This window comes from Streptomyces sp. NPDC029956 (assembly GCF_055574655.1).
The window spans coordinates 14,822-72,492 of record NZ_JBVHZJ010000023.1; the positions used below are offsets into that span (position 1 = coordinate 14,822).

Sequence of the window (57,671 nt, forward strand, 5' to 3'; positions counted from 1 at the left end):
ACTTCCTGTAGTGGTCTCCGTGATAAACGGCAAGCTCCCGTGCTACGTGGGCCGCCGCGCGCCACACCTCCGGGGGGGGGGTGCGGGCGCCTCTCCCGCCCCCCCACGCACACACGGCACGCCGTTCACCGCTCATGGAGACCGACTCCTGAACCACGCCGACACATCCACGGCCGCTCGCCGTCTGCCGGGCGCCTGCGCACTCGCCGCCGCCACGGCGGCCCTCTTCGGACCGCAGGCCCTGACCGGGAGCCCCGCCTCGCCGCCACTCCCGCCGCCGCTGTCGTCCCCACCACCCCTGTCGTCCCCGACGCCGCCGGGACCTCGAAGGGCGTCGCCACCGTCACCTACGACCTGGGGACCAGGCCTATCGGTTGCCGGGAACCGGTGAGCCGGTCGAGCTCGCCGGGACCGTGCACTACCCGACGGATCTCGGCACCACGCCCCGGCCCCTCGTCGTCCAGCTGCACGGCTGGCACGAGACCTGTGCGGACCGGGCCGCGGCGGAGGCCCGGTCCGCCGCCGAACTCGCGGCAGGCGGCCGACCGGCACAAGGACAAGTGGCCCGCCGGGGTCGAGGTCCGGGCGGTCCCGGCACTGGCCCCCGCCTACAACGTCATGACCGAGGACATGACCGCCTACGGGATCACGCGGATCCCGATGGCCGTGCTGCGCGGGACCTGCGACGGCCAGGTCGGCCGTGAGGCCTTCGAGTTCGCCGCCGACGCCACCGCCCGGAGCGCCGCCGGCTTCCACCCGCTCGCGATCCACGGCGCGAACCACAACTACTTCCACACGGAGTGGTGGTCGCAGAGCGGGGAGGTCGCCGCCCGCGACGACGCCACCCACGCCCCCGCCCGGCCCGGCCGGTGCACCGACCGCGGTGGCTCCGTCTGCGCAGCCCAGCTGACCGAGACGAGCCGGCGCCGGCTCGGCGCGGCCTACGTCGAGGCCTTCTTCCGCCGGTACCTCACCCACGACACACGGTTCGACGACATGCTGAAGGGCGAGCGGCACCCCCTCGCGCACCTCGCCCACGTCGACGTGACGGCCGCCCGGCCATAGCCGAAATCGGCCCAGAACCGGCCCTGTTCGCGGTATAGGGTCGTGGGAGGCAGGCCCGGCCACGACGGCCGGACGCGACGGGGGGCTCGTATTGGAACGCCTGGCCGAAGGGGACCGGCCCGCGCCCGCGGTGCTGCCCCCGCCGATGCGCGGAGCGCTCGGACTGACGGCGGCCTTCGCCGCCCTGGGGGTCGTCGCGCTCGGCGTCCTGTACACCGATGCCGGCCGGCCCGGCAGCGCGGACGCGCGGATCCTGGCAGCGATCGAGGGCGTGGGCCCGCGGGCGCGTGACGTGGCCCTGGCCACGGACTTCCTGGGTGAACCCGTGGGCGCGGCGGCCCTGGTCCTGGCCGTCGTCACGGGCTGTCTGCTGCTGCGTCGGCCTCGCGCGGCGGTGCTCGTCGTCGCGGGCGTCGGCCTCGCCGTGGTCACCACGAGGCTCCTCAAGCACCTGGTGGGACGCACCATCCACGGCGACGAGAACCTGTCGTACCCGAGCGGGCACACCGCCTTCCTCACCGCGCTCGCCCTCGTCCTGACGCTGCTCGTGACCGGCCGGTCCGGCCTCGGCAGGACGGCCGGAACGGTGCTCGTGCTGCTCGTGGCGCTGGTCGCGGGCGTCGCCATGGGCTGGGCGCAGGTCGTCCTGGGGGCCCACTATCCGACCGACGCCCTCGGTGGCTGGTTCACCGCGCTGGCGGTGATCCCGGCGACCGCGTGGGTGGTAGATCGGGTGGCCGACTCCGTTCGTGGGAAGCCCCGTTGAGGTGGGGGGGGGGGGGGGGGGGGGGGGGGGGGCCCCCCCCCCCCCCCCCCCCCCCCCCCCCCCCCCCCCCCCCCCCCGCGACGTCACGTCGGACCGCCTCACACCAGGCGCCGGAAGACGGGCTTGACCGGCCGCCCGCCCAGCCACGGCGTGGGGTCGGCCGCGTCCAGTGCCTTCCGGTACACCGCGCACGCCTCGGCCACCACGTCCACCGTGCGGACGATGTCCTCGTCGTCGAGCGCGCTGCTCACCACGAACGACGGGGCGAGCACCCCACCCGCGAGGAGCCGGCGCAGGAACAGCGTGCGGTACTCCTGTGACGGCTGCCGGTTCTCGTCGAGGGTGGCGAAGACCAGATTGCTGGCCCGGCCCCGGACGACGAGGTGGTCGCCGACGCCCATGGCGGCGGCGGCCTCGCGCACTCCCGCGGCCAGCCGCTCGCCGAGGGCGTGCAGTCGCGCGGTGACGCCCTCCTCGACGTAGGTGGTCTGCACGGCCGTCGCCGCGGCGAGCGAGTGCGTCTCCGCGCCGTGCGTGGTCGACAGCAGGAAGACCCGCTCGCCGGAGTGACGCAGCCCGCCCCACTCCATCAGCTCGCGGCGCCCGGCCAGCGCGGAGACGGCGAACCCGTTGCCCAGCGCCTTGCCGAACGTCGAGAGGTCGGGGGCGACGCCGTACAGACCCTGCGCCCCCGCCTCGGACCAGCGCAGACCGGTGATCATCTCGTCGAAGACCAGGACGCAGCCGTGCCGGTCGGCCAGCTCGCGCAGGCCGGCGAGGTACCCGGGCGGGGGTTCGGTGTGCCCGGCGGGTTCGAGGATCAGACAGGCGACCTCGCCCCGGTACCGGCTCAGCAGCTCCTCCGTGGCGGCCAGGTCGCCGTAGGGGAACGCCACGGTGAGCTCGGTGGTCGCCGCCGGGATGCCGGCGGACATCGGCGTGGTGCCGATGAACCAGTCGTCGACGGAGAAGAACGGGTGGTCGCCGCAGACGGCCACCCGAGGGCGCCCGGTGACGGCGCGGGCGAGGCGCACCGCGGCGGTGGTGACGTCGGAGCCGTTCTTCGCGAACTTGACCATCTCCGCGGTCGGCACGGTGGCCAGGAAGCGCTCCGCGGCCTCGACCTCCACGATGGACGGCCGGACGAAGTTGCCGCCGCGGCCGATCTCCCGCCGTACCGCTTCGAGCACGCGCGGGTGGGCGTGGCCGAGACTGACCGAACGCAGCCCCGAGCCGTACTCGATGTAGCGGTTGCCGTCGACGTCCCACACGTGCGCGCCGTGGCCGTGGCTGATGACCGGGGCCAGGTCCTCGGGGTACTGGTCGTCGCCCTTGGCATAGGTGTGCGCGCCCCCGGGGATCAGGGCGTGCAGCCGCTCGTTCGCCTGCCGCGACCGGGGCAGGGAGAAGAACTCCTCGGTCGCTGCGGACTCGGCAGTCGCTGCCGACTCCGCGGTCTCCACGGACTCTGCGGTCTCCACGGACTCTCGGGTCGCTTCGGTCTCTCGGGTGTCCACGCGGACTTCCCCTCTCCAGGGCGTCAGGACTTGTGCTTCAGGGCCTCGGCGAGGCGGGGTGCCTCCCGGTCCCGCGGGGACATCGACACGGGCGGCAGCGGCCAGGGGATGGCGAGTTCCGGGTCGTCGAAGGCGATCGTCACGTCCTCGGCCGGGTCGTGCGGCCGGTCGATCCGGTACGAGGTGTCGGCGGTCTCGGTCAGCGCCTGGAAGCCGTGCGCGCACCCCGCGGGGATGTAGAGGGTCGACTGCGACTCGCCGGACAGTTCGAAGAACGCCCGGTTGCGGTAGGTCGGCGAGTCCGTCCGCAGATCCACGACGACGTCGAAGATCCTGCCGTACGAGCACCGCACCAGCTTGGCCTCGCCGGCGCCGGAGCGCAGGTGCATGCCGCGCAGCACGCCCCGGACCGAACGGGACACGCTGTCCTGGACGAAGACGTCCGGGTCGAGGCCCACCGAGCGGACCACGTCGGCGTCGAACGTGCGGCAGAAGAAGCCGCGCTCGTCGGCGTACGGCGTCGGCTCGAACAGGTAGGCGCCGTCGATCTCCGGGACGCGGATCGCTTTCATGGGGTCTCCCGCAGGGCGTGGGCGTGGTCAGGGACGGTGCTCGGGAACACGGCCGCGGTCAGGGCGGTGAACTGCTCGTCGAGCTCCCGGGCGACGGTCAGGTTGCGCTCGGCGAGGGTCTGCCGCAGCTCCGCCGCGTGCTTCTCCAGCTCCCGGAACCGGTCGAGCAGCCGGTCGGCATCGACCTCGCGGGCCGGGTGGCAGTACGCGCCGAGGCCCATCCGGTCCATGAGCGCGTCGCTCTTCGCGGCGTAGCTGAGCGCGAGCGTCGGCACGCCGACCCTCAGCGCGCAGACCAGGTTGTGGTAGCGGGTCGCCACCACCGCCTCGGCGGCCGCCATCTCCTTCATCAGGTCGTCGAGCGAGGCCGTCCCGGCGGCGGTGACCAGCGGGGAGTCCACCGCGTCGAGGATCGCGTCCACCACCTCGCGGTCGACCTCGTCGCCGGTGAGCAGCCGGACCGGCCGGCCGTCCGCCACGAGGGCGCGGACGAAGCGGGTCGTCCCGTCCAGGTAGCGCCGGTGGATCTCCTCGGCCCGGGCACGGTCGTCGTCACCGCCGTGGAAGGCCATGACGCCGACGCACACCGGGCCCGGCGTCCCCGCGGGGGTGCTCGACGGCGGTGCCGGCAGGGCGAAGGCGAGGTCCGGGTGGACCGCGTCGCGCGTGGTGTCCACACCCATCGCCCGCAGGGCGTCGCGGGACTGGTCGTCCCGGTACGACCGGTACGCGGCGAGCCGCGCCGAGCGGCGGACCAGGGAGCGGGTCGCCCGGTTGCCGATCGGGGCGGCGCCGACGCCGACCAGCGCGACCCGGGTGCCGAACAGCCGGCCGGACGCGCAGAGCAGGAACAGCGCGTACGGGAAGCCCCACGGCCGGAGCGGCAGCGTGGCCTCCAGGACGCCCATGCCCGGCACGATCACCACATCGTGCCGGCGCACCCAGGCGGCGGTGCGGACGGCGTCGACGAGCTTGCCGAACCCCTTCCCCGCGACCGCGCCCGCGCGTGACGCGGTCCGGTACTCCCCGCGGTACCAGTGCAGCCGTGTCGCCGGGAGCCGGTGCCGGAGCCGTACGACCTCGGGACCGCCGCACATCGCGTCCACGACCGCGTCCCGGTGGTCCCGGCGGAGCCAGCCGAGGACCGCCTCCATCGACCCGTCGTTGCCGAGGTTGCCGGAGCCGAGCAGACCGAACAGTCCGACGCGCACCGGAGGTCGCGTGGGAGGGCGTGCGGGGGGCCTCATGCACGCCTGCCTTCCCGGCCGGCCACGAGGGCGTCGAGGGAGACGGCGAGCCGGTCCGGCACGACCGGGGCGCGGTCCTCGACCCGCTCGCCGGCGCCCGGCCGGGCCCGGCTGGCCGCCCAGGAGACGAGGTGGCCGTAGCACGCGCGCCGGTCCGCCGGCGACAACGGCGCCCGCCGGATCGCCGCGACGAAGCCCCAGACGTACTCGGCGAGCAGCCGGGGCGTCGGGTGCAGCGGGCCGGCCCGGCGCGGGTCCAGGTTGACGCACCGGGAGCGCTTCGAGGGGTTGGCCCGCTCGGCGCGGGTGGGGTGGTCCCGGCGGAAGTACAGCAGCTCCGGGACCTGGTGGAAGGGCCCGTGCAGCCCGATCTCGGAGACGAACGTGCGGTCCGCGTGGTGGTAGCTGTCGTGCGGCTTCACCCGGCGCAGTACGTCGGCCCGCATCACCCCGTAGAAGTCGTCCCCGCCGGGCTCGAAGAGCATGCTGCGGAAGCGCTCCGGGGCGCGCGGCGAGTCCGTGGCGAGCGTGTACTCGTACGGGACCTTCACCCGGCCCTCTTCGTCGATGACGGCCTGGTCGGCGTGGGCCAGGATCACGTCCGGCCGCTCGTCCAGCGCGTCCACGCAGCGCCGGAGCAGGTCCCGGGCGTACAGGTCGTCGTGCGAGGCCCACTTGAACAGCTCGCCCCGGCACTGCGTGAACACGTAGTTGTGGTTCGGCGCGGCACCTATGTTCCGGGTCAGCCGGATGTACCGGATGCGGGGGTCCTGCGCCGCGTAGGCGCGGCAGATGTCCTGGGTGCCGTCGGTCGAGGCGTTGTCGGAGATGACCAGCTCGAAGTCCTCGTAGGTCTGGCCGAGCAGGGCGTCGAGCGCCTCGGCGAGGTACTCCTCGCCGTTGTACACGGGCAGGCCGATGCCGAGCCGGGGTGGGGCGGTCATGGTGTCCTCACTTCGGGAAGGGGTGTGCGGTGGTGCTCGCGCAGGGCGGACCGCAGCTCCAGCCACCACACGGCCGAGCTGCCGAGCGTCGCGGCGGCGACGCCCCAGGCCGAGCCGACCGTGCCGGCGACGATCGCCCCGCCGAGCCCGCCGCCGACATAGAGGGTGGAGGCGATCAGTTGGCAGCGCAGGCTGCGCCGGGCCGCGGCGAGCGCGCGGAGTCCGGCCGCCGCGCCGGTGCCGAGGCTCGCGGCCGCGACGCCGAGCGTGGCGGGCACGATGAGCTCCGAGGCGGCCTGCCAGACGTCGCCGAGCACGAGCTCACCGAGCCGGTCCGGCACGAGCAGCAGCGCCGCGCCCCAGAGCAGCGCGGCGGCGGCCTGCCCGCCGCCGAGCAGGAGACAGAAGGCGCGCAGACGGTGCGGGGCCTGCCGCAGCACCCGTGCCGCCTCCGCGACGGTCACCAGCGACAGGCCCATCAGGACGGCGAGGAACGGACCGAGCAGCAGCTCGGCGCCCCGGACCACCCCGACCGCGCTGACGCCGACGATCGCGCCGAGCCCGTACGCCCGCAGCTGGCCCGCGCCGCTGACGCCGACGTTCTCGACGAGGTACCGGTAGCCGAGGTCGCGCTGCTCGCGCATCCACGCGCGCGCCCCCGCCGGGCGGGGCGCGATGCCGGACTGGAGGCACCCGTATCCCGCGGCCACCGCGGCGGACGCCCCCCAGGCGAGCACGAAGGCGGCCACGCTGCCCACGTGGGCCGCCACGATCATGGCCGGGACGAGTGCGACGCCCATCACGACGTCGTTGACGAACGCCTTGCGCCCGGCGCCCGCGGCGAAGAAGGAGAAGCGCCAGGCGTCCTGGAGCAACAGCCCCGGCAGGACGACGCCGAGGCAGGCGAACGCGGATCCCACGGGGCCGCCGACCCCGAGCCCGAGGGCCAGACACGCCGCGCCGACGGCGACGCCGACGCCGAGGGCGGTACCCGACGACCGGGCCACCGCCCCGCGCCAGGAGGCCTCCGGCACGCCGCTGAAACGCACCATGAGCGGGTCGGTGGCCAGCCCGCGGGAGACGCCGAGCACCACGCCGAAGGTCACCCAGGCCAGGCTGAACACGCCGAACGCGGCCAGTCCGAGCGAGCGGGCCACGTAGATGCCCACCACGAAGTTGGTCGCGCTGGACGCCGCCTGGTCGGCGAGGCCCCAGGACAGCCGGCCGGCCATGGCACGCCGCGCGGTCGGCCGGGCGGGTCCGGCCGGGTCCGGGGGCGTCGTCGTCTTCTCCCTCTCGGTGCTCGTCACGTCACGCCTTGATCAGTCCGGCGGCGGCCAGGGCGTCGGCCGCGCCGGCGACCGAGTCGAACGGCAGCCCGGACCGCTCGGCGACGTCCAGCAGACCGCGCTCGCCGTCGCTGAGCACCCACAGCATCGCCATCTGTGCCTGCTTCGCGTCGCTGCGGCCGCCGAGCGAGTCGTACAGCCCGCGCCGTCCCAGCTGCGGCTCGCCGTACGGGCTGAGATTGACGTACCGCCGGTTCCGGTCGAGCACGGAGAACGCCTCGCGGCAGACGGCCAGCGTGTCCTCCATCGCCTCCGGGGAGACGAAGCCCGGGTTGTCCGCCGAGGTGTGGTACTCGGGGTATCCGGCGTACGGGGTCCGGCTGAGCGAGCCCACACCGAGATCGAAACCGGGCGAGCAGTACTGCCGCTCGTCGTAGCCGTACGGCGTGAACTCGGTGACGTGGTGCGGGCGTTCGGAGGCGGCCAGGACGTGCGACATCACCCGGTCGATCTCCGCGTCGCCGCGCCTGCTCCGCTTGTACGTCAGCCGGCCCGGGTCGCCGGCACAGGCCAGCACGAGCCCGTGTCTGACCTTCTCGATCCGCTCCGCGTTGCGGGCCAGCCAGGTGATCGCCCCGATGGTGCCCGGCGCGTAGATGAACCGGTAGGTGTAGTACGGCGTCTCCTCGGCCAGTGCCATGGCCAGGAACGTCGCCACCGCGATGCCGGCCAGGTTGTCGTTGGCCAGCGACGGGTGGCAGACGTGGCAGGACACGATCACCTCGTCGGTGACCTGCCCCGGGACCACGTGCTCGGCGTACGTGAGGTGGCCGTCCGCCAGGGTGGAGTCGACGCGCACCTCGTACTCGCCGTCCGGCAGCGCGTCCAGGGTCTCCTGGGCCAGGCAGAACCCCCATTCCGGCGTGTAGTAGCTGGTGCGGTACGGCACCCACGTCGGGTGGTCCGGCAGGGTGTGCAGGTGTTCCCGCAGCTCGGCCAACGGCATGGTCCGCGACACCGGCACGCTGTAGCCGAGCACATGCAGGCTGGACGCGGCGAAGTCGACGACGCGACGGCCGGCGGAGTCGGCGATGTACGCGTCCCGGATGTTCCACTCCTGCGGCACCGTCCAGTCGAGCACCTGCGTCCCGGTCGGCACCTCGTGCACCTCCAGCGGAACGTACTCCCCGACGATGTCCAGGGTGGCGCGCACCCCGTCGCCGGTGATGCTCCGGCAGAGCGGGTACAGCCGCTCCACCAGCGCGTGCATCCGCTCGCCGGCCGAGGTCGTCGGCTCCTCGCCGGCCGCGGTCACGGGCGCCACCGCAGGGTGTCGTCGACGGCGCCGTTCCCGGACGCCGCGCGCAGCACGGCGAGCCGGGTGAAGCGGCGCTCGAAGTCCTCCCGGGTCAGACCGAACTTCTGGTAGGCGTCGGCGAGTTCGAGCGCACCCCGCTTGACCGTCCACTCGCAGTCGAAGCCGGGCAGCGCCGCCCGGAACCGGGAGAAGTCCACCCGGTACGACCGCGGGTCGGCACCGGTCTCCCCGGTGATCACCACCTTCGAGCCGGTCACCGCCTCGGCGACCTGCTCGGCGATCTCGGCGACCGTGACGTTGTTGATCTCGCTGCCGATGTTGAACGCCCGGTCGTGCACCGCGTCGCGCGGCGCGGTCAGCGCTGCCGTGAAGGCCCGCGCGATGTCCGCGGCGTGCACCAGCGGACGCCAGGGCGTGCCGTCGGACATCACCAGGACCTCACCGGACAGCAGTGCGTGCCCCACCAGGTTGTTCAGCACGATGTCGGCGCGCAGCCGCGGCGAGAAGCCGAACGCGGTGGCGTTACGCATGTACACCGGGCTGAAGTCGCCGTCGGCGAGCGCGTGCAGATCGTCCTCCACCCGCACCTTGGACTCCGCGTACGGCGTCACCGGGCGCAGCGGGGCGTCCTCCGCCACCAGCTCGTCACCGCCCGCGGCGCCGTAGACCGAGCAGGTGGACGCGTACAGGAAGCGCCGCACCCCGGCGTCCTTGGCCAGCCGGGCGAGCCGTACGGAGGCGTGGTGGTTGATGTCGTAGGTGAGGTCCGGAGCCAGCGACCCCAGCGGGTCGTTGGAGAGCGCGGCCAGATGGATCACGGCGTCCACCCCGGCCACGTGCTCGGCCGTGACGTCGCGCAGGTCCACCCGGTGCCCGGACGGGTCCGCGGGCGACGGGCCGAGGACGCAGTCCGCGAACAGGCCGGAGTCGAGACCGACGACCTCGTGGCCGGCGGCCGCGAGGACCGGGGCCATCACGGTGCCCAGGTAGCCCTGGTGTCCGGTCAGCAGTACGCGCAAGGTTCATTCCCCCAGATCGAGAGTGAGTTTGGTGACGGCGAACGCCTCGGCGTACCGCGCGTGGCATTCGATACCGCGGATCCGGGCCAGGCCGAGGAAGGCCTCCCGGTCGTACCAGGGACGGTGCCGCTGCGAGGGGTAGTGCTCCTGCAACAGCCGCACCTTCTCCTCGGCGACCTCCGGCGACAGCGGCTGGTACGCCGCCGGACGGCCGAGATCGCCGTCCCACTTGACGATCTCGTAGCCCAGCACGAGATGGTCGCGGAACGCGGTGGGAAGCAGCCGCGCCAGGCCACGATGATCCTGATGGGCGTCATCGGTACGCGGCGCGAGGATCACATCGGGCTCGGTCCGGGCGCGCAGCTCCTCGACCGCGGACTTGGCCTCCTCCCAGTGTGCGGGCAGCCGGCCGTCCGGCAGCTTGAGCACGGTCGGCCGCAGGTCGGCCCCCGGGCAGAAGGCGGCGAGCGCGGCCCGCTCCTCGTCCTCGCGCTCGCTGCCGCCGCCGGAGAGCACCAGCGCGTCGACGCGTACGCCAGGCCGCGCGCGACACATCGTCAGGAGCGTGCCGCCGGCACCGATGGCGATGTCGTCGCAGTGCGCCCCCACCGCGACGATCCGTTCCAGGCGCCCGGAGCCGAGCCGGATCACGCGGACCCCACCGGCGCGCTCGTGCTCACACCGTCCCGCTCCCACACGGCCCACGGGCGGTCGCCCCGGGTGTAGGCGGCGTCGAGCGCGGCCCGCTCCTTCACGGTGTCGGTCGGCTTCCAGAAGCCGCGGTGCCGGTACGCCACCAGCCTTCCCTGCTTGGCCAGTCGGGCACAGCCGTCGGCGACGAGGTCGCCGTTCTCCGGTATGTGGTCGAAGACCTCCTGGCGGAGCACGAAGTAGCCGCCGTTCTCCCACAGCGGCATGTCGCTCACCGCCGTGATGCCCCCGACGAGACCGTCCTCACCCAGGTCCACGCAGTGGAACGAGGACTGCGGCGGCACCACCATCATCGACGCCCCGGCGTCGCGCCGGGCGAACCGGTCGATCATCTCCGGCAGCGGGGCGTCGGTGAGCACGTCGGCGTAGTTGGCGAGGAACATCTCGTCGCCGTCCAGGTGGTGCCGCACCCGGCGCAGCCGCTCCCCGATCGGAGACTCGATGCCGGTCTGTGCGAACGTGATCGTCCAGTCCGCGATGTCGGTGGAGAGCAGCTCGGTCTTCCCGCCCCGGAGGACGAAGTCGTTGGACGTCGTCTCCTCGTAGTTGAGGAAGAAGTCCTTGATGTGATGGGCCCCGTACCCGAGGCACAGGATGAACTCCGTGTGCCCGAAGGACGCGTAGTAGCGCATGACGTGCCAGATCAGCGGGCGGGGCCCGACCATCGCCATCGGCTTGGGGATGTCGTCGGAGGCTCCGCTGCGCATGCGCAGTCCATAACCGCCGCAGAACAGTACGACCTTCATGGCTTGACCTCGACAATGCTCAGTTCCGGGATGGGGAAGACCAGCCGGCCGCCCCATTCGTGCACGAAGGAAAGCTGCTCGACCAGCTCGTCCCGCAGGTTCCAGGGGAGGACGAGGACGTAGTCCGGCCGGTCGGCGGCGATCTGCTCGGGCGGCAGGATCGGGATGCGGGTGCCCGGCGTGAACCGCCCGTGCTTGTAGGGGTTGCGGTCGACCGTGTAGGCGAGCAGGTCGGGCCGGATGCCGCAGTGGTTGAGCAGGGTGTTGCCCTTGCCCGGGGCGCCGTAGCCGACGACCGTCTCGCCGCGCTCGGCGGCGTCGATGAGGAACCGCAGGAGGTCCCGGCGCACCTTGGCCACCCGGGCGGAGAACTCCGCGTACCCGGACAGCTCCTGGAGCCCGGCCGCCTTCTCCCGGTCGAGGACGTCGGCCACCCGGCTGCTCGGCTCGCCGGCGACCTCGGACGGCCGCGCCCACAGCCGGATGGAGCCGCCGTGCGTGGGCAGCAGCTCGACGTCCACCAGCGTGAGCCCGCCGCTCGCCAGCGCCCGGGCGGCGGACGCGACCGTGTAGTACTGGAAGTGCTCGTGGTAGATCGTGTCGTACTGGTTCTCCTCGATCAGCGTCAGCAGGTGCTGCACCTCGACGGAGACCCAGCCGTCGTCGGCGACCAGGGCGCGCAGTCCCTCGGTGAAGCCGACCACGTCGGGAATGTGCGCGTACACGTTGTTGGCCACGACCAGATCCGCCGGCCCGTGCTCGGCGCGGACGGCCGAGCCGGTCGCCGGGGACAGGAACTCCGTCAGCGTGGGCACACCCGCGTCCCGCGCCGCCCCACCGACGTTCACCGACGGCTCGATGCCGAGGCAGCGGATCCCCCGGTCCACCACGTGCTTCAGCAGGTAGCCGTCGTTGCTCGCGACCTCGACCACGAAGGAGTCCGGGCCGAGCCCGACCCGCCCCACCGCGTCGGTGACGTACGTGCGCGCGTGCTCCACCCAGGAGGTCGAGAACGAGGAGAAGTACGCGTACTCCTGGAACGTCTCCTCCGGTGTGATCAGCGGCGGGATCTGCGCGAGCCAGCAGTCGGTGCAGACCCGCAGGTGCAGCGGGTACGCGGGCTCCGGCTGGTCGAGTCGGTCCGCGGCGAGAAAGCTCTCGCACGGCGGAGTCGCTCCCAGATCGACGACGCTGGCCAGCGCCGCCGAACCGCAGAGTCGGCATCGTGTCATTTCTCCTGCCCCCCATCTCCGCTCGCGCGGGTGCCCCGCGACGAGCCGGCTTCTTCGGTCCCTGCCGGCGGCGCGCTGTTCCCGCCGCCCGACCGCACCGCGATCGCGGTGCGGTACTCCTCCAGGAGGCGCTCCAGCCCCACGGACGGGCTGAACCCCTTCTCGTAACGGCGCCGGGCCGCCTCGCCCATCTCCCGGTTGCGGTCCGGCTCCGCCGTGATCCGGCGGATGCGGGACGCGAGCGAGGAGGGATCGCCCGGCGCGTGCAGCAGGCCGGTCACCCCGTCCTCGACGAGTTCGACGAAGGCGCCGTGGGCGGCGGCGACGGCCGGGACCCCCGCCGCCATCGCCTCCGCGACCACCAGGCCGAAGGTCTCCATGGCCAGTGAGGGAGCCACCACGGCCACCGACCGCGCGACAGCCCGCCGGCACTCCGCCGGGTCCCACAGCCCGGCGTACCGCACGTCGTTCCGGCCCGCCGCCCAGGCGGTCACCTCACGTTCCAGCGGCCCCGCCCCGGCGATCACGAGCGGCACGCCCACACCGCCGCCCGCGGCGATCTCGTCCCATGCCGCCATGAGCAGCCCTATGCCCTTGGCCTCCGCGAGCCGGCCGAGGAAGAGGAGATGATCGCCCTCGCCCGTCCGCAGGGTGCCCGGATCGGGCACGAAGTTGTGCTTCACCGCCAGCCGCTCGGGCGGCATGCCGGACCGCACCAGGACGTCGCGCTGCGCCGCGGAGATGCAGAGGAACCGCTCCACACCGGACCACCACCGCCGCCGGTTGACCGCCAGGCTGATCGCGAGCGGCACCGTCGCCAGCCGGGAGTTCCGGTAGCAGCCGTGCCGGACGGCGGGCAGCGGCAGCGCCGGCCCGACGCACTCGGTGCACTGCCGGCCGTCCCGGTGCAGCGTGCCGGGCGGGCAGACCTGGGTGTAGTTGTGCAGCGTGGTGACGACGGGCACACCGGCGTCCGCGCAGGCGGCGAGCACCGAGGGCGAGAGCAGCGGGAACACGTTGTGGACGTGCACCACGTCCGGCCGGTCGGCGCGGAGCCGGGCCGCGAGCTCCGCGCGGGTCGCCGGGTTCCACGGCACCAGCAGCGGCACCGCGACCTTCCCCGGCAGGGAGCGGCCGGCGATGTCGTCACTGCGCCGTTCGAACAGGTCGACCCGGTGGCCGGCCGCGCGCAGCAGCCCCACCTCCTCGTCGACGACCCTGTTCTCCCCGCTCGGCTGCGCCGAGGAGTAGCGGTTGTGGACCACAAGGACATGCATCGTCAGGTCACCTCCTGGCCCAGAGCGGGATACGTCGTCGGGTGATGTCGTGTGTCGGGCTGGGAACGGCCGGGGCGGGGAGCGCGAGGAGCGAGGCGGCCAGAGCCAGATGGAGCAGATACGCGGAGGCGTCGCCGAGGCCGACCTCGGTGTACGACGAGATGCCGCAGTAGCCGATCAGGAAGATCGCGCAGGCCCGGGGCAGCGACGGCGGCCGCAGCAGCGCGACACCGCCCAGCACCATGACCATCGCCGCCACGAGGGTGACGCCGACAAGACCCTGCTCGTCGTAGACGGCAAGCCAGCTGTTGTCGATCGGCAGCCCGTCGAACGACTTGTCGCCCAGGCCCGTGCCGAAGACCTTCTCCCCGGTCGTCCGGGGCGCCGAGAGGAGCGCGTCCCAGACCTTGGCCCGCCCGGTCAGGTTGGCGAAGTTCTCCTGGCTCTGTCCGCGCAGGAACCACGCCCGCAGCGCGGAGCTGAACACCACCGCGGCCACCGTCGCGCACAGCACCGCCCAGGCGAAGAACCGGCGGGCGGCGGCGCTCGTCAGGATGAGCGAGCCGATCGCCAGCACGAGACCGATGAGCAGGCCGAGCGTGGCCGTCCGGGTGTGGGTCATCGCGAGCAGGACGAGGGACGGCACGATGACCACCGCGGCACCGGCCGCGGTGGTCCGGCGGCCGAGCAGGAGCAGCACGGCGAGCCCGATGACCACGGCGGCGTACTGCCCGATCTGCGGCGGGGTGAGCGGCCACAGCGCGCCGACCAGCCGCCCGCCGTAGTACTCGGGCATGGCCGTGGCCGGCGAGACGGCCAGGCCCGCCGCCACCAGGACCAGGACCGCGAAGTACATCCGGATGTGGAACCGGACGAACGTCAGGCTCCCGTCCCACCAGCGGCTGAGCAGCCACAACGTACCGACGAAGAGTGCCAGCCGGGCGCAGCGGAACAGTGCGCCGACCCCGACCTCCAGCTGCACGCTGGCGATCACGCTCGGCACGAGCAGCAGCGTGAGCAGGAACACGAAGGCGCTGGGCCGGACGCGCAGCCGGGGGTTGAGCGCCAGAGCCAGCGCGAACGCCGCGACCAGCGCCCCCATGGTGGCCATCTGGATGAGCGAGCGGGGGATCGCGACGACGGTCTTCGCCCCCGCGGAGCCGAGCGTGTTGAGGCCCAGCAGGGCCCAGACGATCCCGACGGCCCTCGGAGTGCCGCCCGGGCCGGGTGCGGCGGCGGGCGGCGTGCCCGTCGCGTCGACGCCGTCCGGCAGCCGGTCGCGCCTCAGGTCTCCGGCCATCTCAACCACCGGCCCGGGGACCGAAGCTGCTGCCCGCGTCCTGTCGGTACGGCGCGCCCTGCCACTGCCGGGAGTCCAGCGTCCGGCTCCGGTCGGCGGCGACGAAGCTCCACGGCCCGCGGTAGACGTTGCCGTGCCAGCGGTTCCCCTGCTGATGGGTGATCGCCTCGGCCACCCGCCTGCCCTTGTACGGCGACCAGTCCGGAGAGGTGCCCTCGTCGGCGAAGACCGCCATGCGCCCGCACTCCGTCGTGCACCCGACGACGGAGGGGTCGAGGACGAAGCGGTTGCCGTGGATGTCGACCCGCTGTGTCTTCCACCGGCAGTCGCCGTAGAGCGGCGCGGAGGCGATCGCCGGCCGCGCGCAGCGGGCGGTGTCCTTCACCAGCAGCGTGCAGTATCCGGTCGACGTGTTGGCCGGGCTGTTGCAGAACCGGTCGGCGTTCTCCCAGAGGGTGATCCCGTTCCAGTTGTTCTCCAGGACGTTCCCGTAGATCTCGATCCTGTCCGTGCGGGCCGGGATCCGTGGTTCGCCGCCGGCCTCGGACACGTAGACGGTCGCGTACGGGAAGTCGTCGCCGTCCTCGGCGTACGCGCGGCCCTCGACCCAGTTGTTCCGCCGGATCGTGTTGTTGCGGACGACGGCGTTGTAGCTCGTCTCGTACATCAGCGCGGCACCGTCGTTGGACTCCAGCAGGTTGTCCTCGATACGGAAGTCGTTGTTGTTGTTGTCCGCCCACAACCCGGTCCCGCGGTTGTCGTGCACCCAGTTGCCGCGCACGTCGGCGCCGTCCACGGCCCAGAACTTGATGCCGCCGGTGCAGCCGCAGCCCGGCTGCCGCCGCTCCCAGTCGTCGGTGTTGTTGCCCGTGATCTCGTTGCCCTCGACCACCAGGCCGCGGATCGAGTCACCGGTCTTGTACGCGTTCATGCCGTACTGGCCGTTGTCGCGCAGACAACTGGCGCGGACCTGCTGCCGGGCACCGGCCATCATCCCGGCCCCCGAGTTGTACTGGACGGTCGCGTGCTCGATCACCCATCCGTCGGCCATGTCGTGGTTGACCACGCCCTCGTCGTGCGGCGCGATGAAACGCTCCACGGTCAGGTGGCGGATGGTGACGTCGCGGGCGGTGCCGCTGAACGCGTACTGGTTGATCCTCCGGCCGTCGAGCACCGCGCCCGGCGCGCCGAGGTAGCGGTTGCCCTCCTTGGCCATGACCTGGGCATAGGGGTCCGGCTCCAGGGTGTGCCGGCCCGGCCGGAGCCAGAACGTGGTGTGCGGGGGACTGTTCTCGGTCTTCGCGGCCAGGTCGCCGACGACCGCGGGGTCGACCGTCACCGCGCCCGCCGGCGCCTTCGTCGGCCCGGGCGCGGTCCTGCCGCACATACGGGCCGGGGAGGCGGACGGCGCTCCCGTGGCGTCGGGCGCCCCGGAGACAGGGGGAGAGGCGGACGCGTCGGAGGAGGCGGCGGCCCCGGACCCGCCGGATCCGCCGGCCGCCCTCGCCGGGGCGGCCGGCGTGCCCGTGCACCCGGTCGCCATCAGCAGGACCGCCGTCAGCGGTGCCACCGCCCACGCCCCGTACCTCCCCCTGATCCCCACGCGCCCCCCTAGCCGCGGAACCCGAGCACGGTGGTGAACCCGGACTCGCCGTCGGCGAATCCGGTGCCGACCAGCGTGGTGGCGGGTACCTTGCGCCCGAAGCCCGCGGAGTACCAGCCCAGCGGCGGGTGGGTCTCCCCGCGGTGCGCCCGCCAGGACAGCTCCCCGGGCAGGTCGAGCACCGCCGAGCGGTCCTCCCCGTCGCGCGTCCAGGTGAGCACCGCCCGGTTCCCCGACAGGTCCGCGGAGATCGCCGGGCCCAGGTGGAACGCCAGACGTACGGCCCCGCGGTCGCCGCGGACCTCGTCCACCACGCGCAGCTCCCGGCTCGCGGCGGTCAGCTCCACCCTTCGGCGGTGCACCGAGCGCTGGTAGCCGTCGTGCTCGGCGCACCAGCGGGCCGTTCCCCCGGCGGGGCCGGGGGACGGGTCCGCGACCAGGACGCGGGTGCGGGCATGCCGGGTCCACAGGAACGGGCCACCCGAGACGGACTGGTCACCGCCGTCCCACTGCAGGGTGTTGTGGCCGAGGGTCGACCGGAAGTACTGCCGCCACTCGGGCTGCCCGTGGTAGCAGAACGTCCCCGGGTCGGCGAGCACGTCGACCCCGTCGTGCCGGACCTCCACGGAGAGCGCGTCCGCGTGGGCGTGCGCGGCGATGGACAGGAAACCGTGCGGACCGCCGTCGCAGCGGCACCAGATCTCCTCGGGACCGCGCAGGATCGTCATGCCCGCGTCGGCGAAGTGGGCCGGCCGGCTCGCCGGGCGGGTCACCGCCGGTCCCGTCTTCGCGTACGGCCGGACGAGCGCCGCGAGGAGCGGGGTGCGCACATCGGTGCCGGTCACCTCCGGCCACCAGTCGAGCCGGCCGAACACGGCGTCCCCGGTGGCCAGGAGCGAGGCCCAGCGGTCGGTGCCCGCGCCGTCCACGATCAGACCGTGCCCGTCGTCCGCGTCCCCCTGGCGCGGCGGCCGTAACCGGCCGTCCACGACGGCGGCCAGCGCGTCGGTCATCCGCAGCAGCACCAGCCGGACCGTCGCGGGGACCGCCACGCCGGCGGCATCCGCCTCGGCCACCGCGGCCAGGCCGAGTTCGAGGACGAGCCCGTGGTACTCGGTGGCCAGCTCGCGGTTGAGGCCGGAGCCGAAGGTGTTGCTCCGCAGATGCCGGTCGAGGGACCGCATCGCGTCGGCCCGCCAACGCTCCGACGAGGGGAACCAGCCGAACGCACAGGCCGCGGCGAGCTGCCCGGCGGCCTCGGCGATGACGTGGTTGTTCGCCGAGGACCCCCGGCTGGGGAACGCGGCCAGCCAGCGCTGGTGGTGCCAGATCTGCTTCCGCGCCACCGGGTTGTCCTCGAACAGCGCGGCCGCGCCCGGCCAGCCGTCCAGCAGCCGCCGGATCCACACCCAGGAGAGCAGCCGGATGCCCAGCTCGATGCCGCTGATCCAGTGCACCCCGCGCAGCGGTGCGTTGGACGCCCACCACAGCCGCAGATGCCTGGCCACCCGCTCGGCGTACCGCTCGTCCCCGGTGACCGCGTAGGCGGCGGCGAGCACGGTGAGGTACTGGTGCCGGGACAGCTCCCAGATCTGCTTGATGTCCCCGACCGTCTCCTCCTTCCGGTACGGCACGTCGAAGGCGTAACCCCACGGAGCCCGGTGCCCGGTCTTCGGGTCGTACCACCAGTCCGGGTCGGTCAGGTCGTCGCGGTGCACCCCGAAGTACTCGGCGTGCCCGGCCATCAGCCGGTCCGCCTCGGCGACGAGCCGCTTCGCCGCGTCCGGCGGCACCGCGGCGATCGCCCCGGCGGGCAGGATCGCGGTGAACCGGGCACCGGTCACGCTCGGCGCGTCCGGCAGCGCCGACCGCCAGCGCCGCCTGCGCACCGTGTCGGCCACCCGGCCGCCGACCTCCTGCGGTCCCATCCGGGACAGGCGCCTGAGGTACCAGCCCGCGCTCATGCTCATCGAGCCCCCGCCAGGGTCACCGGCGCACCGCCGGCCAGACCGGCCCGCACGGCGAGGGTGGCCGCCGTGGTGGCGACCAGCGACTCCAGCGGCACCGGCATCGGCCCGCCGGTCCGCACCGCCCTGACGAACGCGGCCAGTTCGGCGTTCTGGCCCTTGTCCCGGGCCTGGGGCAGCCGCGAGCTCACCCAGCGCTTGCTCCCGTAGACCGAGGCGCGGACGAAGTCGTCGAGCCGCAGCACCTTGCCGTCGGCGACGAGGTCCAGCGTCTCCTTGGGGAAGCTGGACGGGCCCGTGGTGACGTAGCTGATGGTGGCGGTGGACCCGTCCGGGTACCGCAGCACGACCTGCAGGTCGTCGTCGCCGGACGAGGCGACCGCGTACACGGAGACCGGATCGGCGCCGAGCAGCCAGCTCGCCGTGTCGATGAAGTGTCCGCCCTCGCCGGCGAACCGCGAGCCCTCGGTGCCCTGCCGGAGGTACCAGCTGCCGTGCTGGAGCCGGCCCGCGTTGACCAGGTACCGGAGGTTCGCCGGGCCGGTCCGGACGCCGAACCGGGCCCTGGCCTCCTGCAGGAGCGGCGCGAACCGTCGGTTGAAGCCGACCTGCAGCCGGTCGTTGCCGGACTCCTCCACCGCCGCGAGGACCCCGGCCAGCTCGTCCTCGGAGAGGGCGAGGGGCTTCTCCACGAACACCGTCTTGCCGGCGAGGAGTGCCCTGCGGGTCAGGTCGGCGTGCGAGCTGTGCCGGGTGACGACGAACACCGCGTCGACGGCCTTGTCGCCGAGCACGGCGTCGAGATCGGTGGTCGCCTCGGCGAAGCCGAACTTCCGCTGCGCGTTGGCCGCGGACAGCGCCGTCGTGGTGACGACGGTGGACAGCTCGACGCCGTCCCGCCCGACCAGGTGCGGCAGCAGCATCGACGTCGCGTAGTTGCCCGCGCCGACGAACGCGAGACGCACCGGAGTCTTCGCCGGCCGGGCCTGGACGGGAACTCCGCCGCCGCGTCGCACCGCGGGCACGGCCACCGCCGGGGCCGGTGCCGCGCCGTCCCCCTCGGGGTACCGGAACAGCACGGCCACGGCCTTCAGATCGCCGTCCTTCAGCCGCCGGTACGTCTCCACGGCGTCGTCGAAGTCGGCGACGTGGGACACCAGGGGCTCCACGTCCACACTGCCGCGGGCCATGAGATCGAGGAAGCACGCCAGGTTGCGGCGCTCGGTCCACCGGACGTAGCCGATCGGGTAGTCCCGCCCCTCCAACTCGTACTCCGGGTCGTAGCGCCCGGGACCGTACGAGCGGGAGAACCGGACGTCCAGCTCCTTCTCGTAGTACGCGTTCCACGGCAGGTCCAGGCGGCACTTGCCGATGTCGACGACCCGGCCGCGGTCCCGGCACAACCGGGCGGCCAGCTCCACGGGCTGGTTGCTGCCGCCGCCGGCGGCCAGGTACACCTGGTCCACGCCGTGACCGTCGGTGAGTTCGGCGACGGCGGCCTCCACGGCCGTGGACGCGGGATCCCCGCAGGCCACGGCGCCCAGGCGCTCGGCGAGCTCACAGCGCGCCGGGTCGGGGTCGGCCCCGACGACCCGGACGCCCGAGGCGGTGAGGAGCTGCACGACCAACTGCCCGATCAGCCCGAGACCGATCACGAGCGCCACCTCGCCGAGCTGCGGCTCGCCCTGCCGGACGCCCTGCATCGCGATCGATCCGACGGTGCCGAAGGCCGCGTACTGCGGCGCGAGACCGTCCGGAACCTTGGCGTACAGGTTCTTCGGCACCCAGTTCAGCTCGGCGTGCAAGGCGTGCTCGTTGCCCGCGCAGGCCACGACGTCGCCGACCTTCACGTCGTCGACGCCGGGGCCGACCTGCTCGACCACCCCGCACAGCGAATAGCCCAGCGGGGTGTAGGAGTCCAGCTTGCCCATCACCTTCTGGTAGGTGGCGGGGATCCCGTTGGCGGCCACGCTCTGCATGACCTTGGCCACCTGGTCCGGCCGCGAGCGGGCCTTGCCCAGCATCGACATGCCGGCCTCGGAGACCTTCATGAGCTCGGTCCCGGTGGATATCAGCGAGTAGGAGGTGCGGACGAGCACCCCGCCCGGCTTGCACCCCGGCACCGGCACGTCGAGCACCGCGAGTTCGCCGGTCTTGTAGTTCTGTACGACCTGTTTCACCGAAGTCCCCTTGTTCCTAAGCCTTCTCGTGCGTGTCCCGGCCGGACCCGGAGGTCGCGCCGCGATACCAGTACTCGAGGGTCAGCACATGCCAGAGATGCTTGGAGAAGTCCCGCTGCCCGGCGGCGTCCTCGGCGACCATGCGCGCCAGCGCGTCGCGGCGCAGGAAGCCGTTCCTGACGAGCACGCCGTCGTTCACCACCTCGCGCACCAGCGGTGCCAGGTCCCGGCTCATCCAGGCCCGCAGCGGGGCGCTGAACAGCCCCTTGGGCCGGTACACGATCTCCCGGGGCAGCACCGAGGTCGCCGCCTCCTTGAGGACGGCCTTGCCCTGCCGTCCGATGATCTTGCGGTCGCCCGGCACGGCGAACGCCGCCCTCACCACCTCGACGTCCACGTACGGAACGCGCACCTCGGTCGACGCGGCCATGCTCGACCGGTCCGTGTACGCGAGGTTCAGGCCCGGCAGGAACATCCGGGCGTCGCCCAGGCACATGCGGTTGACGAAGTCGTCGAGCTCGTTGTCCTCGTAGACGTCCGCGTGCTCGGTCAGCACGTCCCCGACCGTCCCGGCCAGGTCCGGGTTGACCAGGGCGAGCAGCTCGTCCTGGTCGTACATGGTGTAGCTGCGCCGGAACGCGGTCTCCTCCGGCAGATCGGCGAAGGAGAGGAACCGCTTCGCGAAGCGCACCGACCGGTAGCCCCGCCGGGCCGTGGCGACCGGCAGCCGGTCCACCGCCGTCGACAGGCCGCGCCGCAGCGGGCGCGGGACGCGCTGGTAGCGCAGCGCGATCAGGTTGGCCAGGTGCTTGCGGTATCCGGCGAACAGCTCGTCGGCGCCCATACCCGAGAGCATCACCTTGACTCCGGCCTCCCGGGCGGCCGAGCAGATCAGGAACGTGTTGATCGCGGCCGGGTCGCCGATCGGCTCGTCCAGGTGGTACGTCATCCGCGGCAGCAGGTCGAGCACGTTCGGAGCGATCTCGATCTCGTGCAGGTCGACGCCGAACCGCTCGGCCACCTGGCGCGCATAGCGGAGGTCGTCCGGCATCGCCTCGAACCTGGCGTCCTCGGCACGGAACCCGATCGTGTAGGCGGAGATCCCGGGCAGGTCGCGGGCCGCCAGGGCGGTCAGATAGCTGGAGTCGAGACCACCGGAGAGGAACGTCGCCACGGGTACGTCGGAGATCAGATGACGCCGGGTCGACTCCTCGACGACGGCGGCGATATCCGGCAGCTCGCCGCTGAGCGCACGCTCGCGGCCCTCGGCGGCGACATCCCGGAGGTGCCAGAACCGGCCGCGGTCCACCCGGCCGTCGGGCCGGACGCGCAGCCAGCTCCCCGGCGGCAGTTTCTCCGCCTCGCGGAACGCGCACCGCGAGTCCGGCACCCAGTAGTACAGCAGCGAGGCCACCAGCGCCGCGTCGTCCACCCGCAGCGACCCGCCGGTGGCGGCGGCCAGCGCCTTCAGCTCGGAGGCGAACACCAGGCCCTCTCCGCGCCGGAGCAGGAAGAGCGGCTTGATGCCGAGCTGGTCGCGGGCGAGCACCAGCTCCCCGGTGCGCTCGTCGAAGATCCCGAACGCGAACATGCCGCGCAGCCGGGGCAGACAGTCCGTGCCCCAGCGCCGCCACGCCTCCAGCAGCACCTCCGTGTCCGACGTACCGCGGAAGCGCACCCCGCCGGCCGCCAGCTCGGCCCGCAGCTCGGGCGCGTTGTACAGCTCGCCGTTGTACGTGAGGACGAGACCGTCCGAGACCATCGGCTGGGCGCCGGTCTCCGACAGGTCGACGATCGCCAGCCTGCGGTGCCCGAGGTGCACCTCGCCGTCACCCGCGCGATGGCTGTACCGGCCCGCCCCGTCCGGGCCGCGGTGGGCGAGGGTCTCGGTGAGCCGGTCACTCACGACCTTCCCGTCCGGCCATCGGTACGTGCCTGCGATGCCACACATGTCCTACCGCCCCTCCTGGTCGTCGCTGTCCTGGCCCCGTGCCGCCCACATCGGCAGCCGCTCCGCCCGCCGGCCGGTCCCGTTCCGCCGGGCCGGCCGCTCGCCCTCGCCGCGTGGCGCGCTGTGCGGCCCGTCCCACAGCGTGCCGTCGGTCCGGTCGCCCGGATCGGGGTCGATCAGCACCACACCGATCACCGCGATCCGCTGGTCCGCGAGATGCCGCGCCACGGTGTGCAGCCATGCGGTGCTGCCGTGCCCTGCGCGTACGACGAGGACCGTCCGGGTGCCGAGGTGCTGGAGGTCGGTCCACGCCGTACCGGGTGCCACCGAGCCGACGCCGAGCCGGCGCTGCTGGTGCGGGACGGATGCGGCGCCCTCGGCGCTGACCACGGTGGGGTCCCCCGGTTTCGGGCGGCGGTGGGTCAGCGGGAGGCCGGGCAGGCCGTCGACGACGGCCACGGGCCCGTCCGCCGCGAGGGCGTCGGCGAGGTCCAGGGCGATCCCGGTGGTGGCACGCGCGGAGCCCAGTTCGAGCAGGGACACCGGTCCCGCGGAGCCGCGCACCGTGCGCGCCAGGGACGCCGTGAGCCTGGTCCGCGCCGCCCGCACCCTTCGGCGCTGCCACAACCGGGGCGACCGGCGGGGCAGTTCGGCGATGACCGACGCGCCGAGATTCGCCGCGATCTCCCGGCGCAGCACGGGGCGGTCCGCCACCACCGCGCCGACCGCGGCCACCGCGAGCCCGAGCGCGAGCCCCAGGGCCAGCCCGATCGCGGCGTTGGTGGCGGCGGTCCTGGGCAGGGAGTGCCGCACCGCGCGCGGTGCGTCCACGATCTGCGTGCCGGCGATGAGCCGGGGTGTGCCGATCCGCGCCTCCGCGGCGCGTCGTCCGAAGTCGGAGATCTGCGAGGTGAGTTCGGCCCGGCGGGCGAAGAGCGACTCCATGTCGGCCGACACCTTCGGCCCTCTCTCCGACGAGCCCTCCCCGATGGTCTTGTCGACCTGGGCGAGGTCGCCCCGCAGCCTGTCCCGCTGGTCGAGCAGGGCCTTGGACTCGGCGTTCGCCGCTTCCCTTATCCGCCTGACGTGGTCGGCGACGAACGCGTCGGCGAGCGCCCGGGCGCGGGCCACGGCCTCCGCGTCGCTGTCACCCGCCACATCGATCCGCAGCAGGTTGTTGGTGAGTCCGACACCCTCGTAGTCCTTCATGAACTCCTCGGGCTTCTCCCGGGAGCCGAGGGACCGCAGCGCCTGGTCGGCGATCCGGGTGGTCTGCAGCAGCGCGGCGTCGGTCCGGATGAGCGTTCCGGGGTCGTTGGGCTGGTCCTCCTGATGGGCGACCAGGAGTTTGGTCGTCGCCGTCGGCGGTGGCGGCAGCAGCACGGCCATGGCCACGCCGAGCAGCAGTCCGACGAGGGCCAGGGAACCCCAGAGGCGGCGTCGCCTGCGGACCGCCACCACCAGGACCTGGAGGTCGAGCAGGGGGGCGGTGGCCGACGACTCCGGCGTCGTGCGCGCCGTCACCCTTCACCCCCCGTCGCTTCGCCACCGGCCACGAGAACCGGCGTGGCGGCCCGGCGAGGACGGCCGGAGGAGCGCGCCGGACGGGTCCAGACCGTGCCGGCCAGGACGGTGCCGACGACCTCGTGCCCGGCGTCGGCACAGGCCTCGGTGATCCCCGCGAGTTCGCCCGCGGTCCAGCTGCCCGCGCTGACCACGACCAGGGCACCGGACTCGCCGGCGCGGTCCGGCACCATCGGCCGGGACACGGCGACCTCCACGACGTCCAGCACGAGGAGTCCGCTGCCCGAGGAGTCCGGGGCGGAGTCGTTCCCGGCCTCGGCGACGAGCTGCACGGCGGCCCGGCGGGCGGTCTCGTCGCCGTCCGGGACGACGACAAGCAGCCGCCGGGGAGCCGGCAGCCGGTCCCGGAGGCGGGCGCACACCCGCCGGTACCGGATCTGCCTGCTCTCTTCGTCGCCCGAGGCCCCCGGGGACGGCATGTCCCAGCGGACGTCGACGCCGAGCAGCCGGCGCAGCAGCGCCCGGGGGCCACCGCCCTTCGGCCGGTCCGCGGCCCGTTCGCCCGGTACGTCGACGGCGCCGAGCAGCGTCGTGCCCAGGGCCGCGGTGATGTCCGCCCCGGTGCGCGGCCGACGGCCCACCCGTGCGGCGGCGAGATGACCGATGACCGCGAACAGGACGAACAGCAGCGCCCCGCCGACGATCAGCTGCGTCCTCGTCGGCGGTGCCTCCCCGGCCGGCCGGGCCGCCGGACCCATGACGACCATGTCGGGCCGGTCGGTCGCCGTATCGGCCTTGTCCAGCTTGTCCACGGACTCCTGCAGCGCGGTGCGCAGCTTCGCGAGCTCGGTACGGGTCTGCACGCTCTCCACGCTCCGCCCCGTACCGGCCTCGTCGGCGAGCTCCTCGATGCGGCGGGTGGTCTTCACCACCAGCTGCCGCAGCGCCTCGGGCTGCGCCGCCTTCTCCGGGTCGGTGTTGTCGCCCATGATCTGCGCGGCGAAGGTGACGAACTGCTGGGCGACCGTGTCCGACAGGCGCTGGGCGCGCTCCGGGGTGTCGGCCGTGCCCGAGATCTTGATGATGTTCCCGTCGGCGGCCTCGGCGCCCACCTGTTCCCGCAGTTCGATGCCGTCGACCCCGGCCCAGCCGAGCGCGTCCGCCGCGCGGTCGACCACCACCGAACTGGTCGCGATCTCCGCCTGGGTCAGCAGCTCGCGCTCCTCCCACGCCCCGGGCAGCAGCACCGATGCCGACGTCGTGTAGCGCGGCGGAACCAGCAGGGAGGTGCCGTAGCCGACGAGCGCGCCCACCACGGCCAGGATGGTGAGAAGCCGCCCACGCCGACGGATGATCCGTCCGATCGTGACCAGACGTATGGTGTCATCGCTCAACGGCGCGGCCTTCTCCCCGTCCGGACCGGGCCGTTCACCGACACGGGGGTGTGATCACGGCAGGCTGCGGCGTAGGCGGCCAGCAGCGACTGCTGCGAGTGCCGCCAGGCGAGCTGCCCGCTGATGCGTTCCTGGCCGATCTTGCCCATCCGGGCGCGCTCCTCCGGGTCGTCGAGGAGCTGGGCGACGAGCCGGGCGAACACGGCCTCGTCGTCGGCGGGCGCGTACACGGCGGCGTCACCGGCGGAGACCCTCGCCTCCCGGAGGTCGAACGAGACGATCGGCCGGCCCATCACCATGTACTCGAGGACCTTGTTCATGGTCGACACGTCGTTGAGCGGGTTGCACGGGTCGGGGGAGAGGCACACGTCCGCGGTGGACAGGTACCGCACCAGGTCGGCGTCGGGGATACGGCCCGTGAACTCCACCTGCTCCGAGAGCCCGAGCCGCCGGGACAGCTCGACCATCGCGTCGAAGGCGTCACCGGACCCGACGAACACCGCGTGCCAGTCGGTCCGCCCGAGGTCGTCGCGCAGCTTCGCGAGGGCCCGCAGGGCGTAGTCGACGCCGTCCTGCGGCCCCATGACACCGAGGTAGCACAGCAGATGAGGCTTGCCGCGCTTCAGCTCCGGCTCGGGCGGCACCGGGTGGAACCTGTCGGTGTCGGGCGCGCTGCGCACCACGAAGACGTCCTCGGGCCGCCGGCCCCCACGGCGCAGCGCGACGTCCCGATAGCTCTCGTTCGTGGCGAGCACGACGTCCGCGGCCCGGTAGGTCATCCGTTCCAGCGCGCACACGGCGCGGTAGAGCAGGTCCTCGCCGCGGTCGAACCGCGAGAGGTACAGCTCGGGCACCAGGTCGTGCTGGTCGAAGACGAACCGTGCCCCGCGCCGCTTCAGCCACCGGGCCGGCAGGAACAGCAGGTCCGGCGGATTGCAGGCGTGGACCACGTCGACCGGACCGACCTCGCGGGCCAGCCGGAGCGTGTGCCACAAGGCCGTCCCGTACTCCCGGAGGTAGCCGGCCGGACCGCCGGTGGCGGCGCGCAGCGGGTAGCGGTGGATCCGTACCCCGTCGATCACCGCCTCCGGTTCCGTGTCCCGCTTCTCGCCGCGGGGGCAGATGACGTGCACCTCCCAGCCCGCGTCGCGCAGTGTCGTGCACTCCTGCCACACCCGCCGGTCGAACGGCACCGACAGGTTCTCCACCAGGACGAGGGCGCGGCGAGCCGGCCCGTCGCCCCCGGTCATGTCACCAAGCAAGGCCCACGTACCCCGGTTCGGCCCGGCGCGCGTCGGCGTCGGGAAGGTGGATGAGATCGACGATCACGGGGCCGTCGCCATGGGGCAGCGCCGACAGCACGGCCGGATCCCCGGTCCCGACGAGGCACACCTCGGCATGGTCGAGCACCTCGTCGACGGAGTCCGCGAGCAGCTGCGCGAGGTGCGGCAGCCGGGTCTCGATGTACTCGCGGTTCGCGCCGAGCAGCCGGGAGAGGTTCACGTTGGGGTCGTAGATCCGCAGGTCGTACCCCTTGCCGAAGAGCCGCTCCGCCAGCTCGACGAGCGGGCTCTCGCGGAGGTCGTCGGTGCCGGGTTTGAAGGAGAGGCCGAACATGCCCACCCGGCGCTTCCCGGTGCGCTCGACCAGTTCCACCGCGCGCTGCAGATGGTCGGCGTTGGAGGGCAGCACATGGGCGAGGATGGGCACCGAGACGTCGTGCCGCTGCGCCGCGTGGACCAGGCTGCGCAGGTCCTTGGGCAGGCAGGAGCCGCCGAAGGCGAAGCCGGGCCGCAGGTAGGCGGGGCTGATGTTCAGCTTGCGGTCGGCGAGGAACACGTCCATCACCTGGTGCGAGTCCACCCCGAGCGCCTGGCAGACCGCGCCCAGTTCGTTCGCGAAGCCGATCTTGAGGCCGTGGAACGCGTTGTCCGCGTACTTGATGGCCTCGGCCGTCGGGACCGGCACTCGGAACACCTCGCCGGGCAGCCCGTCGTACAGCGCCGCCACGACGTCGCCGCTCGCCGGGTCGAGCTCGCCGATGACGGTCTTCGGCGGGTCGAAGAAGTCCCGCACGCTCGTACCCTCGCGCAGGAACTCCGGGTTGACCGCGACCCCGAAGTCCACCCCGGCCGTGCCGCCGGCGAACTTCTCCAGGATCGGCACCAGCAGGTTCAGACAGGTGCCCGGCAGCATGGTGCTGCGGAACACGACGGTCTGCCGCCCGCCCCGCTCGGCCACCGCGGCACCGATCTCCTCGGTGACCCGCTCCAGGTACGTGGTGCACAGGCTGCCGTTGGGCTCCGACGGCGTGCCCACGCAGATCAGCGACACGTCGCTGCCCGTGATCGCCTCACGGACGTCCCGGGTGGCGCGTAACGTGCCGGCCCGCACGACGTCGGCGATGAGCTCGCCGATCCGCTCCTCGACCACCGGGGCCTTGCCGTCGTTGACCAGGTCGACCTTCACCTGGTTCACGTCCACGCCGATGACCTCGTGACCGAGGTCGGCCAGGCACGCGGCCGACACGCAGCCCACGTAACCGAGCCCGAAAACGCTGACTCTCATGCCCTGTTCCTCCCCCTGGGCAGGCCCTTGCGGCCTGCCGTCCCCGAGCCGACCGGACGACGTCCCCCGCGCATCAGTAGGCCCCCTTTCCATGGATCACCGCTCGCAGCGTCTTCCACAAGATCACCGTGTCCAGGGCGAGCGACCAGTCCTCCACGTACCGCAGGTCGAGCCGTACCGCCTCCTCCCACGACAGGTCGCTGCGCCCGCTGATCTGCCACAGGCCGGTGAGCCCGGGCTTCACGAGGAGACGCCGCCGGATGTCCGGGCCGTAGGCGGCGGACTCCTCGGGCAGCGGCGGCCGCGGGCCGACCAGCGACATGGAGCCCGTGAGCACGTTGAAGAGCTGCGGCAGTTCGTCGAGCGAGTACCGGCGCAGCACCGTTCCCACCCGGGTCACCCGCGGGTCGCGGCGGAGCTTGAACAGCAGGCCGGCGCCCTCGTTGCGGTGGGCGAGCTCGGCGCGTGCAGCGTCGGCCCCGACGACCATGGTGCGGAACTTGAGAATGGTGAACTCGCGGCCGTCCTTGCCGACCCTGCGCTGGCGGTAGACCGCTCCGCCCCGGCTGTCGACCAGCACGAGCAGCGCGACCACCGTCATCAGCGGCGCGAACAGCATCAGCAGGATCGCCGCGCCCATCCGGTCGACGACCTCCTTGACCGCCCGACGGCCGCCGGTGAAGGTCGGCATGCTGACCCGCAGCAGCGGGATGCCGAGCACCGCGTCGACGTGCAGCCGTGGGCCGGCCACCTCCATGAGCACGGGGGCCACGACCATCTCGGCGTCGCTGCCCTCGAGGTTCCAGGCCAGCCGCTGCAGCCGGTCCGGCGACCAGTGCGGATCGGGGGTGACCGCGACGACGCGGTAGCCGTCGCGGCGTACATGGCCCGCGACGTCGGCCAGTTCACCGACGACCGGCACCCCGTCGACCTGGTCGGTGTCGAGCCCGGGACTGTCCGCCGTGCACACCGCCTCCACGCGCCAGCCGAGGTGCGGGAACTTGCGGGTCCGGGTGATCAGGTCGCGTACCGTGGCCGCGCTCCCGGCAGCCAGCACCGGACGCAGACACCGTCCTTCCTTCCTCTGTTTGTGCAGCCAGAGGCGGAGCAGATAGCGCTCGGTCATGGTGACGAGCGCGATCACCGGTATCGCGACGAAGATCCAGAGTTTGATGTTGCGCGAGGTCAGGGCGATCCCGACCAGCGCCAGCACGACGGCCGCCGTGCCCAGGGAGCGTCCGAGCCGGCGGAACTCCTCGGCGCCCTGGCCGAGTACGGCCGGAGACCAGGACCGGCTCACCGCGAGCGCCGCGAGCACGAGCAGCTCGGTGGCGAAGGCGAGGATCCTCCACTTCTCGTGCCAGTTGGCCGCGTCGCGGGCCCCGAAGAAACCGCCGATCGCCGCCACCACGAAGGCGGTGGCCACGGTGTCCGTGATGATCACGGCCCGGCGGTAGCGCTGCTCCCAGTCGATCGTGGTCCGACTGAACGGCCCGTTCTCCAGACGCCCGCGCGCCGATGGAAAAGGACTGACTAACTCACCCTGCTGCACAGACCCCCCCAGGGCGTCAGTGGGCTCGACGTGTTGGCTCCACACGGTTCCTCCCCCCGGGAGGCCCCCGCCCCCCGCGCCGCTCCTCCCCTCGGGAGGCCCCCGCCCCCCGCGCCGCGCTGTTCCTCTCGTCAGGGAGGGGCCCCCGCCCATCCCGCGCATCACGTAACGGTGTTGCGGCGTTACGTGAACACGCTCATGCAGGCGACCGGGGACGGCGTTGACGGCCGTCCCCGACGCTGGATCGAAAGATCATGATTTGTCGCCTGGTGTCCGAGCTGTGAAGCATGGTCAATCTAGAGCATCGGGGCCCGCCTGGAGAGGGGATGTATGCAATTTGTGCTGAACCTTTGAAGGTTGAGTCACTGAAGAGTGACGGCCCCCGAGCGCCTTGGCGACGGGGACACGCCGGGTGACCTGTGACGACGCGATCACTCCGGGCTTCCGGCACCTCCGGATCCGAGCCGAAGCGGAGGTGCCGGGCGAGTCGTGCTTGGCTTGTTCTTTAGCCTGTTCGCGCCGAAGTGCCTCCGTCCTGACCCCTGTTGAGACCACGCGCCCCCCTTCGCACGTTTCAGCCGACGTCGGCCCGTGTCGTGCCCATCCTCAGGCCGTCGACCCAGTGGACCGATTCGACGTCCGTGATGGTGGAGCCGTACGAGCCCCAGCGGGGGACGTTTCCCTTGAGGTCCCAGGTCCGCGCGTTCCGGCGGTCCGCGACCGACTGGCCGTTCACATAGAGGAGTACGGAACCGGTCGTGGAGGTTCGGGCGTCGATGCCCAGCTCGATCTTGTTCCATGTGCCCGGAGTCCAGGCGACGTCGCCGAGGGCCATCCACTGCTCGCCCGGGGCGACGTACCAGATCTTCAGCCGGCTGTCCTCGACCTTCATGATCACCGGGTAGTTCTGGTCGTGTTCGGCGCCGGTGCCCCACGACTTCCACTGGAAGACGGTCTGGGCGTTCCCGGTCTTCGTCATGGACTCCCAGCCGAACCAGTACGTCCGGCCGGACGTCAGGGTGCGGCCGGCGATGCCGTGCCCCTCGCACCGCTCGGAGCCCACCGCCTTGGTGAAGCCGAAGACCTTCCCGCGGCCGTCGCCCCAGTCCGGCTGGTAGACGTACGACGGCGAGTCGCAGAGGACCGCGTCGAACACGGCGGTGCCGCCGTTGTCCGCGTCGCCGTTCCACTCGACCGAGGCGTGCGCGGGGGTCGCCAGGACCGGCGGGAGTGCCGCGGCGAGCGCCGCGACGGCCGAGAGCCACCGGCGCCGGCGGCGCGGGGCCGGGCGGTCGGCGGGGGAGTGAGGGGTGGCCGAGGGGGAGACGCGGGGGGCGCTGTGAGGCATGAATTCCTCCGGAGGGGATAGCGGAGTCGGCAAGAGGCGCGCGCCCGGGTGGTGTTGGGGGTGTTCACGCCCCGGGCGCGCGTCTCCGGTCGGGCTCAGCCGAGGCGGACGGTGACCTTCTGGGGCGCTCCGGCCCGGCCGGTGAGGTCGCCGAAGGAGAGGTGCAGTGAGGAGCCCGTCGTGGCGGCGGTGACCGTGGCGGGCCGGGAGAGCACCTTGGTCACCCTGCGGTCCCAGACGATGTCCAGCGAGGTGGCCTGTCGCGCGGGGTCCGAGACGACGAGGGTCGCCGTGCCGTTGCGGTGCTCCCGTACGAGGACGGAGGCGGGGGCGCTCGCCCGGAGCCGCTCGACGCTGCCCGCGCTCCAGAAGTTCACCGCGGTGAGGTGCAGCTTCGGCACGCGAATGCCCTGCTGGGCGCCGGAGTTGGCGAGGATCCGCAGTCGGCCCCGGTCGTGTGCGCGGTGGGCGGTGGCCTTGGCGCTCGCTCCGGGCAGCAGGACATACGCGTAGTCGCCGGCGGCCGGATCGACGCCGTGGTCGGTGAACAGGGTCAGGTAGCGGCGGGTGACCGGGTCGGGGGAGCCGCCGGTGTTGATGTCCCGCCAGGAGCCGGTGCGCTCCTCGCGAACCGCGCCGAGCTTCGTGCCGCCGGGGAAGACATAGCCCGCCTGCCCGGCGATGTGGGCCCACTCGGCGTCGTCGAAGGTCGCCGTCCAGCCCTGGGTCACCGGCTGCGGACGGCCGTCGACCGTGAGCACCGGGGCGCCCGTGGCGCCGAGGGCGCGGTTGTCGAACGTCGTCTCGACGGCGTGGTTGTCCGTGGCGGTGATGCCGGCGCCGAGGCAGACGATGGAGTCGTCGAGGCAGAACCAGGACTTCTTGGCGTCCAGGGTGCTGGACAGTCCCTTGAGGTGCTGGCCGATGGCGGCGTACTCGCCGTCGGTCGTGCCGCCGACCCAGGCCGCGTCCGGCATGGGCTGGCCCCAGTTGCCGCCCTCGCCGTCGGCTAGCGGCTTGCGCGAGGCGGTGATGCCGGGCAGTCGGTACGGGTCGACGGTGGGCCAGTACGCGTCCGAGTACTGCTCCAGACCGAAGTCGCCGCCCCACCAGGAGAGCCACCCGGCGCCGGTGTGGTAGCCGCGGGCGTGCTCGCCGTTGCCGAACTCGTAGTGGGCGATGCGGTTCGAGGCCATGGAGAAGGAGGCCGCCCAGTCGCGGCGCCGGTGGGTGGCCCGGGCCATGCTGGGGAACAGCCGGTGCTCGACGGGTTCGGGGGCTGCCTTCACGGAGGTGTCGTCCTGCAGCGCCTGCAGCAGCGATGCCCGGATCAGGCTGAGGCCGGGGTTCTTGAGCGCCGGGTAGTAGTAGTCGCGCTGGAGCCAGCCCTTGACCATCGCCCGCCAGCGGGCGTTCTCCTCGGGGCTCGCCCCCTGGCCGACCAGCAGGATGGTCGCCATGAGGCCGTGGGCGCGCTGGTGCTCATTGGTGCCGATGCGGCTGATGCCCCGGCTGCTGACGTTGTCCATGATCAGACCGTTGTAGATGAACGGCGCGACGGCCTTCTCGATCGTGTCGAGGAAGAGCTGGGTGTCCGGGCCCGTCACCTCCCAGCTCGATCCGCGCAGCAGGGCGAGCAGCCGGCCCACGCCGTCGTGCAGCACCGCGCCGTAGCCGCCGATGTACGGGACGTTGCGGTGCTGGACGAAGGATCCGTCGTCGTAGAAGCCGTCGCCCGAGGTGACGTAGGGGAAGACCGGGGCCAGTGCCCGGGACGCCAGTGCGATCTTGGCCGGGTCCTTGCCGACGATGCCGCGCAGGACGACGCCACGGCACAGGTCGACCCGGTTGGCGCCGGTGCTCGTCCCGGTGTACGAGGCGAAGACCGCATCCGGCACGAACGCGTCGACGGCCCTGCAGTAGTCGGCGATCCGGGTCGGCGACAGGTGGTCGTACATCAGCACGCAGGTGTCCATCAGCGCCTGCGGGGCGCCGATCTGCCAGTTGTACCAGTTGCCGTACCGCGTCGTGCGCTCGTTGTAGACCTCGGAGTACATGTGGTCGAGGCCGGTGAGGACGGCGTCCCGGAGCCCGGGGTCGCCGGTCAGTCCGGTGCCCGGCTGGGAGTACGCCTCTGCCATGGTCCGCAGCCGGTTGTAACTGTCGTTCATGGTCGCCGAGAAGGCGTACGACTCGGCGTCGAGATCGGGCTCGGGGTCGGCCCAGGAGCGGCCGGGCCAGAGCGAACCGCTCGCCGGGGCCATGGTCGCCCGGTAGCCGGCCGCGGTCGTGCCGAGGGTGCCGAGGATGGTCCGGAACGGTTCCGCCGTCGGGCTGAAGCCCGTACCGAGGACGAGGTCGCGCCACTTCCCGCGCAGCGCGTCGAACTCCGCGTCGGAGGTGGGGGTGGTGGAGGCGGACGTCCCGGCGGCCCCGGGGACTGCGGAGGCGGCGGAGGGCTGCGCGAGGGTCCCCGTGAGTCCGAGGGCGAGCGCGCCCCCGCCCGCGGCGTGGAGGAAGGTGCGGCGAGGCCAGGGAGATGGCATGGGAGACGACCTTTACGGGAGGAGCGCGTCGTTGCCTCGGCGCTGTCGCTGGCTCGTAAGCGTGGGGTTTCTAACACGCAGAAAAGCAAGAGAGCAACGGTTTGGACAGGAACCGCCATCGATTGTCCATTCGACAAAGAACAGACAGAATCGATCGTAAGGTGGCTACACTGCTCCTGAACTGGGCCGTCGTTCGAGGGGAGCGGGGAAGTGCACGCGGAACACAGGCATCAGGCGATCCTGCGCAGGCTGCGCGAAGAAGGCTCCCTCCGGGTCAGCGACTTCGCCGCCGAGCTGGGAGTCTCCCCGGTCACGATCCGCCGCGACGTCGAGATCCTCGCCGACCGCGGCCTGGTCGCCCGGGTGCACGGCGGGGCCATGCTGCCCGAGACCTGGGCGGAGACCGCACCCGCCGAAGCGGACCCCGCCGTACCGGCCCGCGGCCGTGAGCGCGTCATCGGCCTCATCGTGCCGTCCGCCGACTACTACTACCCCGAGGTGATCAAGGGCGCGCGCGAGGCCGCCGCCGCCCGGAACGCCCGGCTCGCGCTCGACATCTCGGGGTACGACGCGGACGAGGAGCGCGCCCAGGTCGAAAGGATGATCGGCGACGGCGTCGACGGACTCCTGGTCGTCCCGACCGGGCCGCGCGGCTGGTACGAGCACCTGCCCGTCCCCGTCGTGATCGTGGAGCGCCGCCCCGAGTCGGACGAGACGGCCGGCATCGACCACGTCGTGTCCGACCACGTCCACGGGGCACGCCTGGCCGTGCGGCATCTCGCGGAGGCCGGTCGTACCCGCCTCGCCCTGCTCGTGCGCGGCACCAGCCCGACCGCGCAGTGGATCATCGAGGGCTTCGAGGCGGGCGTACGCGCCGCCGGGCTCGAAGCCCCGCTGCCGGCGTCCGTCCTGGACACCGGCGACGCGGGGCCCGGCACCCCGGAGTACGACGACCCCGTCGAGGAGCTGCTGGACGCCGTGGCGGCCGGCCGGGTCGACGCGGTCGTCGCCCACCCCGACAACCACGCGCTCGCCCTGCTCAGGAGGCTGCGCGCGCGGTCCGTGCAGGTCCCCGGCGACGTCGCGATCGTGGCGTACGACGACGAGGTGGCGGGACTCGCCGACATCCCGCTGAGCGCCATCGCGCCGGCGAAGCACGAAGTCGGGGCGTCCGCGGTGGAGTTGCTGGTGCGCAGGATCGAGCAGCCGGACGCTCCCCGGCACCGGCTCTTCGTCCTTCCGCGGCTGCGGGTGCGCTCGTCCAGCGGCGGCTGAGCGGAACCGGTCGCGCCAGGAGGCGTGTCGATCAGACCGGTGCGCCCCCGAGGCCTTCGCGTCGGATCCGGGCGAGCACGATCACGGCGTCGTCGGTGGGCGCCTCGGGCAGCAGTCGGGCCAGGACGCCGTCCGCCGTCTCCTCCAACGTGCCTGTCGCGCCTTCGAGTCGGGATCGCAGGGTGGCCATTCCCTCGTCGATGTCGACTCCGCGCGCCTCGACGAGACCGTCGGTGTACAAGGCGAGCGTGTCGCCGTCGTGGAGCTCGATCTCGGTCGTACGGAACGGCACGCCCCCGACGCCCAGCGGCACCCCCAGCACCTCGTCGACCGACTTGACCGTGCCGTTCGCCCGGCGGAGCAGCGGCGGCAGATGACCCGCGTTCGCGATGCGGGCCAGGCCCGTCGTCGGGTCGTAGCGGATGTAGAGGCAGGTGGCGTACGCGATGCCGGCGTCCTGGGCGGTGGCGTCGAGCTCCTCCAGGAGGCTGTCGGGTTCCAGGTTCTGGCGGGCCAGCGCCTTGGTGGTGATGCGCAGCCGCCCCATCGCCGCCGCCGCGGGCACGCCGTGTCCCACCACGTCGCCGACCACCAGGGCCACCCGCCCGCCGGGCAGATCGATCACGTCGTACCAGTCGCCGCCGACCTCGGTGGCCTGGCTGCCGGGCAGGTAGCGGTGGGCGACGCGCACGGACGGGCTGCTCGCTACGGCGGTGGGCAGCAGCGCGCGCTGGAGGGTGAGCGCGATGTCCTGGACCCGGCTGTAGAGCCGCGCGTTGTCCAGACACAGCGCGGCCCGCGAGGCCAGCTCGCCCGCCAGGCTGAGGTCGTCCTCGGTGAAGTCCGGACGGCCCCGGGCGCGTCCGAACATGGTGATGCCCTGCACGGTGCCCCGTGCGATGAGCGGAGCGATGAGCAGCGACGTCAGACCGCTGTCGACCAGGAGCCGGGCGCGGGCCTGGTGGATGACGGTGCGGGTCACGAAGTCGGCGTTCACGGGGACGCAGACGGGGCGGCCGGTCGTGAGGGCCTGGTGGATGGTCGAGCCGGGCGGATAGGTCACGCTCTCCAGGCCGCCGACCAGTTCGGGGGCGGGCGGCGGCAGGCAGGTGCCGGCCGCGATCCTGCGGGTGAGCAGCACCGACCCCGGATCGAACACCTCGCGTTCGTCCTTCCACTCCACGACCTCCACCACGGAGGCGTCGCAGAACTCGGGAACGACGGTGTCGACCAGCTCGCGGGCCGTGACGTTCACATCCAGCGTGGTGCCGATGCGGGCCGCCGCCCGGTCGAGGAGCGCAAGGCGCCGCCTGCCCGCGGCGGCCTCCACAAGAGCCTGCTCACGGTCGGTGACGTCGACGAGGAGACCGCCCACGCCGGCCCGCGAGCCGACGGCCCGACTGAGCGGGAAGAAGCTCACGGAGCGCACCTGCTCCCGGTCGGGACGGCCCCGCGTACGCAGCACCACCGGCGTGCTCACGACGGTCCGGCCCTCGTCGGCGACGGCCCGGAGCATGCGCTGGTACGCGCCCCCGTCGGACGTGATCATGAAGTCGGCCATGGTCCGGCCGATGTGTTCCTCGATCGGGCTCCCGTCCATGTCCGCGAGGGCCTGGTTGAGATGGACGTACCGCAGGTTCTCGTCGAGCATCACCAGGCCGATCGGACACGTCGCGAAGAGCGCGTCGAGAAAGGCCAGGTTGGTCTTCACCCGGTCGAGCCCGGCACTCTCGCTCGCCAGTCCCAGAATCACGGAGCGGCCCCCGGCGCCGGTCACCGGGAAGACGCGGAACCCGCAGTCGAAGACCCTGCCGTCCCGGTGCAGCGTCGGCACGCGGGCCCGCCAGTACCCCAACGTACGACCGCGCTCCGCGAGGCGTTCCGCCGCACCGGCCCCGTCGAGGGGAGCGGCGGGAAAGAGGACGGCGGCCGGCCGGGACAGCACGTCAGCTGCCCCATGGCCGAAGAGCCGCTGCGCACCGGGCCCCCAGTAGCAGATCCGGCCGTCCTGGTCGATGCCGAGCACGGCCACCGCCACGTGTTCGAGCAGCGTTCCGGGCTCCGACCAGAGCGGCCCGGGAGCCTGCTCGTCCCCCGGCCGACCCCCCGGTCGAGGCGAGGACACACGGCCCCCTTTCCGGGCCCGGACGGACGGCGAACGCGCTGCTCACCGACGGAGCGGGACACTCAGGTCAATTCTGCCCGTGCTCGCCGGATCGGACATCACGGAGCCCCTCGGAGCCGGAGGGCTCCTCCGGGCCCCGCCGTGCCGCAGCCACGTCGCCGTCGGCGCACGTCACTGCACGTGGGCCGACTGCGCCAGGGCGTCCCGGGCCGCTTCCTCGGCCGCGGCGCGGTCCTCCGGGACCAGGCCGATGCGCGTGCGGCGGTCCAGGAGGTCGGAGGTGTCGAGGGCGCCTTCGTGGCGGACGGCCCACACCAGCTCGGCGCCCGTGACCGGATGGCCGGGGACGACGGGCCGGGCGAGGCCCGGGTCTTCGAGACCGAGCGCGTGCACGGCCGGTGCCTCCGCGCCGTAGCGGTACACGAGCCTGGCCGGGACGTCGAGCCCGGCGAGGACCTGCGGCCGGGCGGCGCCGACGAGGGGGACGGAGGCGGTGCGGCACGGCCCGGCGGTCAGGCCGCCGGCGGTGACGGCGGCGTCGACGGCGTCCTGGGCCATGCGGCGGTACGTGGTCAGCTTGCCGCCGACGACGGTGACGACGCCGGAGGGAGAGGTGAGCACGGCGTGCTTGCGCGAGATGTCGGCGGTGCGGCCCGCCGCGTCCCGGGTGTCGAGCAGCGGCCGCAGCCCCGCGAAGGCCCCGACCACGTCGGCACGGTGGACGGTGACGTCGAGCGCGGAGCCGAGGACGTCGAGGAGGAAGCCGATGTCGGTCTCGGGGACCTCCGGCACGTCGGGGACGTCGCCGTCGACGGGCTCGTCGGTGAGGCCGACGTACACGCGTCCGTCGCCCTGGGGCAGGACCAGGACGAAGCGGTTGGACTCGCCGGGGATGGGGATGTGCAGGCCCGCGGAGAGCCGGCCGAGGTCCTCGGAGCGCAGGACGAGATGGGTGCCGCGCGAGGGCCGCAGGCGTACGTCGTCGACGAGGCCGCCCGCCCAGACGCCGGCCGCGTTGACGACCGTGCGCGCGCGGATCCGCAGCTCCTGGCCGGTGGTCTCGTCGCGGACCAGCGCACCGTCGCGGTGCAGTTCCAGGGCCCGGGTGCGGGTCAGGACGCGTGCGCCGTACGCGGCCGCCGTGCGGGCGATCGCGGTCACCAGGCGGGCGTCGTCGGAGAGGCGACCGTCCCAGGAGAGCAGTCCGCCGCGCAGCCCGGTGGGGCGGAGGGCCGGGGCGAGATGGCGGGTCTCGACGGCGGAGAGGGTGCGCGGCTGGGGCAGCGTGCTCCGCGAGGTGCGGGCGCCGACGCGCAGCAGGTCGCCCGCGAGGAATCCGGCGCGGGCGAGGGCGGCCTGGCCGCGGCTGACGAGCGGGGTCAGGGGAAGGACGAAGGGCTGGGCGCGCACGAGGTGGGGGGCGGTGCGTTCCATGAGGATGCCGCGCTCGACCGCGCTCTCGTGGGCGACGTCCAGTTGTCCGGACGCGAGGTAGCGCAGCCCGCCGTGGATCAGCTTGGAGCTCCAGCGGGACGTGCCGAAGGCGAGGTCGTGGGCGTCGATCGCGGCGACGGTGAGCCCGCGGGTGGCCGCGTCGAGCGCGGCTCCGGCGCCGGTGGCACCCAGCCCGACGACCAGGACGTCGACCACGCTGTCGGCACTGCCGTCGGCGAGCCGGTCCAGTTCGCGCAGGCGCCGCCGGGCGTCGAGGGACGAGCCGGGCAGGGCGGGGCTGCTCGTGGGGTTCATGGGGCGATGGTCCTCTCCAGCAGGGTGCGCAGCTCGTCGAGGAAGGCGGCTTCGCTCAGTTCGGGATCGGTGTCGTCGGTCATGGTGCGCAGCGAGAGCGTGAAGGACTGGACGACGAGCAGCAGGGACCTGGCCTGCAGGTCCGCCCGGACCCGGCGTACGGAGCCGTCCTCGTGGCCGTCCTCGAGTGCCGAGTGGAGGAGTCCGAGCAGGGCGTCCTGGCTGGCGCCCCGGCGGTCGAGGATGTAGGGCAGCAGCAGCTCGGGGTCCACGTCGATGATCTTGTGGAAGAGCGGGTGGGCCCGGAACGCGGCGGCTCCCGCGACGAGCCCCTCGACGATCCGCTCCCGCTCGGGCCGGTCCTCGTCGGAGGGCGGCATGGCCCCTGCCGCGACGGCGATCCACTCACGGGTCATCAGGTCGCCCACCAGGCTGCGCACATCGGGCCAGCGCCGGTAGATCGTCATCCGGGACACGCCCGCGCGCCGGGCGATGTCGGTGAGGGTGGTCCGCCGTACGCCGACGGCGAGCACGCAGTCGCGTGCGGCGTCGAGCACGGGATCTGCGTCTTCATGGTTGTGACGAATGGGCGTCATCTGTCACAGTGTAATGCCAGCGTCGGCCGAGTGGCAGCGCCTCCCGTGAAACAGACCGTTAGGAACCCTTTCGAAGTGGACATGTTGTGGAGCGGTTGGGGCGACCCGGCCAAGGCGGCACCCCTGCCCGACTCGGTCACCGGCCTCCTGCGTGACCTGCTCGGCGTCACCCCGCGCGAGAGCGGCCCGGCGGCCCTCGCCGACATCGAAGCGCCGACCCCGGCGCTGCCCGACGAGGCCCGCACCGCGCTGCGCGCCGCCCTCGGCGCGCCCGACGCCCTGCGGGAGGACGCCGAGAGCCGCATCCGGCACACCCGCGGGAAGTCGACCCCCGACCTGCTGCGCATCCGCGCCGGCGAGGTCGACGACATCCCCGCCGCGGTCGTGCTCCCGGGCGACCATGACGAGGTCCTCGCCGCGCTGCGCGCCTGCGCCGAACACGGCGTCGCCGCCGTGCCCTTCGGCGGCGGCACCTCCGTCGTCGGCGGCCTCGCGCCCACCACGAAGCGGCCGTTCGTCGCGCTCGACCTGCGGCGACTCGACCAGCTGCTCGCCGTCGACGAGGTCTCCCGCACCGCGACGCTGCAGCCCGGACTGCGCGGCCCGCAGTGCGAGGCGCTGCTCAACGAGCGGGGCTGGACCCTCGGACACTTCCCGCAGTCCTTCGAATGGGCGACCGTCGGCGGCTTCGCCGCAGCCCGTTCCAGCGGCCAGGCGTCGGCCGGATACGGCCGCTTCGACGAGATGGTCCTCGGTCTGACGGTCGCCACCCCCGAAGGCACCCTGGAGACCGGCCGGGCCCCGCGCTCTGCGGCCGGCCCCGACCTGCGGCAGCTGATCCTCGGCTCCGAGGGCGCCCTCGGAGTGATCACGGCGGTGACCGTGCGCATCCGTCCCCTGCCCGCGAAGCGGATCTACGAGGGCTGGCGCTTCGCCTCCTTCGAGGCCGGCACGGCGGCACTGCGCCGGCTCGCCCAGGACGGCCCGCGGCCCACGGTGCTGCGGCTGTCCGACGAGTCGGAGACCTTCATCGGCCTCGCGCAGCCGGACGCCATCGGCAGCACCGAAGTCCCGCAGAACCCGGGCTGCATGGCCATCGTCGGCTACGAGGGCACCGAGGAGGAGACGATGGCCCGCCGCGCCGTCGCCCGCGAGGTCCTCCTCGCCTGCGACGGTGAGCTCATCGGTGAGCAGCCCGGCGACAAGTGGGAGCACGGCCGGTACGACGCGCCCTACCTGCGGGACGCGCTGCTCGACGCCGGCGCGTTCGCCGAGACGCTGGAGACCGCGGCCTTCTGGTCCGCCATTCCCGGCCTCTACGCGGCCGTCCGGGACGCGCTGACGAGCACCCTCACCGAGGCCGGCACGCCGCCGCTCGTCATGTGCCACATCTCGCACACCTACGAGAACGGCGCCTCCCTGTACTTCACCGTCGTCTCCGCCCAGGGGGAGGACGCCGTCGCGCACTGGGAGCCGGTGAAGCGGGCGGCCAACGACGCGATCCTGGCCGCGGGGGGCACCATCAGCCACCACCACGGCGTCGGCACCGACCACCGCGACTGGTACGCCCGGGAGATCGGTCCCCTCGGCATCCGCATGCTGCAGGCCGTCAAGGCCGAGGTCGACCCCTCCGGTGTGCTCAGCCCCGGAGTTCTCATCCCCGTCCGCTGATCCCTACTTCTGCCGCCCGGAGGCCAGATCCATGCGACAGTTCACCGCCGTCGTCAATCCCACCGCAGGGGGTTCCAGCGGCACGGCGGGTCTGCTCCCGCTGGCCCGTCTGCTGCGGGAGGCGGGTGCCAGGCTCGACACCGTCTACAGCCGCAGCCTGGAGCACGCCCGCGAGCTCGCCCAGGACGCCGGAGCGCAGGGGCACGTCGTGCTCGCCGTCGGCGGTGACGGCATGGCCGGCTGCGTCGGCGGTGCGCTCAGCGGTACGGACACGGTCTTCGGCCTCGTCCCGGCGGGGCGCGGAAACGACTTCGCCCGCGCCCTGGGCCTCCCCACGGACGCCTCACGGCTCGTCGAGATACTGCTCCACGGCGAGCCGCGGGCCGTCGACACGATCGAGGTGGAGTCCGCCGTGCACGCGCGGACCTGCGTCCTCGGCAGTGTGTACGCGGGCGTCGACGCGGTGGCCAACCGCCACGCCAACGCCTCCAAGGTGCTGCGCGGCGCGGCCTCGTACTACGCGGGCGGTCTGCGGGCGGTCCTCGCCTGGAAGCCCGCCGCGTACCGCGTCACCGTCGACGGGGTGCGGCACGGGCGCACCGGGTACACCGTGGTCGTGGCGAACTCGGGCTACTACGGGTTCGGGAGGAACGTCGCACCGGGTGCGCGGATCGACGACGGGCTGCTCGACGTCGTGATCATCAAGCAGGCACCCAAGCGGCTCTTCTTCGCCATGATGAACGAGCTGAAGACGGGCGTGCACGTGAACCGGCCCGAGGTCGAGATCCTGCGCGGCAGGGAGGTCCGCCTCGAAGCGGACCGCCCTCTCCCGTACGGCGCGGACGGCGAGGTCGACGCGGTCCTGCCGGTGACCCTCAGGGTCCGCCCCGCGGCCCTCAACGTCCTGGCCTGACCGGGACGTCCGCAGGCCCCCGTCGCGCATCGGGGTGCCGTTCCCGCCGACCGCCGTTCCCGCGCTGCTCTTCGGCAGGGCGGGGACGGCGCAGGCGTGTCCGCCCCCGTCCGTGGAGGTCCCGTCACCTCGCCAGGGGTGCGGACGGTGAGGGGGCGTCCCCGCGCAGCCGATGCCCCACGGTCTCGAGGGCGTCGGCGAGCAGGGCGATCTGCTCGGGTTCGAGGGCGTCGATGAAGAGCTCGCGGACCAGGGCGACATGCCCGGGAGCGGCGTCGTGGAGCGCCCGGCGCCCCTCCTCCGTCAGCACCGCGAACGTTCCGCGTACGTCGGTGGGGCAGTCGCGCCGCCGCACCAGACCGGCCTTCTCCAGCTGGGTGATCTGGTAGGTGAGGCCGCTCTTGGAGGTGAGCACGGCGTCGGCGAGCTCCGTCATGCGCAGTTCGCCGTCCGGCGTCGCCGACAGCCGCACGAGGACCTCGTACTGGGGATGGGAGAGGCCCTCGTCGCTCTTGAGCTGCTGCTCGACGCGACGGGACATCAGACTGCTCGCCACGAGAAAGCCCTGCCAGGCGCGCATCTCGACCTGGCTCAGCCAGCGTGGTTCGTCCATGGGGCCACCCTACCTTTGTTGTTCACATTCGAATCAGTAGGTACAGTCACTGCACAATTCAAATTTGAACTACCTGATCCCGACACGAAGGAACCACCCCGTGACCTCCCCCGCGATCGACCGCACCGGCACGGCTGCCGCCCCGTCCCACACGTACGACATCGGACTCCTGGTCCTGCGCCTGGCCGTCGGCCTCACCATGGCCGTCCACGGCGGCCAGAAGCTGTTCGGCTGGTTCGGCGGCGGCGGTGTCGACGGCACCGCGCAGTTCTTCACCTCGGTCGGCTACCCCTCCGGGGAGGCGCTGGCCGTCATCGCGGGGCTCACCGAGATCCTGGGCGGAATCGGACTCGCCCTCGGTCTGCTCACCCCGCTGGTGGCCGCCGGCCTCGTCGGCACCCTGGTCAACGCCCTGGCGGTGAAGACGGACGCCGGGTTCTCCTTCTTCGCCCCTCAGGGAGTGGAGTACGAACTGCTCCTGACCGCGGCCGCCGTCGCGCTCGCCCTGACCGGTCCCGGCCGCCACGCCGTCGACCGGTTCCTGCCCGTGCTCCGATCGCACCGCCTCGTACACGGCGTGCTCGCGGTGGTGCTCGGCGCGGTCGTGGCCGCCGTCGTCCTGATGGTGCGCGGATAGCGGTCCGGGCACGGACGCGGCGCTGGACCGACACAGAAAGGAACGCAGCATGTCCCATCCCGTCATCAGCTGGTCGGCCGGCGAGGAGGAGCGGGCCGGTACCCCGCTGGTCGTCGCCCTGCACGGCCGCGGCGCCGACGAGCGGTCCTTCGCCGGGCTCGCGCCGCACCTCCCGTCCGGGACGACCGTCGCCTCCGTCCGGGCGCCCGTTCCGGAGGGCGGGGGATACGCCTGGTTTGCCAACCGCGGCATCGGACGCCCGCTGCCGGACTCCCTCGCGGAGACCACCGACCGGCTCTTCGGCTGGCTCGACACCGTGGAGGCGCGGCACTCCTCCGTCGCCGTGCTCGGGTTCTCCGGAGGGATGGCCATGGCGGGCGGCCTCGTCCTGGCCGCACCGCGGCGCTTCTCCGCCGCCGTGCTGCTGTCCGGCACCCTGCCCTGGGACGCCGGGCTGCCCGAGGAGGCCGGCCGGCTCGCCGGGCTCCCGGTCTTCTGGGGGCGCGACACCGCGGACACGGTGATTCCCGCCGATCTGGTCGCGCGTACGGGGGCCTGGCTGCGTGAGCGGTCCGGAGCCGAGCTGCGTGAGCGGACCTATCCGGACATGGGTCACGGCGTCTCCGTCCAGGAGATCCGCGACATCCACGACTTCCTGGCGACCGTGGCCCCGCGCGGCCCGGCCGGAGGGTCGTGACCGTCCCCGCCCGCTACGCCGTGGTGCCGGTCGCCTCCTCGTCGGAGGCGACGATCGACACCTCCAGCTTGCGCAACAGTCGTGCGAGCTGCCGGTGCTCGGAGGGCGACAGGCCCGCGAGCATCCGCCGCTCGTTGTCGAGGTGCTCGGCGAACACCACGTCCACCGTCGCGAGGCCCTTGTCGGTGAGGCGGGAGTAGACGACCCGGCGGTCGTCGTCGTCCCGTTCCCGGACGATGAGGCCGTCCTTCTCCAGGCGGTCGATCCGCAGCGTCACCCCCGCCGACGACACGAGGCCCGAGTCGGCGAGCTGCCCCGCGGTCAGCCGGTGGGGGTGCCCCGCGCGCCGCAGCGCGGTCAGCACGTCGAAGCCGGCCACGGACAGGCCGTGGCGTTCGATCGAAGCCGTGAGCCGGGTGTTGTAGCGCAGGTAGGAGCGGTGCAGGCGGGCGAGGACCTCCAGCGGGCCGGTGTCCAGCTCCGGCCTCTCCCGCGCCCAGTCCTCGATCACGCGCGCGACGGCGTCACGGTCCGACGGCCTCGATGCAGCCATGCTCTTCCCCTCGTCCTGCGTCGTCCCCCGACTTCTCACAGCACTGAGAATCTTAGTCCTGAGGTGAAAACGGGCGGGCGCCCGCTCCGTCGCGGGCGCCCGCTCCCTGTCCGGCCGGGCCAGTTCAGGCGTTGAGCTCCTCCAGCGTCCTGCCCTTGGTCTCGACGGCGAAGCAGGCGATCGCGGCACCCACGGCAGCCACCACGGCGAGCTGCGCGAAGACGAGGGCCAGGCTGCCGCCCGCGCCGATGATCGCGCCGACGGTCACCGGGCCGAGGATGACGCCCAGCCGGTTCCACACACCGCCGAACGCGGCGCCCTTGGCCCGGTTGGACGTGGGGTAGAGCTCGGGGGAGTACAGGTAGAGACCCGCGTTGATCGCGTAGAGGAAGAAGGTCGTACAGGAGGCGAAGACCGCCACCTGGCCACCCGAGGTCGCGCCCGCCAGGGCGAGCACGCCGAGCGAGAGCACGGTGCCGACGAGCGCGCCCACCAGGGCGGGCCTGCGGCCGACGCGGTCGATCAGGAGGGCGACGACGAACGTGCCGAGCAGGCCGGTCACGTTGCTGAGCAGGCTGTAGACGAGGGCGGTGGTCAGGTCCAGGCCGAAGGTCTTCGTGTAGAGCGAGGGCAGCCAGGTGGAGATGCCGTGGTTGACGTAGTAGGCGACGAACCACAGGCCCGACACGACCACGGTCCGCCGGAGGTAGCGTCCCCGGAACAGATCGCCCAGCCGGCCGCCGGCCGGCTCGTCGGCCAGGTCCGCGGCGGGGGCGGGCAGTGCCTCGGAGGTGGAACGGGCGACCTCCGCCTCGATGCGCGCGATGACCTCCTCCGCCTCCTGGACGCGTCCGCGGGACAACAGCCAGCGCGGGGACTCGGCGACCTGGCGGGGGAGTGCGGCGGCGAGCAGCACCGGGATCGTGCCGATGACGAACATCGCGCGCCAGCCGAAGTGCGGGACCACCCACACGGCCACCAGGGTGGCCGCCGCGAGCCCGGCCGGGAAGATCATCTCGTAGAGCAGGACGAACCGGCCGCGCTTGTCGGAGCGGGCGATCTCGTTGATGTACGTGGCGGCGACGGGGACGACCCCGCCGATGCCGAGGCCCTGGACGAAGCGGAAGAGCGAGAACGTCTCGATGCTGCCGGAGAACGCGACGGCGAGGCTGGCGAGGCCGGTGACCCCGACTCCCAGGGCGACGGTGCGGACGCGGCCGATGCGGTCGCCGAGCCAGCCGGCCGCCAGGGCGCCGAGCAGCATCCCGATCGAGGCGGCGGTCACCGCGAGGGTGGCCTGTCCGGTGGTGAGGTGCCACTCCTTCATCAGGACGGGCAGCGCGGACGCGGCCAGGAGCTGGTCGAACGCCTCGAAGAAGGTGACGGCGCCGATCAGGAACCGGACCTTGACGTGCCACCGGGAGTGCGGAAGTCGTTCGAGTCGCGCGGCTACGGAGCCGAGGGCCTGCTTACCGGCCACAGTCGTCATGGAGGGGGTCCTTCCGCGGGCAGGGGAGTTGCCGAGACAGTAGGGGTCCTTATCTAAGCGGTCAATGGTTAAGCGCCTAGAGATCTCTGTCTCGCGGGCCCGGTAGCCATCATCGGCGCCGCGAAGGGCGTGCTCAAGGCTGATTCGGCAACGATCTCGACTCGGGGGCTTGTCGAGAATTAGTTAAGCGCTTAGATTTCTAGCGCTTCGACGATTCCGGTTCCGGATCGGGCCGGACTCTGTCCAGGCCCGGAGCCAACTCCCCTTCCGCCCCTGCCCGGAGGTCCACCCGTGCCGCTCCTTCCCACCGACATCCTGATCGCGGGCCAGTGGCGACGCGGTGCGGGCGAGCCCGTCGACACCGTCGATCCGGCGACCGGACGCGTCCTCGCCACCGTCCACTCCGCCTCCGTCGCCGAGGTCGGCGAGGCGGCCGAGGCGGCGGCGCGGGCGGTGGCGGACCCCGCCTGGCGGGACCTGCTCGCCCACGAGCGCGCCCGCCTCCTGCACCGGATCGCCGAGCTGACCGAGGAGGCCGCCCCCGAGCTCGCCGCCGTACAGACCGCCGACACCGGCAAGACCCTGACGGAGACCCGGGCCCTCGCGCTCAGCGCGGCGGGCACCTTCCGGTACATGGCCGCCGCCCTGGAGACGGCCGAGGACACGATCACCCCGTCCCGCGGCCCGTACGTCACCATGAGCGTCCACGAACCGATCGGCGTGGTCGGGGCGATCAACCCCTGGAACTCCCCGGTCGCCAGCGACGCGCAGAAGATCGCCCCCGCGCTCGCCGCCGGCAACGCCGTCCTCCTCAAGCCGGCCGCCTGGACCCCCCTGGTCTCCCTCGCCCTCGGCCGGCTGATCACCCGGGCACTCGACGAGTTCGGCCTGCCCACCGCCCTCCTGTCGGTACTGCCCGGCAGCGGCCGGACCGTCGGCGACGCCCTCGTACGCCACCCCCTCGTCGCCCGGATCGGATTCACCGGGGGCACCGGGACGGGCCGGTCCATCGCCGCGATCGCCGGCGAGAAGCTGGTCCCCGCCTCGCTGGAGCTCGGCGGCAAGTCGCCGACGATCGTGCGCGCCGACGCCGACATCGAGCAGGCGCTGGCCGGGGTGCTGTTCGGGATCTTCTCGTCCAGCGGCCAGTCCTGCATCGCCGGCTCGCGGCTCTTCGTGGCACGCGAGATCCACGACACCTTCGTCGGCGAGCTCGTCGAGCGGGTCCGCAAACTGCGCGTCGGCCCCGGCACCGACCCCTCCACCCAGGTCGGCCCCCTGGTGCACCACCGCCACCGCGACTCGGTCGCCGCCTGGGTCGACCTCGCCCGCTCCGAAGGCGCGCGCGTGCTCTGCGGCGGGTCGGCGCCCGCGGGGGAGCGGTACCAGGACGGCGCCTACTACCTCCCCACCGTCCTCGACGGCCTGCCGAACACCTCCCGCACCTGCCGGGAGGAGATCTTCGGCCCGGTCCTCGTCGCCCTCCCCTACGACGACGAGGACGACCTCGTCCGCCAGGCCAACGACTCCGTCTACGGCCTCGCCTGCGGCATCTGGACCCGCGACCTGCGCGCCGCCTGGTGGATCGCCCGCCGGATCGAGGCGGGCACCGTCTGGATCAACACGTACAAGCAGTTCAGCGCCGCCACCCCGTTCAGCGGGTGGAAGGACAGCGGCCTCGGCACGGAGAAGGGCCGGGACGCGATCCGCGCCTACCAGCGGCAGAAGTCCCTGTACTGGGGCACCACGGACACCCCCCTTCCCTGGGCCGGCTGACCGGCCCGGCCCCCCGAGCCGCCGTCTGCCCGGACCCGCCCACCCGAGCCGCGTGCCCGGCCCCCCGAGCCGACTGTCCGGGCCGACCATCCAGGCCTGCCCCCCGAGCCGACTGTCCGGGCCCGCCCGCCCGACTGGAGAGACCCATGCAACCGTCACCGCCCGGCCCGATCGCCCGGCTCCGCTCCCTGCGGTACGTCGAGCTGCACACGCCCGCCTTCACCGAGGCCGCCGACTTCTACGAGGAGGTCTGGGGGCTCGAGACCGTCGAGTCCGACAGCGGCGCACGGTGGCTGCGCGGCACCGGCGACGAGCACCACGTCCTGCACCTGACCGAAGGCGAGCGCGTGGGCCTCGGCCGGCTCGCCTTCGCCGTCGCCACCCCCGCCGAGGTCGACGAGGCCGCCCGGCGCCTCGAAGCACGGGGCATCGTCCCCGTCTTCGGCCCGGGCCCCCTCGACCAGGCGGGCGGTGGCTACGGCCTGCGGTTCACCGACCCCGAGGGACGCCTCGTCGAGATCAGCGCCCACGTCGAGGCGGTCGCCCCGCGCGGACGGGACGGCGCCGTGCCCGTCGGGGTCACCCACGCCGTGCTCAACACCGTCGACATCGACGCCGCCGTCGCCTTCTACCGCGAGGTGCTCGGACTGCGCGTCTCCGACTGGTCCGAGCACCAGATGGCCTTCCTGCGCTGCAACGCCGACCACCACTGCATCGCCTTCAACCAGGCCGAGTGGACCTCGCTCAACCACGTGGCGTACGAGATGAGCTCGGTCGACCACTTCATGCGCGGCCTCGGCCGGCTCCGCCACCACGGCATCACCCCCCAGTGGGGACCCGGCCGCCACGGTCCCGGGAACAACACCTTCTCCTACTTCACCGACCCCTCGGGACTGGTCTGCGAGTACACCTCCGAGGTCGCGCAGATCGTCGAGGACACCTGGATCGCCCGCGTGTGGCGACGGGTCCCGGAGCTCTCCGACCTGTGGGGCACGGCAGGACCGCCGTCGAAGGAGATCCGCCGCCACATGGCGGGCTCGCCGGACCCCGGCCCGCTCGCCCCCGTCGACGCCGGGAAGGACCACGCATGAGCACCGTACGCAAGGTCGGAGTGGTCGGCTGGGGCGCGATCGGCCGGATCGTCGGCACCGCGCTCGCCGACGGGCAGGTGGACGGCGCCGAGCTGGTGTGCGTCGTCGACAACCGTCCGCTCGGCGACGCGGCGCCCGCCCCCCAGGTTCCCTTCGAGGAGGCGCTGGAGCTCTGCGACCTCATCGTGGAGGCCGCGGGCCAGGGAGTCGTACGGGAGTGGGGCGAGCGGGTGCTCGCCTCCGGCACCGACCTGCTCGTCGCCTCCAGCGGCGCGATGACCGACGAGGAGCTCGCGAAGCGGCTGCTCGCGGCGGGACCGGGCCGGGTGTACTTCACCGGCGGCGCCGTCGGCGGACTCGACCTGCTCCAGGCCGCCCGCTCGCTCGGTCCCCTGGACGAGGTCCGGCTGACCACCACCAAACTGCCCTCGACCCTCGAACAGCCCTGGATGGACGAGGAGTTGCTCGACCGGATGCGGACGGCGACCGGCCCGGTCGAGGTCATGACCGGAACCGCCCGCGAGATCCCGGCGAAGTTCCCCAAGTCGACCAACGTGGCCGCCTCGGTCGCGCTGGCCGTCGGCGACCTGGACGCTGTGCGGGTCCGGGTCGTCGCCGACCCCGCGGCGCACCACACGCGCCATGTGATCGAGGCGTCCGGCGCGCACGGGTCGTACCGCTTCGAGGTCGCCCACCTGCCCGACCCGGGCAACCCGGCGACCAGCCAGGTGGTGCCGTACGCGGTCCTGCGCGGGCTCGCCGCGCTGGCCGGCCGGACGGGCCAGATCCTGTGAGCGCCGAAGCCCTCGGCACGGTCTCCCCGGACGCCCTCACCCCCGCCTCCCCGGACGCCCTCACCCCCGCCTCCTCCGACGTCCACGCCCTCGTCTCCACGGACGTCCACGTCGAGGAGGCCGGCGACCGCGGCCCCCTCCTCCTGTGCCTGCACGGCATCGGCTCCTCGTCGGCCGCCTTCGCCCCCCAGCTCGCCGAACTCTCCTCGTACGCACGGGTCGTCGCCTGGGACGCCCCCGGGTACGCCCGGTCGCCCGACCCCGAAGTCCCCCTCACCCTCGACGACTTCGCGGACACGGCGGCCCGGCTGATCCGGCAGCGCGGCGGCAGCGCCCATGTGCTCGGCGTCTCCTGGGGCGGCGTGATCGCCCTGCGGCTCGCCGCCCGCCACCCGGAGCTCGTGGCCTCGGTGATCGTCGCCGACTCCAGCCCCGGCTCGGGTACGGACGGGACGAAGGCCGCGGGCATGCGGGCCCGCGCCACCGAGCTCGCCGCACTCGGCCCGCGCGCCTTCGCCGAGGCCCGCGCCCCACGCCTGCTGTCACCCGGCGCCCCGGCCGCACTGGTCCGGCGGATCGTCGACACCATGGCGACCTCGGTACGGCTCCCGGGCTACGGGTACGCCGCCGAGTCCATGGCCTCGGCCGACCTCCGCGCCGAACTCCCCACGATCGCCGCGCCCTCGCTCGTCCTCTGCGGCGACCAGGACCGGGTCACCGGCATCGAGGGCAGCCAGGCCATCGCCGGAGCCCTCCACAAGACCGCCTTCGTGATCGTCAAGGACGCCGGTCACCTGGCCAACCAGGAGCAGCCCGGGCGCTTCAACGCCTGGGTCCTCTCCCACCTCCAGATCACCGCACGCACCCCCGAACAGGAGCTCTCCCCATGCCTCTGACCACCACCGCGTACGACAACGGCGACGACCTCGCCGCGTACACCGACTCCCTCATCGCCACCAAGGCCTCCCGGGTCGCCGACTTCGACACCCTCTCCTTCCAGGAGAAGGCCGGCCAGCAGTTCCGCCGCGGCCAGATCCGCTACGTCGGCTCCGGCGCCACCGGCAACCACGAGGGCGACAGCCGCATCATCCCGTCCGGTGGCTTCACCTTCTCCAACATGCTGCTGCCGCCCGGCGCCGAGGGCCCGGCCCACACCCACCACGACGTCGAAGAGGCCTTCTTCGTCCTGGAGGGCGAGGTCAAGGTCGGCATCCACCGCGGCCCCGACGAGACCGAGTACCGGACCCTCGGCTACCGCGACATGATCGTCGTCCCGGCCGGCGTGACCCGCTCCCTGAAGAACGAGGGGGACACCGACGCCCTCTTCTGCGTCGTCATCGGCACGCAGAAGCCGCAGGTCCCCACCTACCCCGAGTACTCGCCGATGCACGGCGTCACCCGTGGCTGACCTGCCCCCGGCCGAGGCGCGCACCGTCGTCGTCACCGGAGCGGGCCGTGGCCTGGGACTGGCCATGGCCCGCCGGGCCGGCGAGGACGGCTTCCGCGTCGTCGTCGCCGAACTGGAGCGGGAACGCGGCGAGCGCGCGGCCGCGGAACTGCGCGCGGAGGACATCGACGCCCGCTTCGTACGCTGCGACGTCGCCGACCCGGAATCGGTGGCCGCCCTCGCGGCCGCCGTGCGGGAGATCGGCCCGCTGTACGGCCTGGTCAACAACGCGGCGCTCGCCAACGGCGTGGGCGGCAAGGAGTTCCAGGACATCGACATCGAGGTGTGGGACCGGCTGATGACGGTCAACGCCCGCGGCCCCTGGCTGGTCTCCAAGGCCCTCCACCCGCTCTTCGCGACGCCGGGCCGGATCGTCAACATCGCCTCGGACGCCGCCCTCTACGGCTCCCCGCGCCTCGCCCACTACATCGCCTCCAAGGGAGCGGTCATCGCCCTCACGCGGGCCATGGCACGCGAACTCGGCGACAAGGGGATCACCGTCAACGCGGTCGCCCCCGGACTCACCGAGTGCGAGGCGACCGAGACCGTGCCCGCCGAGCGGCACGACCTCTACCGCGCGCACCGGGCCGTCACCCGGCCGCAGCAGCCGGACGACCTCACCGGGATCGTCTCCCATCTGCTCGGCGAGGAGTCCCGCTATCTGACCGGACAGGTGATCGCCGTCAACGGCGGCTTCACCATGAACTGACAAGCAGGAGAAACCCGTTATGGATCTGGGCCTCGCCGACCGCACCATCGTGGTCACCGGCGGCAGCTCGGGCGTCGGCCTGGCCACGGTCCGCGCCCTGCTCGACGAGGGCGCCCGTGTCGCCACCTGCGGACGTGACGCCGACCGTCTCGCCAAGGCCGCCGCCCGGCTCGGCGCCGGACGCGACCGCCTGCTCACCGGCGTCTGCGACGTCCGGGACGCCGACGCCGTGGACCGCTTCGTCCACGCCGCCGCCGACACCTTCGGCGGCGTCGACGGACTCGTCAACAACGCCGGACAGTCCCGCATGAAGGGGCTCGACGACTCGACGGCCGAGGACTGGCGCGACGAACTGGAGCTCAAGTTCGCCGGGGTACTGAACCCCCTGCGCGCCGCGCGCCCGTTCCTCGCCCGCTCCGGAGCGGCGAGCGTCGTCAACATCAACGCGGTCCTCGCCAAACAGCCCGAACCCCGCCTCATCACCACCAGCGCCGCCCGCGCCGGCATCCTCAACCTCTCCAAGTCCCTGTCCGCCGAACTCGCCGGCGACGGCATCCGGGTCAACTCCGTGTGCCTGGGCCTCATCGACACCGGCCAGTGGACCCGCCGCCACACCGCGGCCGGCACCGGCACGAGCTACGAGGACTGGCAGGCGGACCTGGCCGCCGACCGGGGCGTCGCCCTCGGCCGGCTCGGCCGGGCCGAGGAGGTCGCCTACGCGGTCGTCACCCTGCTCTCCCCCCGCGCCTCGTACATCACCGGCACCAGCATCGACGTCTGCGGCGGCGTCGGTCGCTCCATCCTCTGAGGAGACACCATGCGTCACGACAACGGAGGCGATCTCCTCGTCGCCGTCCTGCGCGAACTGGGCATCGACACCGTCTTCGGCATCGTCAGCGTGCACAACCTGCCGCTCGTCGAGGCCGTCGACCGCGAACTCCGCTTCGTCCCCGTACGCCACGAGGCATCGGCCGTGAACGCCGCCGACGCCTACGGGCGGGCCCGCGGCTCCCTCGGCTGCGCCCTGACCTCCACCGGAACAGGCGCGGGCAACGCCGCCGGCTCGCTGATCGAGTCGCTGAGCGCCGGCAGCTCCGTCCTGCACGTCACCGGACAGATCGAGAGCGAATTCCTCGGCAGCGGACGGGGTTTCATCCACGAGACCAAGGACCAGCTCGGCATGCTCACCGCCGTGTCGGCCCACGCCGCGACGGTGCCGGACACCGAGCGGGCCGGCCACATCCTGCGCGCGGCGGCACGGGCCGCGCTCGGCGGGCCCGGCGGAACCGGAGGACCGGCGAGCGTCGAATGGCCCGTCGACCTCCAGTACGCGCCCCAGACCGACGGCCCCGTCGTCCCGGAGCACCCCGCGCCGCCCGCCCCCAAGGACGGTCAACTCGCCGCCGCCGGAGCACTCCTGGCCGCCGCCCGCCGCCCGCTCGTCTGGGCCGGCGGTGGCGCCACCGGGGCCCGCCCCGAACTCGCCCGGTTCCTGGAGGCGACCGGAGCGGGACTGCTCACCTCCAACTCCGGCCGCGGCACCGTGCCCGAGGACCACGAGCAGGTCATCGGCAACTTCGCCACCACCCCCGCGGTCCGCGCGCTGCTCGCCGAGGCGGACGTCCTCGTCACCATCGGCACCCACTTCCGCTCCAACGAGACCGCCGACTACACCCTCGAACTGCCCACGGCGCACCTCCAGATCGACGTCGACGCGGCGGCACTCGGCCGGGTCTACCCCGTCGCCCATCCGCTGCACGGCGACGCCGCACCCACCCTCACGGCCCTGACCCGGCACGCCACGCCCGCCGAGGACGGCTGGCGGGAACGCGTCCGCGCCGTCCGCGAGGAGGTACGGACCACCCTGCACGACGCCATCGGACCACAGGCCGCGATCTGCGACGCCCTCCGCGCCGCACTGCCCCGCGAGGCCGTCGTCGCCCGTGACGTCACCATCCCCTCCAGCAGCTGGGGCAATCGCCTCCTCGAGATGTACGACCCGCGGGACAACGTCTTCCCGCGCGGCGGCGGCATCGGCCAGGGCCTCGGCATGGGGATCGGAGCGGCCGTCGGGCGGCCCGACGCGCCCACCGTCGTCCTCGCCGGCGACGGCGGACTCGCCGTCCACCTCGGTGAACTGCTCACCCTCGCCCAGGAACGGCCCCGGCTCACCCTGATCGTCTTCAACGACGGCGGATACGGCGTGCTGCGGAACATGCAGGACCGCCACAGCGAGCGCCGCTCCGGCGTCGACCTGGTCACCCCCGACTTCGAACTGCTCGCCCGCGCCTGCGGTCTGCCGTACCTGCGGATCGCCGCCGAGGAACACGCGGCGCCGGTCATCACCGAGGCCGTCGCCTCGGACGGGCCGACCCTCGTCGAGGTCGACCTCGCGGCCCTGGGCCCGATGAAGAACCCGTTCACCCCACCCGTACGGATCCCGGGCCGGTAATCCGGTCCCGTCCCGCACCCGCACTGCCCGATCGCCGGTAAGGAGGCACCAGGCCATGAGCGAGAACCCGCTGCAGCTGATCGTCCACCGCATGACATGGGAGGCCGAGGGCGTACTGTCCGTCGAACTCACCCACCCCGACGGGAAACCCCTGCCCGCCTGGACGCCCGGCGCCCACATCGACGTCCACGTCGACGGCCGGATCCGCCAGTACAGCCTGTGCGGTGACCCGCAGGAGCAGGGCACGTACCGGATCGGCGTCCTCGACGAACGCTCCTCGCGCGGTGGTTCGCGCTTCGTCCACACCCGGCTCCGCCCCGGACAGCCCGTGACGGTCTCCGCACCGCGCAACCACTTCGCCCTGGAGGACGCCGCCTCGTACGTCTTCGTCGCCGGGGGCATCGGCATCACCCCCCTCCTCGCGATGGCCCGCGAGGCCACCCGCCGGAGCGCCGAGTGGCGCATGGTCTACGGCGGCCGCAGCCGCGACTCCATGGCCTTCACCGCCGAACTCGCCCTGCTCGACGGCGATGTGACGCTCGTCCCGCAGGACGAGCTGGGCCACATCGACCTGGACGGTGCGCTGACCGGGCTGCCCGACGGCGCGCTCGTGTACTCGTGCGGCCCCGAACCCCTCCTCTCGGCCGTGGAGGAGCGCTGCCCGGAGGGCCGCCTCCGACTGGAACGGTTCGCCGCCCCCACCGTGGAACGCACCGGAGCCGACGAGGAGTTCGAGGTCGAGTGCCGCGCCTCGGGACTGACGCTCCGGGTCGACGCGCACACCTCGATCCTCGACGCCGTCGAGAACGCCGGGATCGGCGTCGACAGCTCCTGCCGCGACGGCATCTGCGGCTCCTGTGAGACCAGGGTGCTCGACGGCACGCCCGACCACCGCGACTTCCTGCTCAGCGAGGCGGAGCAGGCCGCCGGCGCCACCATGATGATCTGCGTCTCACGGTGCGCCTCCGGCCGGCTCGTCCTCGATCTGTGACCCTTCCCCCGCCTGCTCAGGAGAGACCGTGACCGACACCTGGCCGTACCTGGACGTCCACCAGTCCCGTACGCACGAGCCCACCCCGTACGAGTACAAGCTCGCCGCCACCCTCGAAGAGGTCTTCAGCCACGAGGGCCACGAACTGACCGACGTGGTACGCGGACTCAACGCCCGCAAGGTCCACACCGCCGACGGAACGCCGTGGACCGAGGAGTCCTTCCGCGCCGAGATGAACCGACTGGGAGCCTGACATGACGCTGTCGTCCACCGCCGCCGCGGACCGCATCTACGCCACCGGTCTGCGCAACCAGTGGCACCCCGTCGTCCCCTCGCGCTTCGTCGCCCCCGGCGCCATGCGGAAGGTGACCGCGCTCGGCGAACAGTGGCTGCTCTTCCGGCGCTCCGACGGAACGCTCGCCATGCTCGCCGACCGCTGCCCGCACCGCGGAGCGCCCCTGTCCCTGGGCAGGCACCTCGGCGACCGGGTCGCCTGCTGGTACCACGGCGTCGAGGTCGGCACCGACGGCACCGTGACCTCGGTCCCCGGTCTGCCGGGCTGCAACCTGGAGGGCAAGAAGCTGGTCACCTCGCTGCCCGTACGCGAGGTCGGCGGCGCGATCCTCGCCTGGTTCGGCGACGAGCAACACCCCGAACCGGCCGAACCGACACTCCCCGAACCGCTGACGGACCCCGCCGTCGACGCGTTCCTCTGCTACGCCGAGTGGGACGTGCCCTGGCGGTACGCCGTGGAGAACCTGCTCGACCCCATGCACGGGGCGTTCCTCCACCACGAGTCGCACACCATGTTCGCCGGCGACACGACCGCCAAGTTCCGCATCCGCGAGACCGACCGCGGCTACTTCTTCGAGAAGACCGACCAGCGGGGCGTCAACTTCGACTGGGTCGAGCTGTGCCGCACCGGCGTCGACTGGGTCGACCTGTCCATCCCGTACCCGCCGTCCGCCGGCCCGGGCGGCCCGTTCGGGATCGTGGGCATGGTCTGCCCCGTCGACGAGCAGCGCTCCGGGGTCTTCTTCTGGCGTTACCGCCGCGTCGAGGACTGGCAGCGCGCGACCTGGCGCTTCCTGTACAGGACACTGATCGAGAAGCGCCACTGGGAGGTTCTGGAGCAGGACCGCGTGATGCTGGAGGCCATGCCCGCCGACGCCGACCAGCGGGAGAACCTGTACCAGCACGACCTGGGAGTGGTACGGCTCCGCCGCCTGTACCGTGCGGAGGCCGAGGCGCAGTCGTCTGCCTGACGCCATGGGGGGCGGACGCGAGAACCGCGGGTCGCGTTCTCCGCCTCGGGAACCATTCCCCGGGGCGCGCTCCTCCTGTGGTCGGACACCGCGATGGCCGGGGGAGGGATTTCGCACAACTCCCCTTTGCGCAAGGGTGCATGAGACAGATCATCCACCTCCCGCAAGGATCTGACTCTGTGCGAAGCACACGCATAGCGCCCCTCGTGGCCATCAGCGCGGTCGCGACCCTCGTGCCCGCTCTCACGCCCGCCGTCGCCTCCGCGGCCGAACCGGTCACCCGACGGACGGTCACTGCCGATCCCTTGAGGCAGTACACCCAGCAGACCCCGCGCTGGAAGCGCTGCGAGGCCGAGGCACCGGCGAACTACCAGTGCGCGACGCTCAAGGTGCCGCTCGACTACACCCGGCCGGGCGGCAGGAAGCTCGACGTCGTCGTGTCCCGGGTGAAGGCCACCAGCCCCCAGAAGCGGCGCGGTGTCCTGCTGCTCAACCCCGGTGGTCCCGGCGGACCGGGCCTCGACATGCCTCTGTGGCTGGCCCCGGAGCTGCCGACCGCGGTGAAGGAGCAGTACGACCTGATCGGCTTCGACCCCCGCGGTGTCGGCCAGAGCTCGCCCGTGAGCTGCGGCCTGAACGAGGACGAGCTGAACTGGCAGCGCCCGTACAAGGCCGAGACGTTCGCCAGGGACGTCCGGTGGGCGCGGACCGTGAGCGAGAAGTGCCGGGCGAAGGGCGGTGACGTCCTGCCCCACCTCACCACCCGCAACACCGCACGGGACATGGACGTCATCCGCGCCGTGCTCGGCGAGAAGAAGATCTCGTACCTGGGCTACTCCTACGGCACGTACCTGGGCGCCGTCTACACGCAGATGTTCCCGAAGCGGACCGACCGGTTCGTGCTGGACAGCGCCGTCGACCCGCAGCGGATCTGGCGCGGAATGATCCAGGTGTGGGCGGAGGGCGCCGAGCCCGCGTTCGCGCGCTGGACCGAGTGGACCGCCGAGCGGCACACGACGTACGGGCTCGGCGCCACCCCGGCCGAGGTCGGGAAGGCCTACTGGGATCTGGTCGCCAGGGCGGACCGCGAGCCGATCGACTTCCAGGGCACGCCCCTGACCGGCGACGACATCCGCGCCGGCCGGGCCGTGTTCTTCGACGTGAAGGGCGCGGCCGAGGCGATCGTCGAGCT

48 protein-coding genes (1 of these 48 cut by a window edge) are annotated in these 57,671 nt (G+C 72.8%); 19 read left to right on the top strand and 29 right to left on the bottom strand.

Going from position 1 to position 57,671, the window contains the following annotated elements; all coding sequences use genetic code 11:
- Positions 1-486 precede the first annotated feature (486 nt).
- A complete protein-coding gene (locus tag ACZ4XX_RS19780; protein ID WP_468509145.1) occupies positions 487-1,065 on the top strand; it encodes a hypothetical protein in 579 nt (192 codons plus the stop codon).
- 145 nt (positions 1,066-1,210) lie between these two features.
- Positions 1,211-1,831, top strand: a complete 621-nt coding sequence (locus ACZ4XX_RS19785) for a phosphatase PAP2 family protein (RefSeq protein ID WP_468509222.1) — start codon at positions 1,211-1,213, stop codon at positions 1,829-1,831.
- A 98-nt stretch (positions 1,832-1,929) separates the two neighbouring features.
- Here the strand turns inward: ACZ4XX_RS19785 and ACZ4XX_RS19790 are convergent, their stop codons facing one another.
- The 23 genes from ACZ4XX_RS19790 to ACZ4XX_RS19900 form a co-directional block, all read right to left on the bottom strand.
- Entirely contained in the window at positions 1,930-3,294 is a 1,365-nt protein-coding gene (locus ACZ4XX_RS19790; RefSeq protein ID WP_468509223.1) for a glutamate-1-semialdehyde 2,1-aminomutase, read from the bottom strand.
- 77 nt (positions 3,295-3,371) lie between these two features.
- Positions 3,372-3,920 (bottom strand): dTDP-4-dehydrorhamnose 3,5-epimerase family protein, encoded by a 549-nt coding sequence (locus ACZ4XX_RS19795; protein WP_468509146.1) that lies wholly within the window; start codon positions 3,918-3,920, stop codon positions 3,372-3,374.
- Entirely contained in the window at positions 3,917-5,167 is a 1,251-nt protein-coding gene (locus ACZ4XX_RS19800) for a polysaccharide pyruvyl transferase family protein (RefSeq protein WP_468509147.1), read from the bottom strand. The genes ACZ4XX_RS19795 and ACZ4XX_RS19800 overlap by 4 nt, the downstream gene beginning before the upstream one ends.
- A complete protein-coding gene (locus ACZ4XX_RS19805) occupies positions 5,164-6,111 on the bottom strand; it encodes a glycosyltransferase family 2 protein (protein ID WP_468509148.1) in 948 nt (315 codons plus the stop codon). Before ACZ4XX_RS19805 ends, ACZ4XX_RS19800 begins: the two co-directional genes overlap by 4 nt.
- Positions 6,108-7,421, bottom strand: coding sequence for a hypothetical protein (locus ACZ4XX_RS19810; protein ID WP_468509149.1), 1,314 nt, complete (start codon positions 7,419-7,421; stop codon positions 6,108-6,110). Before ACZ4XX_RS19810 ends, ACZ4XX_RS19805 begins: the two co-directional genes overlap by 4 nt.
- A gap of 1 nt (position 7,422) precedes the next feature.
- Positions 7,423-8,670, bottom strand: coding sequence for a DUF4910 domain-containing protein (locus tag ACZ4XX_RS19815; RefSeq protein ID WP_468509224.1), 1,248 nt, complete (start codon positions 8,668-8,670; stop codon positions 7,423-7,425).
- Positions 8,671-8,711: 41 nt separating this feature from the next.
- Positions 8,712-9,737, bottom strand: coding sequence for an NAD-dependent epimerase/dehydratase family protein (locus ACZ4XX_RS19820; protein ID WP_468509150.1), 1,026 nt, complete (start codon positions 9,735-9,737; stop codon positions 8,712-8,714).
- 3 nt (positions 9,738-9,740) lie between these two features.
- A complete protein-coding gene (locus ACZ4XX_RS19825) occupies positions 9,741-10,388 on the bottom strand; it encodes a PIG-L deacetylase family protein (RefSeq protein ID WP_468509151.1) in 648 nt (215 codons plus the stop codon).
- Entirely contained in the window at positions 10,385-11,194 is an 810-nt protein-coding gene (locus ACZ4XX_RS19830; RefSeq protein WP_468509152.1) for a glycosyltransferase family protein, read from the bottom strand. The genes ACZ4XX_RS19825 and ACZ4XX_RS19830 overlap by 4 nt, the downstream gene beginning before the upstream one ends.
- Entirely contained in the window at positions 11,191-12,426 is a 1,236-nt protein-coding gene (locus ACZ4XX_RS19835) for a class I SAM-dependent methyltransferase (RefSeq protein WP_468509153.1), read from the bottom strand. The genes ACZ4XX_RS19830 and ACZ4XX_RS19835 overlap by 4 nt, the downstream gene beginning before the upstream one ends.
- Positions 12,423-13,703: a glycosyltransferase gene (locus ACZ4XX_RS19840; protein WP_468509154.1), complete on the bottom strand. Its 1,281-nt coding sequence runs from the start codon at positions 13,701-13,703 to the stop codon at positions 12,423-12,425. The genes ACZ4XX_RS19835 and ACZ4XX_RS19840 overlap by 4 nt, the downstream gene beginning before the upstream one ends.
- Before the next feature lie 7 nt (positions 13,704-13,710).
- Positions 13,711-15,003 (bottom strand): O-antigen ligase domain-containing protein, encoded by a 1,293-nt coding sequence (locus ACZ4XX_RS19845; RefSeq protein ID WP_468509155.1) that lies wholly within the window; start codon positions 15,001-15,003, stop codon positions 13,711-13,713.
- Position 15,004: 1 nt separating this feature from the next.
- Positions 15,005-16,546: a right-handed parallel beta-helix repeat-containing protein gene (locus ACZ4XX_RS19850; RefSeq protein ID WP_468509225.1), complete on the bottom strand. Its 1,542-nt coding sequence runs from the start codon at positions 16,544-16,546 to the stop codon at positions 15,005-15,007.
- Between the two features lie 68 nt (positions 16,547-16,614).
- A complete protein-coding gene (locus ACZ4XX_RS19855) occupies positions 16,615-18,576 on the bottom strand; it encodes an alginate lyase family protein (protein ID WP_468509156.1) in 1,962 nt (653 codons plus the stop codon).
- A complete protein-coding gene (locus tag ACZ4XX_RS19860; protein ID WP_468509157.1) occupies positions 18,573-20,753 on the bottom strand; it encodes a bi-domain-containing oxidoreductase in 2,181 nt (726 codons plus the stop codon). Before ACZ4XX_RS19860 ends, ACZ4XX_RS19855 begins: the two co-directional genes overlap by 4 nt.
- 16 nt (positions 20,754-20,769) lie before the next feature.
- Positions 20,770-22,704 (bottom strand): asparagine synthase (glutamine-hydrolyzing), encoded by a 1,935-nt coding sequence (gene asnB, locus ACZ4XX_RS19865; protein WP_468509158.1) that lies wholly within the window; start codon positions 22,702-22,704, stop codon positions 20,770-20,772.
- 3 nt (positions 22,705-22,707) lie between these two features.
- Positions 22,708-24,228, bottom strand: coding sequence for a Wzz/FepE/Etk N-terminal domain-containing protein (locus ACZ4XX_RS19870; protein WP_468509159.1), 1,521 nt, complete (start codon positions 24,226-24,228; stop codon positions 22,708-22,710).
- Positions 24,225-25,622 (bottom strand): Wzz/FepE/Etk N-terminal domain-containing protein, encoded by a 1,398-nt coding sequence (locus ACZ4XX_RS19875; protein ID WP_468509160.1) that lies wholly within the window; start codon positions 25,620-25,622, stop codon positions 24,225-24,227. The genes ACZ4XX_RS19870 and ACZ4XX_RS19875 overlap by 4 nt, the downstream gene beginning before the upstream one ends.
- On the bottom strand, positions 25,619-26,872 hold the full coding sequence (locus tag ACZ4XX_RS19880; RefSeq protein ID WP_468509161.1) for a glycosyltransferase family 4 protein: 1,254 nt from the start codon (positions 26,870-26,872) through the stop codon (positions 25,619-25,621). The genes ACZ4XX_RS19875 and ACZ4XX_RS19880 overlap by 4 nt, the downstream gene beginning before the upstream one ends.
- Before the next feature lies 1 nt (position 26,873).
- Positions 26,874-28,190 (bottom strand): nucleotide sugar dehydrogenase, encoded by a 1,317-nt coding sequence (locus ACZ4XX_RS19885; protein WP_468509162.1) that lies wholly within the window; start codon positions 28,188-28,190, stop codon positions 26,874-26,876.
- A 73-nt stretch (positions 28,191-28,263) separates the two neighbouring features.
- Entirely contained in the window at positions 28,264-29,742 is a 1,479-nt protein-coding gene (locus ACZ4XX_RS19890) for a sugar transferase (protein ID WP_468509163.1), read from the bottom strand.
- Between the two features lie 574 nt (positions 29,743-30,316).
- The gene (locus ACZ4XX_RS19895) at positions 30,317-31,090 is read right to left on the bottom strand and encodes a heparin lyase I family protein (protein ID WP_468509164.1); all 774 of its coding nucleotides are present in this window, start codon (positions 31,088-31,090) and stop codon (positions 30,317-30,319) included.
- 95 nt (positions 31,091-31,185) lie between these two features.
- Positions 31,186-33,636 (bottom strand): polysaccharide lyase 8 family protein, encoded by a 2,451-nt coding sequence (locus tag ACZ4XX_RS19900; RefSeq protein WP_468509165.1) that lies wholly within the window; start codon positions 33,634-33,636, stop codon positions 31,186-31,188.
- A gap of 210 nt (positions 33,637-33,846) precedes the next feature.
- On the opposite strand from ACZ4XX_RS19900, the gene ACZ4XX_RS19905 reads away from it, so the two are divergent.
- Positions 33,847-34,911, top strand: coding sequence for a LacI family DNA-binding transcriptional regulator (locus ACZ4XX_RS19905; protein ID WP_468509166.1), 1,065 nt, complete (start codon positions 33,847-33,849; stop codon positions 34,909-34,911).
- A gap of 31 nt (positions 34,912-34,942) precedes the next feature.
- On the opposite strand, the gene ACZ4XX_RS19910 is transcribed toward ACZ4XX_RS19905, so the two are convergent.
- The 3 genes from ACZ4XX_RS19910 to ACZ4XX_RS19920 form a co-directional block, all read right to left on the bottom strand.
- On the bottom strand, positions 34,943-37,036 hold the full coding sequence (locus ACZ4XX_RS19910) for a SpoIIE family protein phosphatase (protein ID WP_468509167.1): 2,094 nt from the start codon (positions 37,034-37,036) through the stop codon (positions 34,943-34,945).
- A gap of 171 nt (positions 37,037-37,207) precedes the next feature.
- The gene (locus ACZ4XX_RS19915; protein ID WP_468509168.1) at positions 37,208-38,785 is read right to left on the bottom strand and encodes a glycerol-3-phosphate dehydrogenase/oxidase; all 1,578 of its coding nucleotides are present in this window, start codon (positions 38,783-38,785) and stop codon (positions 37,208-37,210) included.
- On the bottom strand, positions 38,782-39,381 hold the full coding sequence (locus tag ACZ4XX_RS19920) for a TetR/AcrR family transcriptional regulator (protein ID WP_468509169.1): 600 nt from the start codon (positions 39,379-39,381) through the stop codon (positions 38,782-38,784). The genes ACZ4XX_RS19915 and ACZ4XX_RS19920 overlap by 4 nt, the downstream gene beginning before the upstream one ends.
- 75 nt (positions 39,382-39,456) lie before the next feature.
- Here ACZ4XX_RS19920 and ACZ4XX_RS19925 point away from each other — a divergent pair, with 75 nt between their 5' ends.
- Both ACZ4XX_RS19925 and ACZ4XX_RS19930 read left to right on the top strand, forming a co-directional pair.
- Positions 39,457-41,052 (top strand): FAD-binding oxidoreductase, encoded by a 1,596-nt coding sequence (locus ACZ4XX_RS19925; RefSeq protein WP_468509170.1) that lies wholly within the window; start codon positions 39,457-39,459, stop codon positions 41,050-41,052.
- A gap of 31 nt (positions 41,053-41,083) precedes the next feature.
- The gene (locus tag ACZ4XX_RS19930; RefSeq protein ID WP_468509171.1) at positions 41,084-41,965 is read left to right on the top strand and encodes a diacylglycerol/lipid kinase family protein; all 882 of its coding nucleotides are present in this window, start codon (positions 41,084-41,086) and stop codon (positions 41,963-41,965) included.
- A 124-nt stretch (positions 41,966-42,089) separates the two neighbouring features.
- Here the strand turns inward: ACZ4XX_RS19930 and ACZ4XX_RS19935 are convergent, their stop codons facing one another.
- Positions 42,090-42,578 (bottom strand): MarR family winged helix-turn-helix transcriptional regulator, encoded by a 489-nt coding sequence (locus ACZ4XX_RS19935; protein ID WP_468509172.1) that lies wholly within the window; start codon positions 42,576-42,578, stop codon positions 42,090-42,092.
- A 100-nt stretch (positions 42,579-42,678) separates the two neighbouring features.
- Between ACZ4XX_RS19935 and ACZ4XX_RS19940 the strand changes: the two genes are divergently transcribed.
- The gene (locus tag ACZ4XX_RS19940; RefSeq protein ID WP_468509173.1) at positions 42,679-43,215 is read left to right on the top strand and encodes a DoxX family protein; all 537 of its coding nucleotides are present in this window, start codon (positions 42,679-42,681) and stop codon (positions 43,213-43,215) included.
- Positions 43,216-43,264: 49 nt separating this feature from the next.
- Complete coding sequence (locus ACZ4XX_RS19945; RefSeq protein ID WP_468509174.1) at positions 43,265-43,912, top strand: alpha/beta hydrolase; 648 nt, start codon at positions 43,265-43,267, stop codon at positions 43,910-43,912.
- A gap of 13 nt (positions 43,913-43,925) precedes the next feature.
- Here ACZ4XX_RS19945 and ACZ4XX_RS19950 read toward each other — a convergent pair whose 3' ends face one another.
- Complete coding sequence (locus ACZ4XX_RS19950; protein ID WP_468509175.1) at positions 43,926-44,465, bottom strand: MarR family winged helix-turn-helix transcriptional regulator; 540 nt, start codon at positions 44,463-44,465, stop codon at positions 43,926-43,928.
- Between the two features lie 124 nt (positions 44,466-44,589).
- Complete coding sequence (locus ACZ4XX_RS19955) at positions 44,590-45,954, bottom strand: MFS transporter (RefSeq protein WP_468509176.1); 1,365 nt, start codon at positions 45,952-45,954, stop codon at positions 44,590-44,592.
- Between the two features lie 291 nt (positions 45,955-46,245).
- On the opposite strand from ACZ4XX_RS19955, the gene ACZ4XX_RS19960 reads away from it, so the two are divergent.
- The 12 genes from ACZ4XX_RS19960 to ACZ4XX_RS20015 form a co-directional block, all read left to right on the top strand.
- The gene (locus tag ACZ4XX_RS19960; RefSeq protein ID WP_468509177.1) at positions 46,246-47,730 is read left to right on the top strand and encodes an aldehyde dehydrogenase family protein; all 1,485 of its coding nucleotides are present in this window, start codon (positions 46,246-46,248) and stop codon (positions 47,728-47,730) included.
- A 146-nt stretch (positions 47,731-47,876) separates the two neighbouring features.
- Entirely contained in the window at positions 47,877-48,821 is a 945-nt protein-coding gene (locus ACZ4XX_RS19965) for a VOC family protein (protein ID WP_468509178.1), read from the top strand.
- Complete coding sequence (locus tag ACZ4XX_RS19970) at positions 48,818-49,615, top strand: aspartate dehydrogenase domain-containing protein (protein WP_468509179.1); 798 nt, start codon at positions 48,818-48,820, stop codon at positions 49,613-49,615. Before ACZ4XX_RS19965 ends, ACZ4XX_RS19970 begins: the two co-directional genes overlap by 4 nt.
- A gap of 143 nt (positions 49,616-49,758) precedes the next feature.
- On the top strand, positions 49,759-50,511 hold the full coding sequence (locus ACZ4XX_RS19975) for an alpha/beta fold hydrolase (RefSeq protein ID WP_468509226.1): 753 nt from the start codon (positions 49,759-49,761) through the stop codon (positions 50,509-50,511).
- A complete protein-coding gene (locus ACZ4XX_RS19980; protein ID WP_468509180.1) occupies positions 50,502-51,023 on the top strand; it encodes a cupin domain-containing protein in 522 nt (173 codons plus the stop codon). Before ACZ4XX_RS19975 ends, ACZ4XX_RS19980 begins: the two co-directional genes overlap by 10 nt.
- The gene (locus ACZ4XX_RS19985; protein ID WP_468509181.1) at positions 51,016-51,771 is read left to right on the top strand and encodes an SDR family oxidoreductase; all 756 of its coding nucleotides are present in this window, start codon (positions 51,016-51,018) and stop codon (positions 51,769-51,771) included. Before ACZ4XX_RS19980 ends, ACZ4XX_RS19985 begins: the two co-directional genes overlap by 8 nt.
- A 19-nt stretch (positions 51,772-51,790) precedes the next feature.
- Positions 51,791-52,579 (top strand): SDR family oxidoreductase, encoded by a 789-nt coding sequence (locus ACZ4XX_RS19990; RefSeq protein WP_468509182.1) that lies wholly within the window; start codon positions 51,791-51,793, stop codon positions 52,577-52,579.
- Between the two features lie 9 nt (positions 52,580-52,588).
- A complete protein-coding gene (locus ACZ4XX_RS19995; protein WP_468509183.1) occupies positions 52,589-54,223 on the top strand; it encodes a thiamine pyrophosphate-binding protein in 1,635 nt (544 codons plus the stop codon).
- Between the two features lie 55 nt (positions 54,224-54,278).
- Complete coding sequence (locus tag ACZ4XX_RS20000; protein ID WP_468509184.1) at positions 54,279-55,214, top strand: PDR/VanB family oxidoreductase; 936 nt, start codon at positions 54,279-54,281, stop codon at positions 55,212-55,214.
- 28 nt (positions 55,215-55,242) lie between these two features.
- The gene (locus ACZ4XX_RS20005; RefSeq protein WP_468509185.1) at positions 55,243-55,467 is read left to right on the top strand and encodes a recombinase-like helix-turn-helix domain-containing protein; all 225 of its coding nucleotides are present in this window, start codon (positions 55,243-55,245) and stop codon (positions 55,465-55,467) included.
- 1 nt (position 55,468) lies between these two features.
- Positions 55,469-56,479, top strand: a complete 1,011-nt coding sequence (locus tag ACZ4XX_RS20010) for a Rieske 2Fe-2S domain-containing protein (RefSeq protein WP_468509186.1) — start codon at positions 55,469-55,471, stop codon at positions 56,477-56,479.
- A gap of 179 nt (positions 56,480-56,658) precedes the next feature.
- Positions 56,659-57,671 carry the 5' portion of an alpha/beta hydrolase gene (locus ACZ4XX_RS20015; RefSeq protein ID WP_468509187.1) on the top strand. It continues 583 nt past the right edge of the window, so the window shows 1,013 of its 1,596 coding nt (coding positions 1-1,013); its start codon is at positions 56,659-56,661; its stop codon lies off the right edge, out of view.

Bases quoted from the DNA above. Each gene is read 5' to 3' on its own strand.
- ACZ4XX_RS19805 (WP_468509148.1), bottom strand. From the start codon at position 6,111: ATGACCGCCCCACCCCGGCTCGGCATCGGCCTGCCCGTGTACAACGGC.
- ACZ4XX_RS19815 (WP_468509224.1), bottom strand. From the start codon at position 8,670: ATGCACGCGCTGGTGGAGCGGCTGTACCCGCTCTGCCGGAGCATCACC.
- ACZ4XX_RS19930 (WP_468509171.1), top strand. From the start codon at position 41,084: ATGCGACAGTTCACCGCCGTCGTCAATCCCACCGCAGGGGGTTCCAGC.
- ACZ4XX_RS19945 (WP_468509174.1), top strand. From the start codon at position 43,265: ATGTCCCATCCCGTCATCAGCTGGTCGGCCGGCGAGGAGGAGCGGGCC.
- ACZ4XX_RS19800 (WP_468509147.1), bottom strand. From the start codon at position 5,167: ATGAGGCCCCCCGCACGCCCTCCCACGCGACCTCCGGTGCGCGTCGGA.
- ACZ4XX_RS19840 (WP_468509154.1), bottom strand. From the start codon at position 13,703: ATGCATGTCCTTGTGGTCCACAACCGCTACTCCTCGGCGCAGCCGAGC.
- ACZ4XX_RS19995 (WP_468509183.1), top strand. From the start codon at position 52,589: ATGCGTCACGACAACGGAGGCGATCTCCTCGTCGCCGTCCTGCGCGAA.
- ACZ4XX_RS19855 (WP_468509156.1), bottom strand. From the start codon at position 18,576: ATGAGCATGAGCGCGGGCTGGTACCTCAGGCGCCTGTCCCGGATGGGA.
- ACZ4XX_RS19885 (WP_468509162.1), bottom strand. From the start codon at position 28,190: ATGAGAGTCAGCGTTTTCGGGCTCGGTTACGTGGGCTGCGTGTCGGCC.
- ACZ4XX_RS19795 (WP_468509146.1), bottom strand. From the start codon at position 3,920: ATGAAAGCGATCCGCGTCCCGGAGATCGACGGCGCCTACCTGTTCGAG.
- ACZ4XX_RS19935 (WP_468509172.1), bottom strand. From the start codon at position 42,578: ATGGACGAACCACGCTGGCTGAGCCAGGTCGAGATGCGCGCCTGGCAG.
- ACZ4XX_RS20010 (WP_468509186.1), top strand. From the start codon at position 55,469: ATGACGCTGTCGTCCACCGCCGCCGCGGACCGCATCTACGCCACCGGT.
- ACZ4XX_RS19900 (WP_468509165.1), bottom strand. From the start codon at position 33,636: ATGCCATCTCCCTGGCCTCGCCGCACCTTCCTCCACGCCGCGGGCGGG.
- ACZ4XX_RS19895 (WP_468509164.1), bottom strand. From the start codon at position 31,090: ATGCCTCACAGCGCCCCCCGCGTCTCCCCCTCGGCCACCCCTCACTCC.
- ACZ4XX_RS19980 (WP_468509180.1), top strand. From the start codon at position 50,502: ATGCCTCTGACCACCACCGCGTACGACAACGGCGACGACCTCGCCGCG.
- ACZ4XX_RS19970 (WP_468509179.1), top strand. From the start codon at position 48,818: ATGAGCACCGTACGCAAGGTCGGAGTGGTCGGCTGGGGCGCGATCGGC.
- ACZ4XX_RS19965 (WP_468509178.1), top strand. From the start codon at position 47,877: ATGCAACCGTCACCGCCCGGCCCGATCGCCCGGCTCCGCTCCCTGCGG.
- ACZ4XX_RS19845 (WP_468509155.1), bottom strand. From the start codon at position 15,003: ATGGCCGGAGACCTGAGGCGCGACCGGCTGCCGGACGGCGTCGACGCG.
- ACZ4XX_RS19850 (WP_468509225.1), bottom strand. From the start codon at position 16,546: ATGGCGACCGGGTGCACGGGCACGCCGGCCGCCCCGGCGAGGGCGGCC.
- ACZ4XX_RS19955 (WP_468509176.1), bottom strand. From the start codon at position 45,954: ATGACGACTGTGGCCGGTAAGCAGGCCCTCGGCTCCGTAGCCGCGCGA.
- ACZ4XX_RS19920 (WP_468509169.1), bottom strand. From the start codon at position 39,381: ATGACGCCCATTCGTCACAACCATGAAGACGCAGATCCCGTGCTCGAC.
- ACZ4XX_RS20000 (WP_468509184.1), top strand. From the start codon at position 54,279: ATGAGCGAGAACCCGCTGCAGCTGATCGTCCACCGCATGACATGGGAG.
- ACZ4XX_RS19915 (WP_468509168.1), bottom strand. From the start codon at position 38,785: ATGAACCCCACGAGCAGCCCCGCCCTGCCCGGCTCGTCCCTCGACGCC.
- ACZ4XX_RS19990 (WP_468509182.1), top strand. From the start codon at position 51,791: ATGGATCTGGGCCTCGCCGACCGCACCATCGTGGTCACCGGCGGCAGC.
- asnB (WP_468509158.1), bottom strand. From the start codon at position 22,704: ATGTGTGGCATCGCAGGCACGTACCGATGGCCGGACGGGAAGGTCGTG.
- ACZ4XX_RS19785 (WP_468509222.1), top strand. From the start codon at position 1,211: ATGCGCGGAGCGCTCGGACTGACGGCGGCCTTCGCCGCCCTGGGGGTC.
- ACZ4XX_RS19880 (WP_468509161.1), bottom strand. From the start codon at position 26,872: ATGACCGGGGGCGACGGGCCGGCTCGCCGCGCCCTCGTCCTGGTGGAG.
- ACZ4XX_RS19835 (WP_468509153.1), bottom strand. From the start codon at position 12,426: ATGACACGATGCCGACTCTGCGGTTCGGCGGCGCTGGCCAGCGTCGTC.
- ACZ4XX_RS19830 (WP_468509152.1), bottom strand. From the start codon at position 11,194: ATGAAGGTCGTACTGTTCTGCGGCGGTTATGGACTGCGCATGCGCAGC.
- ACZ4XX_RS19950 (WP_468509175.1), bottom strand. From the start codon at position 44,465: ATGGCTGCATCGAGGCCGTCGGACCGTGACGCCGTCGCGCGCGTGATC.